Raw genomic sequence first — 42,903 nt, forward strand, 5'->3', positions numbered from 1 at the left:
AACCCCGACGGCAGCGGCGGCACCCCGGCGGTCAACACCTACACGGTCTACGACGAGTCCGGCCGCTGGCTGGGCGAGTACGACCACAACGGCGCGGTCCTGCAACAGGCGATCTGGCTGGACGACCTGCCGGTCGGCCTGCTGGCCGGCGCGGGTGCCAACCAGAAACTGCACTACATCGAGCCCGACCACCTGGGCACCCGCGCGCCGTCATCGACCGCAGCCGCGATGTCGCGATCTGGACCTGGGCGCTACAGGGCGAGGCGTTCGGCAACAGCGCGCCGAATCAGGACCCGGATCTGGACAACACCGCGTTCGTGTTGGATATGCGGTTCCCGGGGCAACGCTACGACGCGGCGACGGGGCTGAATTACAACTACTTCCGGGATTACGATGCGGGGAGTGGGCGGTATGTGCAGAGTGACCCGATTGGCTTAGAGGGCGGGCTCGGCACATACGTCTATGTTGATGGGAGGCCATTGTCGGCAGTGGACCCATCTGGCTTGGCTATATTTGCAAGGCCGATCACCTTCCGAGTGCGGCCTCCTACGGGTCCAGGCACTCTTATAGGAAAGCAGCATCCGTGGTTTAGTCAGCCGCAGTTGCGAATTGCTCCTAAGAGGAGGCAAGCCAAAGAATAACATTCCATCATGGGCAAGAGGCACGTCTCCCACGAACTCGGAGACGCCGATTGAGTATGCATATCGAGTGTGTCGTGATGCCGGTATGGAGCCAGGAAAAGGGCCAAAATCAAATTTGAACCAGCTAAAAAAAAACGCCGAAACCCATTTCAAGCCTGATGGCTCTCCTCCGTCTGCCTTGGACATGATTATTTTCAGGCTTTTCGATAACTCAGAGTCGCCTCCTCCGCCCACTCATTCGGACATAACCTGATGAAGATTGGGGCTCAAGATGAAGTGTTCTTGATTTGTCTAACTGTCGCGAAAAGAAATTTATGGCTAGCCTGGGTAGCTTCATTGTCAGGCGCTGATTTTTTCCTTGCCGAGAACAAGGCTTTGCTTTGGTCGGACAATGACGCAGATATTAAAAACCATCTAAAAGAAAATGGCTTAAGCGTCGAAAATGAAATTAGTTATTTCGATATAGATGATCTTATGCGTGGGCTGAGGCGCGGGTCCATCGCAGATCCTGATCTGGCCATCAATGTCTGGAACATGTTTACGGATCTTTATAATACTTTTCATGATGAGAAGGTCGCCAAGTTTTGTGAAGATATAGATTTGAACGACTTGTATGGACGACTATTTTCTTTGTGCGGTGCGGCGGAGATTATAGGTTTGGAAGCGTCTCGGATAACGAGTAAAGATATGGATTTACTATACGAAATTGTGGGGGTCGGGGTTGCTATGGTCGCCGCTCACACTGATAACGGTAATAGAAGCATGGAAATGCCGTCTCATTAGCTTGGCTACGGGTGAAAACCATAATGTCCAGGAGCTCTGACGCCTCCCCTTCTCCGATTTCGTGCCGTTGGAACTAGATATCGAACATATTCTTGACGAGATGAAACGAGGGAGGACGAGACGAGGACATCCACAGTTCCGCGGTTGCCTGATTCCAGATCAGACTTTTCCGGCTGTAATAGTGCGACAGGATGTAGATGCTGGTCGCATGACTCAGGCCCGCTCTTCGCTGATACGATCCGATCAATCCGGCGTTCCCGCGTTCGCGAATATTTAAGGAGAACGAGTTGTGAATGCGGTAATTAAATTGATCAGGGTGGCGGGGGTGGCGATTGGATTGCTGTTTTCTCTAATGTCTTCTGGCTGCGTTGCACCTGGAGAAGGAAAAAAAGCGAGGCTTGGAAGGGAGGAGGGTGATCGAATAGTAGAGGCGCTAGCAAATTACCACGCCAAATATGGAGGGTATCCGGCTCAGCTTGAGGCGCTTGTGCCAGACTTCCTTAAGGCGGTTCCGGTGATGGATCATAACAATGCGGAGCAAGTGCAGTTTTTCTATATTAAAACTAGTGATGGGCAGTATAGGTTGATCTTTAAGTACGTCGGTCCCGGAACGAACGAGTGCAATCACTATCCTTCCTATCCTGACGGTTCCTGGAAGTGCGTGGGCGCATATTGAGGCCCAAGAATTAGTGAGCAGCGAACAAACAGCGAACAAAGACAACCACAATTCCACACTAGCCTGACATCCGATTCAGACTTTTCTGGCTGCGCAAGCACGACCGCCCTGAGATGCTGGTCTCATGACACAGGCCTGCTCTAGGTGGGCACCATGTGGAACAAGATGAGGGCGTGTTGCTAGCCGCGAATGCAAAAATGAAAGCCGCGATCCTCTCTTTGTGCTTCGCCGTCATCGCTGTATCTGCATGCTCGGGCGGGAAGCCAAAGGAGCTGCGGTATCTGGAGGGCATGAGCCTGGAGCAGGCCCGCACCCAGTTTCAGACGCTGCCGTCAGACACTCAGGTCCGAGTAGTCGTCTGGGAACTGGAGCATCGGCGACCGTCGTCCTCGCGATTCGACTATCTGTTGGACAAGAACGGCACGCGTGTTGGGCCGCTACTTCTCGCTGAGGCCGTTCAAACAGGTAATTTGACCGTCAATGTGACTATGCTGCTGGAGTTCGCGCAACTGCCGCCGTCACCCACCTCAGACCGGGATTGGCGGCTCTCAGCGGCACTGTCTCGTTGCTTCGAGTTGGGCGGGCGGAACAACCGTGAATGCTGGAGTCTTCAGCGGAAGCTTGCCCCAGGTGGTCAGCGTGAAAAGAGCTAAACAAGGACACTCGTATTTCGGTCCCGCGGGTGGGTCTACGACCGCTCACGACGTGACTTGAGTGTCGAGGCTTGGTAGGGCAGCACCTACTCGAATGCCTGGCAAGATATGCAACTTAGCTGCGCGAGGAGACGGCGGATGGATGCACGTGTTCGCAGAACTAGTCCTGGTTGGGCGCTCTTGCTGCTGCTCCCTCTATCGTCAGCCGTTGCGGCGAAAGAGGGTGACGGCATTGCGGGAACCTACTCGTCACTCAAGTACAGTCATGAAAGCGGAGACCTGTCGGGCTACGAGATCCAGATCGTTCCCGTGACTAACGGCTATAGGGTCGTACTTCAGCTGGCGGAAGGAGAAGTTACAGATGTCGTTGTAGCCGATGCTTCCATAGATGAGAGCGGAAGAATCTTGGCCAGCTTCCCTTTGCGAGCGGGCGGGAGTTGCAGGCTGCGCGCAAGGCTGGACGGAGGAAAGCTTGTCGGCGTGCTTTCATTCGACATGTCGGGTGATGTTGAACTGACGGTGCCTCGTTCGTCTGGCTACTGGGACCGGCCATGAAGGACGCTTCAGCGAGAATGTCTGCAGTTCCGGATACAGGGGGCGCGACATGGAAAGAGTCGTGTAAGCACTAAGGGGGTGTGGTGGGAATTTCCATGCTGGATCAAGTTGGAAGCGCGATCTCCGGTCTAAGTGGTCAGCCGTGGCTGTTCGCTACGATCTTTATCGCGACAGCCGTTGTCGGCGGCAATGCTGTTTTCTACTTCAATGCGAAGCGGCGGCGTCTACCAGGGCGCACAGGGCTGAGTCCCTTCAACTTTCCTGTTTCGACGTTCAATGGACGGGAGTGGCTGTCCTTGATCGTTGTTATTGCCGTTTCCATGGCTTTCGCTGTGCTCGCGGTGAACAGCGTTCGTGTATGAGATCCGGTTGCCGGGCGCCCTTGTAGTTCTCTAGTTCTCCACGGACCAGATGCGAGACGAGGATGTCCATTTGAATGCCTGTACTACAAGAGCGAAGTTGTCGCTCATCATGGTCAATGCGATGGCCTTGGCCGCTTGCGGTAGCTGCAGCGCAGATGAGCATCCGTTCGGGACCTGGGTTGGACCAAGCGATGAATCGTCGCCAAGGCAGATCGTCCTGCATCGAGGAGGGCGGTTCGAAGTGCGCGGCTTGCCCTCAGTCGCGGCCTGTCCCGACTCGCCGTCGACAAGCAGGGTGGACGGCACCGGGAAGTGGGAGAACGATGTCGACGGTGGAAGAGTTGTTCTTACTTTTGAGGAGTTGTCGGATAAGAAGTGCAATGTTCCATACGGCACGGTCGTCTTCCGCACGTCCAGCACAGATTGACCGTCTTTCTTGATGTCGATCGACCATCGAGTGCGATTCGGTATGAACGAGAACCGTAGCGGTAAACCAAGAGGCGAGGACATCCGTTGCCCCGCAGTGGTCCCTTCTCTGTCGTTCTTTGCGCTTGCATGCATGCTTGCGGTCTCGTCGGCGACCGCGTCACAACGTCCTAGGCTCTGCGTGTTGCCGTTCGAGATTCGCGCCGGAGATCGTGGTTTGCTCTTGCTGCCGCCAGGCGATCCCGGTTACGGCGTGGTTGCTGGCAAGGACTATCTGATACAGGTGGACGATGGCCATCAAATTGTGGCCGGGAAAAGGGGCTGCTGCGGAGCGGGCAATATATTCGAGAAAGAAGCATATCCTTAGGGTCCATCGCGACGGTAAAGTAGTTCATTCTTTTCGGCTCGATCCTTTCGTTGGAGCCAAAGTGAAGTGCGTGGTCTTCCGGCCACTTTACGAGGCTTGGCCCTTGATCCAGGTGGACGATATTTCCGGCTGTGGATGCAAGTGATCGTGCTCGTTTCTGGGTGGTGCCAACGAACTGAGGTGCACGACGGCCGTCGATGACGATGCTTCTTCATGTAATCGAGGATTTCATGGGAAAAGTTCTTTTCATCGTAGTTGCTTCGTTGTTCATTGCTGCCAGTATCGTTCCGGCTAGGGTATGCGCTGCCGCAGAGGCCTCACAACACTCGATGATCCCGCGAGTCTTGGAGATCTCAACTGCCGCCTACCGGGATTTTGAATCGAAGTTGATATCCAGAGGGTCGGGGTCATCCGATCTGGAACGGCATGTTTCGAGCATCGACAACTACTACCTGAAAATCCATCTGTCTGGACGGGTGTGCATTGTCGAGTTTACGCCCATGCCATTGAACGGAAATTCCTTTCGAGGCGGCGGCGCGAGGTATGTGATTGACGTAGAGTCCTCGATGATCCAGGAGTACCTGGAGTATCGGTGACCCGCCGGGCGTCCTCGCGCCTTCTCGGTAGCAGTCCGTCGAGGTTGGCAATAACCTGTACACGCATAGAGCCAGATCGCTAGGCCGATACTAAACGAGCGATACTAAACGAGGACGCCCATAGTTCCGCATTTGCCTGACACCCGGATCAGACTTTTCTGGCTGCAAGAACGCGACGGGGTGTAGATGCTGGTCGCATGACTCAGACGCGCTCTTCACTGATTCCGCCCGGCCAATCCGGGGTTTTCCACTGCGTGCAGCGCTGCGTACGTCGCGCATTCCTATGCGGAGTCGATCGTTGCACAGGCAGGTCGTTCGAACACCGAAAGGTCTGGGTCGAGCAGCGGTTGATGTTGCTGGCCGATTGCTTCGCCATCGCCATTCACGCGTATGCCGTAATGAGCAATCACCTGCATCTGGTGGTGCAGTTGGAGCCGGCCCTGGCGCAGCAATGGTCGGATACCGAGGTGGCAGAGCGTTGGCTGCGTCTGTTTCCACCGCGTGAGGGTACGGCTGCCGCTCGTGACCATAAGCGGGACATGCTCACGGCCGATGCCGATCGAGTGTCCGTCATCCGCACCCGCCTGGGAGACTTGTCTTGGCTAATGCGCTGCTTGGCAGAGCCGATTGCTCGCGCGGCCAACGCCGAAGACGACTGCAAGGGGCGATTCTGGGAAGGGCGATATAAGGCGCAGGTGCTTTGCAACGATCGCGCGGTACTGGCCGCGATGGCCTATGTTGATCTGAATCCGATTCGCGCTGGCCTAGCCGATGATCTCGCCCAGTCGCACCACACCAGCGCGCGTATCCGGCTGAATGGAATAAGTCCTGATGCTGCGAAAGCGCCGCTGAGACCTGTCGCAGGATCGCTAGTGGCGTGTCTGCCCATACGCCTGGATGAGTACCTGACATTGCTGGAGTGGACCGGGAGACAAGTGCGTCCAGGTAAACGAAGCTCCATATCGCTAGGCACACCTTCCGTGTTGACCGTGCTCAATATAGAGCCCAATCGCTGGGCAGCTCGGGTGAGATCGATTGGATCGGGCTACTGGCGCGCAGTCGGTGACGTCGGGGATCTGCTTGCGATAGCCCAGCGACTCAGTCAGCGTTGGCTCAAAGGCGTAGGCTTCGCTGCCGCGCTCGCGTAGAGCCCGCACTGCCAGCTATCGAGAGCTGGTACGTTAACAGGGCGGCGCGTGGCGTATGAAATCAAGCCCTCCGATGGCGTCGCACGCATTGTGAGGCGCTCGCTACGGCGCATTGCGAGCGGCGAAGCTTCCGGCCGAGTCCATCCTCGATCCTATGAGTGCGTTGCCGTCAATTGATGGGTGTCCTCGTCCCTCCTCGTCCTTCAACTGACGGAAGGTTTAAAAAATGAACTGGTACGGTGCCAGCGTGTTCCTGGAGTCGGTGCACTCCAATCAAGAGAGAAAAGAGGTTGATGCACTTTGGGAAGAGGTGATTTTTTTGGTGCGCGCTCACAGCGAAGAGGATGCTGCTGCTATCGCGCGAGAGATGGCCAAAGAGAAAGAAGTGGCTTACAAAAATGCAGCCGGCGGGATGAGTGAATGGAGAGTTTCAAGCGTTAGTAGAGTGGTAGAGATCGATGGTGAGGACATTGGAGTAGGGACTGAAGTCTTTTCTCGCTTCCTGCGCAGGTCAGAGGTGGAAAGTCTACGCACTTCCTTTGAAGACTAAAGAAAGACGCAGCCGCAGTTAAGAAAAGCTGAGATTCGATTGGTGGCGTGGCCAGGGAGAAATAAAGGGCACCGAGAAATAAAGAAATAAAGGACACCCACAGTTCCGCCTACTGCCCACTGCTCCGGGCGGCAGCCGCACGGTGCTGCTCAACCAGGCCGGCTGCGCCCCGTTCGGCCCCGCGACCGGCTGGGTCTACGGCAACGGCCGTACCCTGTCGCGCAGCCTCACCCGCAGCCGCCAGGCCTAGACCATCCAGGACAACGCCAGTGGCGGCCTGTCCTGCATTACGCCTACGACGCCATCGGCACCACACCACGGTCTAGACGAATCCGGTCGTTGGCTGGGCAACCACGATCACAATAGCGCCGCGCAAGAATTGGACCTAGAGTTACTATGGGATTCTCGTGGTGTTACTCATGGCGATTTGGGGATTTGCGGATGAGAATGGTAATCCTGATCGGCTGCCTGTTAGTCACGCCTCAACTTGTGGGCTGCAGCTCAAGGGCAAGCCATAACAACGAAGCTAACGGGGGAAAGGTGCATGGCATCCATAAGTAAAATGCTGTTTCTGTTCGTGGTGATGTTCTTTTCGCTTGCAGCGTGTGCGAAGGAGCAGTCTATGGTTTTGAAAATAGATGACGTTCAGTTCTTGAAAGTGGATGAAACGAAAGATGGACTGGAGATGTCTGGTTTGGTTTTTCATAGTTCTCTAGGTGTAAAAGAGATTGCAACTGAGGCAAGTGGCGACGAGCTGGTCGTTCTGGTTTATTTAGAGAGCGCTTCAGAGAAAAGCCAGGGAAATTTCAAGTATTCGCTTCATGTCCCGGGCTCGGTCAATGTGGTTTCCTTTGGAGCTGAGCATGCGCCCATCTGGAAGCGAGGTGCTGGAGTTGTTAGGAGGGTGCGGGAAAAGTAATTGTCCGTAGTAGCGAACAATGTGGCGAACAAGGACACCCAAGTAGCGAACAAGGCGCGAAACGAGGACACCCACAGTTCCGCAGTTGCCTGACATCCAGATCAGACTTTCCTGGCTGTAACAGCACGGCGGGGCGCAGATGCTAGTCGCATGACTCAGGCTCGCTCTTCATTGATTCCGCCCGGCCAATCCGGGGTTTTCCACTGCGTGCAGCGCTGCGTACGTCGCGCCTTCCTGTGCGGAGTCGATCACTACACTGGAAGGTCCTTCGAACACCGAAAGGTCTGGGTCGAGCAGCGGTTGATGTTGCTGGCCGATTGCTTCGCTATCGCCATTCACGCGTATGCCGTACTGAGTAATCACCTGCATCAGATGGTGCAGGTGGAGCCGGCCTTGGCGCAGCAATGGTCGGATACCGAGATGACGGAGCGGTCGGGTGAGGGCGCTCATGGCTGCGCGATAGCCTGATCTGAAGAGAGGAACACTCATGAACGATGAGGGCGCGACCCTGGATCGAGTCGAGGCCATGCTTCGCGACTTCTGGCAGACCTTCTACAGCCGACCGGAAATGCACGGCTCACCCGACGAGCTCAATGCGATGTTCTTCTACTTGGATCAGGTCGAATTCCTGATGCTCGGAGGCGCGCAGAGCGATTACTGGGAATGCTCTTGGATGGCCTTCCTGGTCGAGAGGAGGCTGATCGTCGGCGCGCGGAATCTGCTGGGGGAAAGTCTGCGGGAAGGGACGGAAGGCTACGTGCAGTTGCAAAGTCTGCGGCGGGAGTACTTGGTGTGGAGGTCGGCCAAGGGCCGCTGGCCGGAGAGGCCCGGCTGAATGCATCGCGTGCTCGCAACGAACACCCAGGGCTTGCGGATGATCTTGTTGATCGCGTTCTTGCTGGCTATCTGCGGTTGCGAGGAGTATCCGAGCGAAATCTCAGTCGAGCGCGACGTTTGAAAGCTCGCTAAAGAGCGGGTGCCTTTGGGCGTGGATGTCGTTCCGACGGAAACGTATCGGGCCGATGGCGACTACAAGACGCTTTCGCAAATCGTCGTGTACAAGGCCGTCGCCAGGAGAGAGATCGCGATCGAACGCGGTTGGTTGCGGGGCTGCGTGATGCGCAAGGGGCAGGTCTTGCCCGGCCGCAAGGTCGAGCTCATCTACCGCTGGAGCGATGATCGCTGGATGCTCGTGAATGACGGGCCGGTTGATCGACGCGACCGTTGAAGGACGGCCGCGTGCCCTACGCCGAATCGAATCCGGTCCGCCGCTTGGGACCTAACCCACCGCATTCAACTGCCGCGGCCTCGCCTGAGGCTCCGGCTCCGGGCAGAACCGTAAAGCGACCTCGCGCGAGATCGCCGCGTAGACCAGGGTGCGCAGGCTCTGGTTCACGGCCTGGACGATGTCGCGTTGCGCTTCGGGCAGGGCATGACGCTGCGCGAGCCAGTCCAGGTCGAGATAGCCCACGCGGGTGTGGCCGTCTTCATGGCGCCAGGCCAGGACCTTCATCGGTAAGTCGATCGCCAGGGTCGGTTGCTCCAGCATCGTCACCGACGAGGCCAGCGGATTGCCGAACAGCAGCAGCTGCGTCGGCGGCATGCGCAAACCGCAGCCATCGGCGATGCGCGCGTGGTCGATGCGCGCGTACACGCGCAGCCCACGGTGTTCGACCATCGCCACCAGGCGGTCGATGGTGGTGGTGACGGTGTACGCGCTGCGCATGATCTGCATGCCGGGCGGTGCGAGCGGGGTCGGGGCGTGTTTGTTCATGCGGTGGCTCTCACTGTGCTGCGATCGCGTGGATCGAGTCGGCGCAGGTCGCCCGATGGTTCGGATTTCCTGCGCTCCATCCACAACATCGCCCCACCGCGCCGCAAGCGGACGCGCGCGGTGCGCCGGCACGATGAACGCGCGCTGGGCATGTCGATGAATGCGCGGTGCGCGCAAGAGGGGCGACTAAAGTCTATGCGGCGGCCCGCGATCGCTGCGCCGCCGCCACGCTGGGCGCAGTTCACTCGCCGCCGGCGTAACCGAGTTGTCGCCAGGCTTCGAACACCACCACCGCGACCGCGTTGGACAGGTTCAGGCTGCGGTTATCGGGCCGCATCGGCAGGCGCAGGCGCTGCGCCTCGGGCACGGCCTCCAGCACCTCGCCGGGCAGGCCGCGGGTTTCCGGGCCGAACAGGAAGGCGTCGCCGGCGCGGTAGGCGGGGCGGTCGTGGCGGGTGCGGCCGCGCGTGCTCAGCGCGAACAGCCGCGGCGGCGCGCCCTGGTCCTGGGCGATCGCCGCCAGCGCCGCGTCCAGGCCCGCGTGCACGCGCAGGCTGGCGTACTCGTGGTAGTCCAGGCCGGCGCGCTTGAGCTGCTTGTCCTCCAGGCCGAAGCCCAGCGGCGCGACCAGGTGCAGGCGCGCGCCGGTGTTGGCGCACAGCCGGATGACGTTGCCGGTGTTGGGCGGGATCTCGGGCTGGTACAGGATGACGTCGAACATGCGGCCATTATGCGGGGCCCGGCCCCGGCGCCCTAGGCACGCAAAGTGCGCAACGCAAGCCGGTCACGCCCCCCTACCTAACTTGTGGCCTAGTGCCCCGGAGCGGCCGCCGCGACTAGGATGCAGGGTCGCGCGCGAGGCCCTGCCCCCGCGCGCTCCCATTCGTTCGCACCAATCCGACCGTCCCAGGAGCTGCACATGTCCCCGATTTCGCTGACGTCCCGCGCCCGCCCGCGCGCCGCCGCCCTCGCTCTCGCCCTGGCCGCCGTGCTGGGCGCCGGGGCCGCCGCGCCGGAGCCCGCGTTGGCCGCCGCGCCCAAGGCCTCGGTCGCGATCCCGTACGAGGAGTTCACCCTGCCCAACGGCCTGCGCGTGATCGTGCACACCGACCGCAAGGCGCCGATCGTGGCGGTCAACCTGTGGTACCACGTGGGCAGCAAGAACGAGCAGCCCGGCCGCACCGGCTTCGCGCATCTGTTCGAGCACCTGATGTTCCAGGGCTCGGAGAACCACAAGGGCGAGTTCTTCGCGCCGTTCGAGCTGGTGGGCGTGACCGACCAGAACGGCACCACCAACCAGGACCGCACCAACTACTTCCAGAACGTGCCCACCACCGCGCTGGACATGGCGCTGTGGATGGAGTCCGACCGCATGGGCCACCTGCTCGGCGCGATCGACCAAAAGACCCTGGACGAGCAGCGCGGCGTGGTCCAGAACGAGAAGCGCCAGGGCGAGAACCAGCCCTACGGCCGCCGCATCAACGCCAAGATGTTCGAGGCCCTGTACCCGGCCGGCCACCCCTACCACTGGCAGACCATCGGCTCGATGGCCGACCTCGACGCGGCCTCGCTGGACGACGTCAAGACCTGGTTCCGCAGCTGGTACGGCCCCAACAACGCGGTGCTGGTGCTGGCCGGCGACATCGATCTGAAGATGGCCAAGGAAAAGGCGCTGCGCTACTTCGGCGACATCCCCGCCAGCGCCACGCTCAAGGACATGCCGGCCAATATTCCCAAGCGCGCCCAGGACACCCGCGAGAACGTGCCCGACCGCGTGCCGCAGGTGCGCGTGTACCGGGCCTGGCCGGTGGCCGAGAACGGCAGCAAGGATTCGACGTTGCTGACGTTGCTGAGCCAGGTGCTGGGCGGCAGCGCGTCCTCGCGCCTGGACACGCGCCTGGTGCATCAGGACAAGCTGGCCGACAACGTCGGCACCTCGGTGTGGAACAGCGAGATCAGCGGCACCTTCTTCATCACCACCACGGTCAAGGAAGGCGTGGACTCGGCCAAGGTCGAGAAGATCGTCGACGAGGAACTGCAGCGCCTGCTGAGCCAAGGCCCGACCGCCGAGGAACTCGACCAGGCCAAGACCGCGATCCGCGCCGACTTCGTACGCGGCATCGAGCGCATCGGCGGTTTCGGCGGCAAGTCCGACGTGCTGGCCGAATGCGCGGTCTACAGCGGCAAGCCCGACTGCTATCGCGAAGAGCTCGAGACCCTGATGGCGGCGACGCCCGAGAGCGTGCGCGCGGCCGGCCAGAAGTGGCTGGGCGTGGGCTCGCACACCCTGGTGGTGCAGCCCAGCGACAAGCCGGCCTCGTCGCTGCCGGAAACCGCGCAGGCCGCCCCGGCCGGCGCGCCGGCCGCGGTGCCGGCGCCGGATCCCAAGTTCAAGACGGTCAAGTCCGACGTAGATCGCAGCCAGGGCGTGCCGGTCACCCAGACCTTCCCGGCGCTGAGCTTCCCGACCCCGCAGCGCGGCAAGCTGTCCAACGGCATGGAAGTGGTGCTGGTCGAGCGCCACGAGATTCCGGTGGTGCAGCTGTTGATGGAATTCCCGGGCGGCTACACCGCCGACCAGGGCCGCAAGCTGGGCACGGCGAGCTTCGCCATGTCGATGTTGGACGAGGGCGCCGGCGATTACGGCGCGCTGCAGCTGGCCGCGCGCAAGGAGGCCCTGGGCGCCGAGCTGGGCGCGGGCGCCAGCCTGGACAGCGCTTCGATCAGCCTGTCGGCGTTGAAGGACAAGCTGGATCCCTCGCTGGACCTGTTCGCCGACGTGGTCCGCCGTCCGCGCTTCGACGCCGCCGAGATCGAGCGCGTGCGCGCGACCTGGCTGGCCGGTATCAAGCAGGAAAAGGCGCGTCCGCAAACCGCCGCCCTGCGCGTGCTGCCGCCGCTGCTGTACGGCAACGGCCATGCTTACGCGATCCCGTTCACCGGCAGCGGCACCGAGGCCTCGATCGCCTCGCTGAGCCGCGACGATCTGGTCGCCTTCCACCGCGACTGGCTGCAGCCCGACAAGGTGCGCATCGTCGTGGTCGGCGACACCACGCTCAAGGACATCGTGCCGCAGCTCGAGAAGCGCTTCGGCGACTGGAAGCCGGCGCCGAACGCGCCGGCGCTGCCGGAAGTGGCGACGGTGCCGCGCCCGACCGCGCCGCGCGTGTTCCTGGTCGATCAGCCCGGCGCGATCCAGTCCAACCTCTACGTCGGCGAAGTGGTGCCGCCGACCGCCGACGCGGGCTCGATCGATTTCGACTTCGCCAACGGCGTGCTCGGCGGCGAGTTCAGCTCGCGCCTCAACATGAACCTGCGCGAGGACAAGCACTGGGCCTACGGTTCCTACAGCGGCGCCAGCAACACCAAGGGCCAGCGCCCGTGGATCGCCTCGGCGGCGGTGCAGAGCGACAAGACCGTGGATTCGATCAAGGAGCTCAAGCGCGAGATCGAAGCCTTCACCAGCGGCCAGGAGCCGATCACCGAGGCCGAGGTGGCCAAGATCCGCGCCAGCAACACACTGAGCCTGCCCGGCGCCTACGAGACCGCCAGCGCGGTGCTGGGCCAGGTCGCCGGCAATCTGCGCTACGGCCGTCCGGACGATTACATCGTCCAGTACAAGGCGCGCAACGATGCCATGACCCCGGCGCTGGCGCAGGCCGCGGCCAAGACCATCGACCCGGCCGCGGTCACCTGGGTGGTGGTCGGCGACCTGTCCAAGATCGAGCAGCCGATCCGCGATCTGAAGCTGGGCGAAGTGCAGGCGGTGGACGCGGACGGCAAGCCGGTCAAGAAGTAAGGCGTAGGGGCGGGCCCTCATCCGCCCTGCGGGCAGCTTCTCCCGCCAGCGGGAGAAGGGACGGCAAGCTTTCGCGCCCCACCCCCAGAAGCCCTCGACGTTCTGGAGCCCCTCTCCCGCCCGCGGGGTGAGGGGCGGCGCTTGCGAGCCGTCGGCTCGCGCTGCACCCAACGACCGCCCGCCATGCGGTCGGGCCGGGGTGTGGGTTGGGGTGAGGGCCGCGCCGGCGATCGAAGCAAAAGCCCCCGCCAGTCCTCCCAAATTCACGCGCACCCAGCCAGAATGCGCGTCATCCAAGACGCCCCACCGGAGCTCCGCATGAACCGTCCGCTCACCGCTTCCCTATTCGCCGCCCTGGTCCTCGGCGGTTGCACCTGGGTGCAGATGGCCCCGGGCGCGTCGGCGGTGCGCGTGCTCAGCGGCGGCGCCGCGCCGGCCTGCGAGAAGCGCGGCGAAGTCGCGGTGTCGGTCAAGGACTCCGTGGCCTTCTACGAGCGCAACGCCCTGCGCGTGAGCGAGGAGCTGGAAACCCTGGCCCGCAACGAGGCCCCGGGCCTGCAGGCCGACACCATCCAGCCGCTGGCGCCGCCGGCCAACGGCGAGCAGCGCTACGCCGCCTACCGCTGCGGTGGCCAGGTGCCTACCGCCGGTCGGCCGGCCGCGGCCCCGGCCGAGTCCGCCAAGACCTACCCGGTCGGCGGCTGACGAGGCAGCGGGGCGGGCCTTAGGGCCCGATCCAGGGCCCGCAGGCCGGTTTGGCGGCCTTTGGCACCCTTTCGGTGCCGTCGGCACCGGCTGAACGCTTCAGCCGCGGGCGCCCGTTCGGTGGCCCGGGCGACACCATTTAATGCAGGGCGGCGTAGAACCCGTTAATCTTTCGTGTTTCCGCTCACGGTTCGCCGCCCATGCTGTTCCAACATGTCGCCATCGCCGGTCTCGCCCATATCGACGCCCCGCGTCGCCTGAGTTCGGACGAGATCAACGAACGCCTCAAGCCGACCCTCGACCGGCTCGGTATCAAGGCCGATGTGCTCAAGGACATCGCCGGCATCCACGCGCGCCGCCTGTGGGACGGCGACATGCTCGCCTCCGACGCGGCCACCCTGGCCGGCGTCAAGGCGCTGGCCGACGCCGGCATCGAACCCGACCGCGTCGGCCTGCTGGTCAACACCTCGGTCAGCCGCGACTACCTCGAGCCGTCCACCGCCAGCATCGTCAGCGGCAACCTCGGCCTGTCCGAGCACTGCCAGAACTTCGACGTCGCCAACGCCTGCCTGGCCTTCATCAACGGCATGGACATCGCCGCGCGCATGATCGAGCGCGGCGAGATCGACTACGCCCTGGTCGTGGACGGCGAGACCGCCGGCCTGGCCTACGAGAAGACCCTGGAGCGCCTGACCTCGCCCGACGCCACCGCCGAGCAGTTCCGCAACGAGCTGGCCACCCTGACCCTGGGCTGCGGCGCCGCGGCCATGGTGATGGCGCGTTCCGAACTCGCGCCGGGCGCGCCGCGCTACCGCGGCGGCGTTACCCGCGCCGCGACGCAGTGGAACAGCCTGTGCCGCGGCAACCTCGACCGCATGGTCACCGACACCAAGATGCTGCTGACCGAGGGCCTCAAGCTGGCCCAGCGCACCTGGATCGCCGCGATCGGCGCGCTGGGCTGGGTGGCCGACGAACTCGACGAGTACGTGATCCACCAGGTCAGCCAGGTCCACACCCAGGCCTTCATCAAGGCCTTCGGCATCGACCCGAAGAAGGTCCTGACCATCTTCAACGAGCATGGCAACATCGGCCCGGCCTCGGTGCCGATCGTGCTGAGCAAGTTGCGCGAGATGGGCCGCCTGAAGAAGGGCGACCGCGTGGCCCTGCTCGGTATCGGTTCGGGCCTGAACTGCTCGATGGCCGAAGTGGTCTGGTAAGCACGAAAAACGTGCGCGGAAACGCGCGCGTTGTGCCACGAAAGCCCGCGCCTGCCAGCGCGGGCTTTTTCTTTGGGCGCGCGCGGCCGCCTTCGCATCGGCCTGATCGAAATCTTCATGCGGGCCGCGCTAGCATCGGTGCTCACATCGCACCCAGCAAGGGACTGCCCATGACCACACCCAAGAGCCACCTCGAAATCGCCCTGGCCTCGATCCCGGTGTTCACCGACGACGGCGAACTCGACGCCCAGGAATTCGACAAGCTGCTCGCGCTGGCCCTGCGCGACCAGGGCATCGACGACGACGAGAAGCGCGTGCTCGGCAACATCTTCAAGCAGGCCGAATTGGGCGAGCTGGACGCGACCGTGAAGGCCCGGATCGCCGAGGCGCGCCGCCTGCACGGCATCGCCTGAGCCCCGCGACCGGCCCGGCGGGGGCGGCGCACGCCCTGCCGCGAACCCGCCCGGCCGAGGTTGAACTTTCACGCGCGCCTGCCGCACTCTGACCGGCCTGAGTTCCGCACAAGGAAGAGCCATGCGTCAGGCAGTTGCCTGGGTGTTGTTGCCGTTGTTGGCCGCGTGCGCATCGACCGCGCCCGCCGTGGATAAGGACGCCGCCGGCAAGGCCGGCGCATCCGCCGATCTGTGCGCGCAGGTACGCGCCTGGAAGGCTTCGGGCGAGTACGAACGCCTGCGCCTCGCGCCCAGCGGCGGCTCCGACGAGGGCGGCCTCAATTCCCGCTTCGATTTCGACGGCCGCCACCGCCTCAAGTCGCTGTCCGCCGAATGCGGCGCCGGCAGCTATTCCGAATGCGAATTCTCGGTCGAGCGCGTCGACGGCAGCCGCTACGTCTTCAGCGAGCTCTCGCGCTTCGGTCTGATCGAGCGCGACGGCCGTTACTACCTGATCTACGGCATCGTCGGCGCCAACAAGGGCAAAGACCCGCAGGCCCAGCGCGTGGTCGAGCTGGCCGACCCGCCCAAGCCCGTGTGCGACCAGATCGGGGATTACGCCGATCTGATGTGAACCACCGCGGTTCACATCGGAGTTACCCACGCCCTAGGAAGGGCGGATCACCAGGAGCGAGAGCGTCATGGATTACAACGAGCTGACCCAAGAGCAATACAACGAGCTGATCAAGCGATTGGTCAAGATCACCGAGTCGCTGCACGAACGTTCGCAGGACGTCGGCGACGACCGCGCCACCATCGGCTACGGCTACACCTTCAACCGTTCCAACAACGTCGAGATCTGGGACCGCTCGGGCATCGAGCTGAGCCGCGACGAGCGCGCGCTGCTGCAGCGCATCGACGACGCACCCGCCGCCGACCGGACCCGCTTGGGCCTGACCTTCCCGCGCGCGCTCGATGCCGCCCAGGCCGATCGCTTGCTGGAGGCCTCGATTCCCGAATACGAGGCGCCGGTCAACGCGCTCGACATGCCGATGTCGCGCGAGAAAGCCGCGGCGGTGTCGGTGGTCTACAACCGCGGCGTAGGCTCCTATAACCGCAACATGGAACCGTTCCGCGACGCCGTCGAAGCCGGCGATCGCGCCGAGGCCTGGTTCGAACTGCGCTACAACTCCTGGGGCTCGCACGCGCCGTCCGAGGCCGGCCTGCGCAAGCGCCGCTACATGGAAGGCCAGCTGTTCGGCCTGTACGACGATCCGGCCAACGTCGACGCCGCCGAGGCGCGCGACGTCTACCGCAGCTTCCAGCTGCACCGCGACCGCATCGTGCGCGACGAGCGCAACTGGGGCGAATCCATCGACGGCCGCAACGAAGGCCGCAACATGATCGACCAGGCCAACCGCGACTTCAGCAACATCACCGCCGACTACGGCGAGGTCCAGACCATCCGCGAGGCGTTGGCGCCGGCGCGCGACGCCTTGCTCACCGATCTGCGTCGCGAGCACCCGGATCTGGCCGATCGCCTCACCAACGAAGCCTTCGAGGCCGGCGCGATCTATCTCGATCCCGGCCGCAATACCGCCACCGTCGCGATCGACGCCGAGCACGCCGCCACCCTGGACGCGCGCCGCACGCGCAACGGCGCCGAGGTGTCCAGCAACGATCTGCTGATCGGCGAGGGGGGCGACGACACCCTGCGCGGCGCGCGCGGCGACGACATCCTGATCGGCGGCGCCGGCCGCGACCGCCTCGAAGGCGGGCAGGGCCGCGACACCTACGTGGTCGGCGACGGCGACACCGTGCTCGACAGCGATAAAGTCGGCGAAGTGCGTTGGGGCGGGCGCGTGCTCAGCGGTGGCGTGCGCAACGAGGGCGATCCCGAAAACACCTACCGCAGCGCCGACGGTCTCTACACCTATCAGCTGCAAGGCACCGACCTGCGTATCACCGATCGGGCCGGCGCCACGGTCACGGTCAAGGAATTCGAGAGCGGCAACCTCGGCATCACCCTGGGCGCCAATCCGGGCGGCGGTACGCGCGAGGTGCCGGGCAGCGGCGTGCCCGCCAACGACGCGCCGGTGACCGTGCCGGGCGAGCGCAGCACCGGCCAGCGCAGCGAGGCCGCGCCCGAGCATCCGATGTACCGCGAGGCCCTGGGCCAGGTGCAATCGCTGTACGAGCGTCACGGCAAGCAGGTCGGCAACGAAGAACTGCAGCGCACCGCGATGGGCGTGGCGGTGGACGCGAGCCGCGCGCGCATGACCGGCATCGACCATTTGGTCTTCAGCCGCGATGCCCAGCACGGCGGCCCGGACCTCAACGGCAATCTGATCGCCGTGCAAGGCCGGCTCGACGACCCCGGCCACCGGGTCAGCGCGACCGCGCTGCAGGAAGCCGCGCGTACCCCGGTGGCCGAGTCGCAGCGCCAACTCGACCGGGTCGGCCAGGAGCAGCAGAGCCAGGACCGCGCCCTGGCCCTGGCCCAGGAGCAGCAGACCCTGGGGGCGCGCCGCCTCGGTTGAAGCGTTCCCGGCACGCCCTGCGTGCCGGGAACCTCCCATCACTCGACCATCAGGCACGCCGCGACCGTTCGAGGGCGGTCCGGCGTCGCCGCGCTTCGGCCGGACTATCGGCAACTCGCTGTTTTTAATCGGGTTCTGCGCCGCGCTGGACCCGTTCTGCCGTTCGTCGGAGCATCACATGTGAGCACTTGAGGTTGTTACATGTGATGCGATAACGTGCGCTCCATGGAACGCAAATCCTCCGCCTACTACCAGCGCCTGCACCGCGAACGCCTGCGGCAGAAGGGGCTGGTCAAGAAGGAGGTGTGGATCCTGCCGGAGTTCGGCGACGAGCTGGCGGCGGTCGAAAAGCGCATGCGTCAGCCGCGCGGGTCGATGGGCCCGGCGCCGGCACGGCCCGATAAGGAGAGTGGAATGAGCGAATCGAAGAACTGGACGGCGACGGCCCTGTACGAGGCCCTGTCGGCGACCGAGGAGTTCCGCAACGGCGAGTCCCGGATCGAACTGATCGACGGCGCCGAGCCGGGCTTGCACGTGACGATGTCCGAATACGGCGACCTGCCGCTGTTCATGGCCGTGGTCGGCGAACAGATCGTGGTCGAGGCGCTGCTGTGGCCGGTGGCCCAGGTGCGCGACTCGGCGGCGTTCAACGACGAAGTGCTGCGCACCCACAAGATGTTTCCGCTGTCCACGGTCGGCATCGAGACCCTGGCCGACGGCGAGCGGGTCTACATCATGTTCGGTGCGCTCAGCGCCGGCTCCTCGCTGTCGAACGTGCTGTTCGAGATCGAGACCCTGGCCGACAACGTGATCAAGGCCACCGAAGCCTACGAACCCCAGCTGCGTCAGGCCGCATGACGCGGCCGGGCCAGGAGACGAGACGATGAACATCTGGAGCAAGCTGCTGACCGCCCTGCGCGGCGGCGCCAACGAAGTCGGCGAGTCGCTGGTCGATGGGCAGGCGCTGCGCATCCTCGATCAGGAAATCCGCGACGCCGACCTGGAGCTGCGCCGCTCCAAGGAAGCGCTGGCCGAGATCATGGCCAAGCACAAGCTGGCCGAAGATCGCCTGGCGGGCGCGCGCGACAAGGTCGCCGAATACGAGGCCTATGCGATGAAGGCCCTGCAAGGCGGCGACGAGCCGCTGGCGCGCGAAGTCGCGGCCAAGATCGCCCTGCTCGAAGGCAGCCGCGACGGCGACGAGCACCAGGTGCGGCAGTTCGCGGCCAGCATCGTCGACCTGCGCAAGGCCATCGCCCAGGCCGAAGGCAACATCCGCCGGCTCAAGCAGCAGGTGGATACGGTCAAGGCCACGGAAAGCGTGCAGCGTGCGCAGGCCACCGTCGCCCACCGTTACGCCGGCTCGCAAAGCCGCATGCAGACCGCGGTGGAATCGCTGGAGCGGATCAAGCTCAAGCAGGCCGAGCGCGGCGCGCGCATGGACGCGGCGGCCGAATTGGCCAAGGATGAGGGCCAGGACGCGCTGGACACCAAGCTGCGCGAGGCCGGCATCATCGCCGACGCGGTCAGCGCGGATTCCGTGCTGGAGCGCTTGAAGCAGAAGAGCGCGGGTTGAACGCGCGGTAAGGCAAGCACCGCGCGGGCCGGAACGGCGCGCGCGGGGATGGCGGGATAATCGGGGAGAAGGGCGTGTTCGTATTCCTGCAGATCGTATGGTCGTTCCCGACCGTCATCTTCAGCCTGCTGATGATGATGGTGGTGCTGTATTGGCTGATCGCCGCCACCGGCCTGATCGACCTGGACATCCTCGACGGCGTGTTCGGCATCGGCGCCGAAGGGGCCGAGGGCGCGGGCGCCGACGGCGGCGGTCTCAGCGGCGTCACCGGTCCCCTGATGCGCATGGGCCTGGGCGGCATTCCGCTGACCGTGGTGTTCACCGCGCTGATCTTCTCCAGCTGGTTCCTGACTTACTTCGCCGAGTATCTGGTGCTGCGCCACCTGCCCGGCAACTGGATGCACACCGTGCTCGGCGTGGCGACCATGGTCGGCGCGCTGATCGCCTCGGTGTTCCTGAGCGGCCTGGCCTTGCGCCCCTTGCGGCGCTTCTTCGCCCAGCTCAAGCCGCCGGCGGCGCGCCCGCTGCTGGGCCAGGTCGCGATCGTGCGCAGCCCCACCGTCACGGCGAGCATGGGCAGCGCCAGCGTCGAAGACGGCGGCGCCGGCCTGATCCTGCAGGTGCGCGACGACGCACCCGGGCGCTTCAAGCGCGGCGACCGCGTCGTGCTGATCGAATACTTCGCCGAGCAAAACGCCTACCGCGTGATCGGCGAGGACGAATTCAACGGGCCGTAACCGCGTCGGCGATCCGTCGCGCGGTCGGCCGTCATCGCTTTTCGAATTGGGTCAAAGGGGAGAGTCTGCAATGAATCTTGAAATCATCCTGCCGGGGCTGATGATCGCGGGCGCGATCATGGTCGCGATCTTCGGCTTCTTCGGCCTGTTCAAGGCGTTCTACATCAAGGTGCCGCAGGGCACGGCCTTGATCGTGAACGACCTGTCGGCGACCCCGAAGGTGCATTTCACCGGCGCGCTGGTCTACCCGGTGATCTACAAGAAGGAGCTGATGCAGATCTCCTTGATCACCCTGGAGGTCGACCGCCGCGGCAAGGACGGTCTGATCTGCAAGGACAACATGCGCGCGGACATCACCGTGGCCTTCTACCTGCGCGTCAACGAGACCCAGCAGGATGTGCTGAAGGTGGCCAAGGCCGTCGGCACCGAGCGCGCCTCCGACCGCGGCGCGGTCAACGAGCTGTTCAACGCCAAGTTCTCCGAGGCGCTGAAGACGGTGGGCAAGAAGTTCGAGTTCACCGACCTGTTCGAGAACCGCCAGGACTTCCGCGACCGCGTGCTGGAGACCATCGGCAACGACCTCAACGGTTACCTGCTCGAGGACGTGGCGATCGACTATCTGGAGCAGACGCCCAAGGACTCGCTGGATCCGAACAACATCCTCGACGCCGAGGGCATCCGCAAGATCACCGAGCTCACCGCGACCCAGAACGTGATCACCAACGAGCTCGAGCGCAACGAGCAGCTGGCGATCACCAAGAAGAACGTCGAGACTCGCGAGGCGATGCTGGCGCTGGAACGCCAGCAGGCCGACGCCGAGGCGCGCCAGAAGCGCGAGATCGAGACCATCAAGGCGCGCGAGGAAGCCGAGACCGCCAAGGTTCGCGAGGAAGAGCGCCTGAAGGCCGAACAGGCCCGCATCGGCGTGCAGGAGCAGCTCGACATCCGCGAAGAGAACCGCATGCGCGAAGTCGAAGTCGCGCAGCAGAACCGCCAGCGCGCGGTGGTAATCGAGGTCGAGAAGGTCACCCGCGCCAAGGATCTTGAGATCGTCTCGCGCGAGCGCGAGGTCGAGCTGCAGAAGATCGACAAGGAAAAGGCCCTGGAAGAGCAGCGCAAGGACATCGCCAACGTGATCCGCGAGCGCATCGCGGTCGAGAAGACCGTGGCCCAGGAAGAGGAGCGCATCAAGGAGGTGCGCGCCGTGTCCGAAGCCGACCGCGCCAAGCAGGTCACCGTGCTGAACGCGCAGGCCGTGGCCGAGGAAGAGCTGGTGCGTCTGGTCAAGCAAGCCGAGGCCGACGAGGCCGCGTCCAAGCACAAGGCGGTGGAGATGACCACGCTGGCGCAGGCCGAGCTGGACGCCGCCGGCAAGCAGGCCGAGGCCAAGAAGCGCCTGGCCGAGGGCATCGAGGCCGAGCGCGCCGCGCCCGGCCTGGCTGACGCGCGCGTGCGCGAAGTCACCGCCGGCGCCGCCGAGAAGGAAGGCCTGGCCCAGGCGCGCGTGATCGAAGCGCATGCCGACGCCAAGCAGAAGCAGGGCCTGGCCGACGCCAAGGTGCTGGAAGAGAACCTGTTCGCGCAGGCCCGCGGCGAAGAGCAGCTGGGCGCGTCCAAGGCCAAGGCGACCAAGGACCTGGGCCTGTCGGAAGCCGAAGTGCTGCTGCAGAAGTTCAAGTCCGAGGCCGAGGGCCTGGCGCAGAAGTTCGGCGCCCTGGACGGGCTCAGCGACAGCGCGCGCGCCCACGAAGAGTTCCGCATGCAGCTGGAGAAGAGCTTCGAGCAAGCGATCGCGTCGATCGAGGCCAACAAGGAAGTCGCCAAGGAGCAGGCCGACGTGCTGGCCGCCGCGCTCAGCAAGGCCAATATCGACATCGTCGGTGGCGAGGGCGAGTTCTTCAATTCCTTCGCCAAGGCGCTGTCGGTGGGCAAGGCGATCGAAGGCGTGGCCGGCAAGAGCCCGATCGTGCAGGACGTGCTGCAGAAGCTGCTGTCGCTGCAGGGCGACAAACCCTCCAAGTCCGGCGACGGCGCCTCGCTGGCGTCCTGAGGCGGCAAGCCGGGAATTGGGAATCGGGAATAGGGAATAGGAATGGGTATCGGAGCTGAGCCGGCGCTGGATCGCGTCGGCTCGAGCGATTCCCGATTCCCCATTCCCGATTCCCGCCAAAAGGAAGCGAAGATGTCGGAAACCAAGCCGCAGGCGCCGGACGCAACGGCCGCCGAAGCCATACTCGACCAGGCCGTCGCCCAGGGCGGCGCCTACGAGGTGCTGCGCAAGCGCCTGGGCGAACAGGGCGCGCGCCTGCGCGGCATCGCCGACGCGCTCAACGCCCAGCGCCTGAGCGAGTTCGGCAGCAGCCGCATGGACGTGATCGGGCGGCTGCGCATCCGCACCGAGAACAACTGCGTCGCGCGCGATATCGTCCAGGTCGGCGACTGCCTGCTGTTCGGCTACAACGTCTTCATCGGGCTGAAGAAAGAAACCCGCATCGAGGACGTGTTCTCGCTGCACCGGCTGGTCGAGACCGCCGAGGGCTACGACGTCGAGGCGGTGGACCCGGCCGGCAGCTTCCTGGCCGCCGGCAGCTTCCCGCAGGATTTCCGCGAGCTCTACGCCTATTACAAGAACACCCGCCTGCTGCAGCTGGCCGCGCACGACGGCAAGCTGCTGGCCGCGTTCCAGATCGGCGAGCGCCTGGACGACGTGCGCGTGTTCCGCTGGTCGATCGAGGCCGACGGCCAGGTCCGCTACATCGACAACCGCGGCGAGCGCGACATCGCGCTGCCGGCGCCGTTCGATTTCGAGTGGACCCGCGCCACCCGCGAGATGGCGGTCGAGGGCCGCCACCCGCACCTGAACATCCTCGACAGCGTGTTCGTCGAAACCGTCGGCGGCGACCTCACCGTCAAGATCGAGAACAACACCCAGGACGGCCTGGGCATCTACCGCGAGCCGGTCGCCGACCGCACCCAGTCGCTGGACGATGCGCAGGTCGAGTTCGCGCGCGTCGGCAGTCTGATCCTGCTGCGCGTGCTGCCCTATCGCGAGGAGCAGTGGCGGCACCTGGTGTTCAACACCTTGACCCGCAAGGTCCAGCGCATCGACGCGATCGGCCTGGCCTGCGTGCAGCTGCCCGAAGACCACGGCATCGTGTTCCCGGGCGGCTACTACCTGCAGAACGGCGAGTACAAGAACTTCGACTCGGCCATGGACGGCATGCGCTTCCAGCGCGCGATCCGGTCGCCCAACGGCGAGGACGTGCTGTACGTCTTCTATGAGCCGCAGTCGGGCCGCTCGGCGCTGTTCACCTACAACATGATCGAGCGCCGCCTGCAGACGCCGGTGTACGCGCACGGCCATGCGCGCTACGAAGACGGGCGCATGGTGGTGTTCACCGCCGAGAGCGAGGAGCCCACCCGCGTCCATCCGATGCAGGTCTGGCAGACCCCGTTCTCCAGCGACGAGCACGCCGCGCGCCAACCCGCGGGCAACAGCTTCATGGGCCGGATCGGCAATGCCGAACTGGTGCGCGGCATCTCCGACCTGCTCAGCCTGTGCCGCGAGATCGACGCCACCGAAGTCTCGGTGCAGCGCTACACCCAGCTCAGCGTGGCCACCCACCGCCTGTTCGACATCCACCATTGGCTGGGCGATCCCAAGGGCGGCGACGCCGCCTCGGTGCTGCGCGAGATCGCCGCCACCAGCGAATCGGTGATCGACGAGTACGAAAAGGTCGAGGGCATCCGCAGCCAGTCCGAGCGCGCGATGCGCGAGGGCCAGAGCCGCCAGAAGGCGCTGCTGGACTCGCTGCTGCCCGACGCCTGGGACACCGTGCAGCAACACGTCGACGCGCTCAACGGCATCGCCGCGCAGCGCGGCCACCTGCTGACCATCCGCGACTACCGCTACATCGACGTCGCCGCGATCGACGCGATGGAAACGCAGCTGCTGGCCGCGCAGGAGCGTATCGCCGCGGCCACCGGCGCCTTCCTGTCCGGCGACAAGGCCCTGCAGCCCTACGCCGAGCGCCTGCAGGCGCTGGACGCGCAGGCCCAGCAGGCCGTCAGCGTGGCCCAATTGGACGAGCCGCTGAAGCAGATGCAGGCCATGTCCGGCGATCTGGACATGCTGTCGCAGCTGATGGCGACCCTGCGCGTGGACGACGCGACCCAGCGCACCCGCATCGTCGAGGCGATCTCCGGCATCTACTCGCGCCTCAACCAGGCCAAGGCGCGCGCCGATCTGCGCCGCAAGGGCCTGGGCTCGGCCGAGACCGTGGCCCAGTTCGGCGCCCAGTTCACCCTGTTCGGCCAGGGCGTGGCAAGCGCATTGGCGCTGGCGCGCGATCCGGAGCGCTGCGACGAGCAGCTCTCGCGCCTGATGGTGCAGCTGGAGGAACTGGAGAGCCAGTTCGGCGAGCACGAGAACTTCCTCAACGACATCCTCAGCAAACGCGAAGAACTGCTCGAGACCTTCGAGACCCACAAGCAGGCCCTGCTGGACGAACGTCAGCGCAAGGCGCAGTCGGTGCTGGACGCGGCCGCGCGCATCCTCGACGGGCTCGGCCGGCGCACCGCGCGTTTCGAGAACGCGGACGAGCTCAACGCCTTCTTCGCCGGCGACCCGCTGATCCTCAAATTGCGCGAACTGGCCGGGCGCCTGCGTACGCTCAAGGACAACGTCAAGGCCGACGACGTCGAGGCCCGCCTGAAGGGCGCGCGCGATCAGGCGGTGCGCGCGCTGCGCGACCGCAGCGAGCTGTTCGAGGCCGGCGGCGAGGTCATCAAGCTGGGGCCGCGCCACCGCTTCAGCGTCAACACCCAGGAACTGGACCTGACCCTGCTGCCGCGCGAGGACGGCCTGGCCCTGCACCTGACCGGCACCGATTTCCTGGAACCGCTGCGCGACGAGGCCTTCGACGCCTTGCGCGAGTACTGGCAGGTCGCGCTGGATTCCGAATCGCCCACGCTGTACCGCGCCGAATATCTGGCCGGCTTGGTGCTGGAAGCCGCTGCGGCCAACCGCGAAGGCTTGAGCCTGGACGCGCTGCGCCAGCAGCTGGCGCAGCCGGAAACCCTGGCGCGCAGCGTGCGCGACTTCGCCGCGCCGCGTTATCGCGAGGGTTACGAGAAGGGCATCCACGATCACGACGCGGCTCTGATCCTGCAGGCCCTGATCCCGCTGGCCGACAGCGCCGGCACCCTGGCCTACAGCGCCGACGCGCGCGCGTTCGCCAGCGTATTCTGGTCCCAGGCCATGGCCGGCGAAGAGGCCGCGCAGTGGCCCGAGCGCGCGCGCAGCGCGCGCGACATCCAGCGCCTGTTCGCCAGCGATGCCGGCCTGCTGGCGTTGCGCGCCGAAGTCGAGGCGGCGATGCGCGCTTTCCTGCAGGCGCAGCCGCTGGATCTGGACCCGGCCCTGTGCGCGCACGCGGCCGACTATCTGGTCGCCGAGCTATCGGCCGAGCATGTCCAGTTCGCTTTCAGCAAATACGCCCAGGCCCTGCTCAAGACCCTGCAGGAGCGCCTGACCGCCGCGCGCATGTGGGACGGCTTCGTGCAGACCCAGCGCCGCCTCGGCGAGCGCCTGCCGGCGCGCTGGTCGCTGGCCGCGAACTGGCTGGACGCGCTATGCCGCGAGCCGGCGCACGCGGCCCTGGCCGGATACGCGCGCGAAGCGGTGGCCCTGCTGTTGCTGGACGAACGCGTGCCGCGCCGGGTCGGCGAGGTCGAGCTGCGTGCGCCGGTCGAAGGCCTGCTGGGCGAACATCCGCGCATCACCGCGCAGCGCATGGAGCTGGGCGTGGACGATTTCCATGCCCGCCTGCGCGCGCACCGCGAGCGCTTCCTGCCGGGCGTGCGCCGCTACCAGGCCCTGCGCCAGGAAACCGTCGCGCGCGAGCGCGAGGCGCTGCGCCTGTCCGAGTTCAAGCCGCGTCCGCTGAGCTCGTTCGTGCGCAACAAGCTCATCAACGACGTCTACCTGGCGGTGATCGGCGACAACCTGGCCAAGCAGATGGGCACGGTCGGCGAAGGCAAGCGCAGCGACCTGATGGGCCTGCTGATGATGATCTCGCCGCCCGGCTACGGCAAAACCACGTTGATGGAGTACGTGGCGCACCGCCTGGGTCTGATCTTCATGAAGATCAACGGCCCCGCGCTGGGCCACGAGGTGCGTTCGCTGGACCCGGCGCGCGCGCCGGACGCGACCTCGCGCCAGGAGCTGGAGAAGCTCAATCTGGCCCTGGAGATGGGCAACAACGTGATGCTGTACGTCGACGACATCCAGCACACCCATCCCGAGTTCCTGCAGAAGTTCATCTCGTTGTGCGACGGTACGCGCCGCATCGAGGGCGTGTGGAAGGGGCGCATCCGCACCTACGACCTGCGCGGCAAGAAGTTCTGCGTGGTCATGGCCGGCAACCCATACACCGAGTCCGGCGAGGTGTTCAAGATTCCGGACATGCTGGCCAACCGCGCCGACATCTACAACCTCGGCGACGTGCTCGGCGGCATGGAGGACGCGTTCAAGCTCAGCTACCTCGAAAACAGCCTGACCTCGAACCCGGTGCTGGCGCCGCTGGCCACGCGCGAGCTGGCCGACCTGTACCGCTTCGTCGACAAGGCCGCCGGGCGCGCGTTCTCGGCCAACGAACTCAGCCATGCCTACGGCGGCGCCGAGATCAACGAGATCGTCGCCACCCTGGAACGCCTGATGCAGGTGCGCGACGTGGTCTATCGGGTCAACCAGCAGTACATCGCCAGCGCCGCCCAGGCCGCGCAGTATCGCGTCGAGCCGCCGTTCAAGCTGCAGGGCAGCTACCGCAACATGAACAAGCTCGCCGAGAAGATCTCGCCGGTGATGAACCAGGCCGAGCTGCAGCAGTTGATCGCCGACCACTACCTGGGCGAGGCGCAGCTGCTGACCGCCGGCGCCGAGGAGAACCTGCTCAAGCTGGGCGAGCTGTGCGGCACCCTGGACGCGGCGCAGGCCGAACGCTGGGCGCAGATCAAGCGCGACTTCCTGCGCAACAAGGCCATGGGCGCGTCCGACAGCGACGTCGGCGGGCGCGTGGTCGCGCAGTTGGCCGACCTGGTCGAGGGCGTGCGCGCGCTGGACGCGCCGGCGCCCGCGCCGCAAGCGCCCGGGCCCGAGCCGGTGGAAGCGCCGTGGCCGCAGATCGTGGCCTTGTTGGAGCGCGCCGCGAACCGTCCGCCGGCCGCGGCGCCGGCCGCCGAAGCCGATCCGCAAGTGCTGCTGGACGGTCTGCGCGCCGCGCTCGAGGCCGCGCTGGGGCCGCTGATCGGCCGCCTCGGCGACGGCGCCGAACAACAGGCGCAATGGCAGGCGCGTCTGGTCGAGGCGATCCAGCACATGGGCGAGCGCGGTGCGGTCGCCACCGCCCACGTCCAGCACGCGACCGAGCAGCAGTTGCAGCTGCAGCGCGCGCTGGCCGACTTCGCCGACCGCCTCAACGAACGCACGCCGCGCTGATGGCCGGGGTCGATTACACCGAGCTGGATCGCGCGCTGCGCGAGAGCGCCGCCGACCGCCGCCTCGACAACCAGGAGAAGTTCGAACTGCGCGAGCTGGGCTCGCGCCTGGACCCCGAACGCGTGCGCTACCTGCGCAACCGCGCCTTCGACATGGCCCGCGAGCTGATCGCCGAGCGCCCGGCCGAGGCCCTGGACGCGCTGCGCTGGCTGGAACAAGTGGTCAAGACCCTGGACGTGGTCGGCGCCGCGTCCAGCATCGACTCCAGCGCCCATTTCACCCCCGGCGACGACTGCCTGCGCAAGCTGCGCGCGCTGTGCATGGGCGCGCGCCGCAGCCTGGACATCTGCGTCTACACGATCTCCGACGACCGCATCACCGAGGCGATCCTGGACTGCCACAAGCGCGGGGTGGCGGTGCGCCTGCTGACCGACAACGACAAGCGCTACGACGACGGCAGCGACATCGCCCGCCTGCGCGGGCAGGGGGTGGACGTGCGCATCGACGCCGGCCCCTTCCACATGCACCACAAGTTCGCCCTGTTCGACGGCCGCACGCTCGCCAACGGCAGCTTCAACTGGACCCGCAGCGCCAGCACCGGCAACGAGGAGAATCTGGTGGTGACCGACGACCCCGCGCTCGCGCGCAGCTTCGCCGGCCGCTTCGAGACCCTGTGGGCCAAGTTCGCGGCGGCTTACTGAGCCGGCCGTCGAGCATCGCTTTGGGGCAGGGGCGGTGTAAGCCGCGGCCTGGCCTGGCCCGGCGCCGGTAGGGCGGTCGCGGCTTACGCCGCTCCTACCCCTGAGCACGGCGAATCGGGTTCTTTCCGCCCCGAAATCCCCCGCGCCGCCGCAATGCGACCGATAATGGCGCCCCTGTCCGCCCGGCCCGCGCTCTTGCGCGGGCGCCGCACGAGCCACCGATGACGTCGATCCGCGATCTCCCCGACTACCCGTTCCAGCCGCAGCGCTTCGAAGTCCGTCCGGGCATCGCGATGAGCTACCTCGACCAAGGGCCGAAGGACGGCGAGGTGGTGGTGATGCTGCACGGCAATCCCTCGTGGAGCTACTACTGGCGCAAGCTGGTGCTGGGCCTGCGCGACCGTTACCGCTGCATCGTTCCCGACCACGTCGGCATGGGCCTGTCCGACAAGCCACGCGACGAGCGCTACGCCTACACCCTGCAGTCGCGCATCGACGACGTCGAACGCCTGCTGCAGTACCTGCGCATCGACGGCCCGATCACCCTGGCCGTGCACGACTGGGGCGGCGGCATCGGTTTCGGCTGGGGCCTGAAGCATTCCGACCAGATCAAGCGCCTGGTGATCACCAACACCGGCGCCTTCCCGCTGCCGGCGGCCAAGCCGTTGCCCAAGCGCCTGCGCCTGGGCCGCGATTCGGCGATCGGCACCGGACTGATCCGCGGCTTCAACGCCTTCGCCGGCAGCGCGGCCCGCGTCGGCGTGGTCACGCCGATGCCGCGCGCGGTGCGCCGCGCCTATTTGGCGCCCTACGACTCCTGGGCCAACCGCATCGCCACCTCGCGCTTCGTCCAGGACATCCCGCTGGGCGAGGGCGACGCGGCCTGGCCGCTGGTCCAGGCCATGGGCCGCAAGCTGCCCGAGTACGCCGATCGGCCGGCCTTCATCGGTTGGGGCCTGCGCGACTTCGTGTTCGACCACCATTTCCTCAAGGGTTTCACCGACGCGCTGCCGCAGGCGCAGGTACAGGCCTTCGAGGACGCCGGCCACTACGTGCTCGAAGACAAGGCCGCGGTGCTGGTGCCGCAGATCCGCGCCTTCCTCGACGGTCATCCGATGGCCTGAGAGGGATGGCGTGCGCCGCCTTTGGGAGCGGCGCAAGCCGCGATCCGACCGCGGTTGAGGCATCGCGACGGACCTCGCTCCCACAGTGGCGGCGGCGTGCGGACTCCAAATCGCCCGGACCCTCTACAATCGGCGCATGAGCAACGAATCCCCTGGCGCGCCGGAGCGCGCGCCCAGCACGCCCTGCAACATCGCCGCTTCCCTGCCGGGGCGCGCCGCCGAGGTGCCCGAGCAGGTGGCGATGCGCTGCCCCGGCACGCGCGGCGCCGACGGCCTGGCGCGCTACGACCAGGTCCTGACCTACGCCGAGCTGGACTCGCGCAGCGATGCCATCGCGGCCGGACTGGCCAAGCGCGGCATCGTGCGCGGCACCCGCACCGTGGTGATGGTGCGGCCGTCGCCGGAGTTCTTCCTGCTGATGTTCGCCCTGTTCAAGGCCGGCGCGGTGCCGGTGCTGGTCGATCCGGGCATCGACAAGCGCGCGCTGCGCCAGTGCCTGGACGACGCGCAGCCGGAGGCCTTCATCGGCATCCCGTTGGCGCATATCGCGCGGGTCGTGCTGGGTTGGGCGAAATCGGCGCGCATCCGCATCAGCACCGGCGCCCGCGCCTGGCTCGCCGATGCGACCCTGGCCGAGGTCGAGCGCGCCGGCAGCGGCGCCGGCTGCCAACTCGCCGACACCCGCCCCGACGAAGTCGCCGCGATCGTGTTCACCAGCGGCTCCACCGGCGTGCCCAAGGGCGTGGTCTACCGGCACCGTCATTTCGTCGCCCAGATCGAGATGATGGGCAGCGCCTTCGGCATCGTGCCCGGCGGCGTCGATATGCCGACCTTCCCGCCGTTCGCCCTGTTCGATCCGGCCCTGGGTCTGAGCTCGGTCGTCCCGGACATGGACCCGACCCGACCGGCCCAGGCCGATCCGAACAAGCTGCACGACGTGATCGCGCGCTTCGGCGTCGACCAGTTGTTCGGCTCGCCCGCGCTGATGGCGGTGCTGGCCAAGCACGGCGCCAAGCTCAACGGCCTCAAGCGGGTGACCTCGGCCGGCGCGCCGGTGCCGCCGGACACGGTCGCGGCGCTGCGCGCGCTGCTGCCCGACGACGCCCAGTTCTGGACGCCCTACGGCGCCACCGAATGCCTGCCGGTGGCGGTGATCGAAGGCCGCGAACTGCAGTCCACGCGCGCGGCCACCGAGGCCGGCGCGGGTACCTGCGTCGGCCGCGCGGTGCCGCCCAACGAGATCCGCATCATCGCCATCGACGATGCGCCGATCGCGCAGTGGTCGGACGTGCGCGCGCTGGCGGCCGGCGAAGTCGGCGAGATCACCGTCGCCGGGCCGACCGCCACCGACAGCTATTTCAATCGCGAAGCCGCGACCCGCAGCGCCAAGATCCGCGAGCCCCTGGCCGGCGGCGGCGAACGCGTGGTCCACCGCATGGGCGACCTGGGCTATTTCGACGCCGAGGGCCGCCTGTGGTTCTGCGGCCGCAAGACCCAACGCGTCGAAACCGCGCAGGGCCCGCTCTACACCGAGCAGGTGGAGCCGGTGTTCAACGCCCATCCGCAGGTGCGGCGCACCGCCCTGGTCGGGGTCGGCGCGGCGGGTGCGCAGCGACCGGTGCTGTGCGTGGAGCTGGCCGAAGGCGTGCACGCGCGCGACTGGCCCGCGATCGAGCGCGCGTTGCGGGCGATCGGCGCGGCGCACGCGCACACCGCGGGCATAGGCGATTTCCTGCGCCATCCGCGTTTTCCGGTCGATATCCGCCATAACGCCAAGATCGGCCGCGAGAAGCTCGCGATCTGGGCCGCCAAACAGGGAGCGTGGAGATGAAGGTACTGGTCACAGGCGGCGGCGGTTTCCTCGGCCAGGCCCTGTGCCGCGGCCTGGTCGAACGCGGCTTCGAGGTCGTGAGCTACAACCGCGGTCTGTATCCGGCCCTGGACGCGCTGGGCGTGGCCCAGGTCCAGGGCGATCTGGCCGATCGCGAGGCCGTGATCGCGGCCGCGCGCGGCTGCGAGGCGGTATTCCACAACGCCGCCAAGGCCGGCGCCTGGGGCAGTTACGACAGCTACCACCAGGCCAACGTGGTCGGCACCGACAATGTGCTGGCCGCCTGCCGCGCGCATGCGATCGGGCGCCTGGTCTACACCTCCACGCCCAGCGTCACCCACCGCGCCACCCATCCGGTCGAAGGCGGCACCGCCGATACCGTGCCCTACGGCGAGGGTTTCAAGGCCGCGTACGCGACCACCAAGGCCATCGCCGAGAAGGCGGTGCTGGCCGCGAACGCACCGCAGCTGGCGACCGTGGCCCTGCGTCCGCGCCTGATCTGGGGCGTGGGCGACAACCAGCTGCTGCCGCGCCTGGTCGCGCGCGCCAAGGCCGGACGCCTGCGCTTCGTCGGCGACGGCTACAACAAGGTCGACACCACCTACATCGACAACGCCGCGCAGGCGCACTTCGACGCCTTCGATCACCTGGCGCCCGGCGCCGCCTGCGCCGGACGCGCCTACTTCATCAGCAACGGCGAGCCCAAGACCATGCGCGAGACCCTCAACGGCCTGTTGGCCGCGGTCGGCGCGCCGCAGGTCGACAAGACCCTGCCGTTCGGCGCCGCCTACGCGATCGGCGCGGTCTGCGAAGGCCTGTGGCATGCGCTGCCGCTGAAGGGCGAGCCGCCGATGACGCGGTTCCTGGCCGAGCAGCTGGCGACCTCGCACTGGTACGACATGGCGCCGGCCACGCGCGATTTCGGCTATGTGCCGCGGGTGAGTTTTCACGAAGGCCTCACCCGCCTGAAGGCCGCCTGCACGTAAACGCGGCTCGTCACCGCCCGACGACCGACGCCTGTGGAGGATCGGCTCAACCCGCGGCCTCTGCCTGCCGCGGGGCCATCGTCTGGAGGTTCCGATGCTTCGTTATGCCGTCATCTTCTTCATCATCGCGCTAGTCGCCGCGGTACTGGGCTTCAGCGGCATCGCCGGCGCCGCCACCAACATCGCCTGGATCCTGTTCGTTGTCTTCGTGATCCTGGCCGTCATCTCGCTGCTGCGCGGCCGCAAGGTCTGACGCCTCGATCGGCCCGGTGCCGTCGCGGCCGATCCGCGCAGCCCTCGTTCCGGCCCCGCGGGCCGGAACGCCGCCGTCTCGGGCCCGCCGGGGCGGAGGGCTACAATGACGGCATGACCACTTCCGCCGACCTCCTGTCCCCGTCCTCGCTCAAGTCCATGGCCGGGGGCGCGCTCGAAGCCGCGCTCAATCGCGCGCTGGCGCTGGATCCCGACACCCGCGACGGCCTGCGCGCGCTGGACGGCCGGCGCGTGGCCCTGCACATGGCCGCACCTCCGCTGTCGCTGCAGGTGCGCGTGGACGGCGACCAGCTGCGGGTCGGGCCGGTCGATGCGGCGGTCGAACCGGATCTGGCGGTGCGCAGCACCCTGGCCGGTCTGGTGTCGCAGCTGCCGTTCCTGCGCAACGACGATGCGCCGCCGGTGGGCAAGCTGCGCATCGAGGGCGATGCCGATCTCGCGCGCCGCCTGCAACGCCTGGCCGAGCGTTTCGATCCGGACTGGCTGCGGCCGTTCGCCGGAATATTCGGCGACGTGCTCGGCGTGCAGATCGCCAACACGCTCGCCGGCGGCTTGCGCCACGCGCGCGGCGCGGCCGGCGCCTTCGCCCAGAACGCGGCCGAGTACGTCACCGAGGAATCGCGCGACGTGGTCGCGCGCGACGAGCTCAATGCCTTCCACGACGATGTCGACGCCCTGCGCGACGGCGTCGAGCGCGCGAGCGCGCGCGTGAACCGCCTGCGCGAGCGCATCGGCGCGCGGAGCGGCGCATGAAGTCGGCGTTGCGTGCCTGGCGCATCGGCCGGGTCCTGCTGCGCTATCGCCTCGACGACCTGCTCGACGGCACCCCGGTCGAGCGTTGGCTCAAGCTCGCGCGCCCGTTCGTGCCGCGCGCCTCGGCCGAGATCGCGGCGATGCCGCGCGGCGCGCGCCTGCGCCTGGTGCTGCAGGAGCTGGGGCCGATCTTCGTCAAGTTCGGCCAGATCCTGTCCACCCGCCGCGACCTGGTGCCGCCGGACGTGGCGATCGAACTGGCCCTGTTGCAGGACCGGGTCAAGCCCTTCGACGGCGAGGCCGCGCGCGCGATCGTCGAGATCGCGCTGGAGCGCAGCATCGGCGAAGCTTTCGAGGCCTTCGACACCGAGCCGCTGGCCTCGGCCTCGATCGCGCAGGTGCACGCGGCGATCCTGCCCGGCGGGCGCGAGGTCGTGGTCAAGGTGCTGCGGCCGAACATCGAAAAACAGATCGCCGGCGACATCGCCCTGCTCAAGACCATCGCCAGCGTGGTCGACCGCGCCCATCCCAGCGCCGACAAGATCCGTCCGCGCGAGATCGTGGCCGAGATCGAGAGCACCCTGGCCGCCGAGCTGGACCTGCAGCGCGAGGGCGCCAACGCCAGCGTGCTGCGCCGGTTCTGGAAGGACAGCGACGATCTCTACGTGCCCGAGGTGATCTGGTCGCACACCGCCGAACGCGCGCTGACCCTGGAACGCGTGCGCGGCATCCCCTCCGACGACATCGCCGCGCTCGACGCGGCCGGCATCGACCGCAGCGCGCTGGCGGCCAAGGGCGTGCGGGTGTTCTACACCCAGGTGTTCCGCGACAACTTCTTCCACGCCGACGCCCACGCCGGCAACATCTGGGTCGACAGCGATCCGGCGCGCAAGGCCAACCCGCGCTTCATCGCCCTGGACTTCGGCATCATGGGCCAGCTCTCCGACGAGGATCAGTACTACCTCGCCGAGAACTTCATGGCGATCTTCAACCGCGACTACCGCCGCATCGCCGAGCTGCACGTGCAGGCCGGCTGGATGCCCGGGCATATCCGCATCGACGAGCTCGAAGCGGCCACGCGCGCGGTCTGCGAACCCTATTTCACCCGCCCGCTGAGCGAGATCTCGCTGGCCGAGGTGCTGGTCAAGCTGTTCCGCACCGCGCAGCGCTACGAACTTACGTTGCAACCGCAGCTGATCCTGCTGCAGAAGACCCTGCTGAACATCGAGGGCGTGGGCCGCCTGCTCGATCCCAAGCTGGACATCTGGGCGGTGGCGCGACCGGTGCTGCAACGCATCCTGGTCGAGCGTTACAGCCCGCAGCGCCTGGCCACGGAATTCCGCAAGCGCCTGCCCGAGCTGGTCACGCACGCACCGGAGATGCCGCGCCTGCTGCACGCCTGGCTGACCCAGCAGGTCAGCGGCGCGCACGAGCTGCGCATGCGTTCGCAGGACCTGGCCGAACTCACGCGCACCGTCAAGGACGCGCAGCGCCGCACGGTCGCGGCGATCCTGGGCACCGGCCTGTTGATCGTGGCGGCGGTGCTGTACGGCCTGGAGGCGGGCGGGCCGCGTTTCTGGTCGATCCCGGCCTCGTCGTGGATCGCGGGCATCGGCGGCTTGTGGGCCTTGCTCGCCGCGTGGCCGCGTAGCCGCGGTTGAGAGGGTCGGTTGGCTGCGGTGCGATAGCGAGACGCGCGGCCTAGAAGCAAATCCCCCTCGATCCCCCTTTTTCAAGGGGGAAGACCAGCGGGCAGCAGCGAAGCATTTCGGCTCTTGCGGTTCCCCCTTTGAAAAAGGGGGGCTAGGGGGGGCTTTGCTTTCAGCCGCGAACGCCGGTCAAGGCTTGGCCGCCGGCGTCGCCGCCGCCTTCGCCGCCGCCTCGAAATCGCCGGCCACGTACACGCTCAGCGCTTCGGGCTGGAAGTGCTTGCGGATCGCCGCGTTGACCTCGTCCGCGGTCAGCGCCTTCAGGCGCGCATCCAGGTCGGCCTGGTACTTCATGTCGCGATCCAGGAACAGATTGCCCGACAGGATGCCGGCGATCGCGCCGTCGGATTCCCGGCCCTGCTGGCGCTGGGTCAGCAGGCCGGCGATCGCATCGCGCAGCTCCTCGGCGCCGACGCCGTCGCGGATCCAGCGCGCGTACTCCTCGCGCATCGCGGCCTCGGTCTTGCCCAGGTTCTGCGGCGCGGCGATGGCCTGGATCACCAGGCTGCCGGCGTCGTCGCGGCCGGTCCGGCTGGAGTCGCTCTCCAGGCTGCTGGACACGCCGTAGCTCAGGCCTTCCTTCTGGCGGATGCGCTCGCTCAGGCGCGAGATGCCGCCGCCGCCGAAGATGTAGTTGGCCACCATCAGCGCCGGATAGTCGGGGTCGCGGTCGTTGAGCGAGAGGTTGCTGCGCGCGAGCAGCACGCCGTTGGCCTTGTCCGGGGTCTCGAAGCGCGCGTGGCGCGCGGCGACGGGGTGGTAGCGGGTCGCGATCGGGGCGAAGGCGTGCGGCGTGCGCCAATCGGTGAACAGCGCCTGCAGCTGCGCCTTCAGCGCGACCGGGTCGAAATCGCCGACCACGCTGATCTCGCCTTCGGCGGTGCCGTAGAAATCGCGATGGAAGGCGCGCAGGTCTTCGACCTTGAGCGCCTTCAGATCGGCGATCGACTGGTCGATGCCGCGCCAATGCAGCGGATGGTCCTGCGGCCAGGGATCGAAGTACTGCGCCATGGCCATGCCGGCGACGGTGCCGGGCTCCTTGCGCGCGGCTTCCAGGCCGGTGATGGATTGCAGGCGGAACTGCTCGAATTCGCTTTGCGGATACTCGGGCTTGCGCAGCACCTGGGCCGCTAGCGCCAGCGCCTCGGCGAGCTGGGCGCGGCGCGTGGTCATGCCGATGTTCGCGCTCTGCAGGCCGCCGCCGATGCCGATGTCGGTCTTCAGGGCCTCGAAGCGCTGATCGATCTGTTCGCGGTCGAGCCCGGCCGCGCCGCGCATGATCAGCGCGCCGGCGACGTTGCCCGCGGCCACGCGGCCCTTGATCGAGTCCGCGTCGCCGAAGCGGAAGCGCGCGCTGAACACCACGGTCTCGCCGCGGGTCTTCTTCGGCAGCAGGGCGACGCGCAGGCCGTCGCCTAGGGTGAAGGTTTCGGTGCGCGCCTGGATGTTGGCCGGCGTCGGATCGAACTGCTCGCCCGCGGCCACCGCGGCCTTGCCGGTGTAGCCCTGCAGCACCGCCGCGGCGGTGGGCGCGGCCGCGATCTGCACGCGGTCGGCCTGGTCGGTGGGCACGAAGCGGCCGAGGGTGCGGTTGCTGGGCTTGAGGTAGTCGCGGGCGACGCGGTTGACGTCGTCCAGGCCGACCTTGTCCAGGGCGTCGCGGCGCAGGAAGTACAAGCGCCAGTCGCCGGCCGCGATCGCTTCCGACAGGCCCAGCGCGACCGCGTTGACGTTGGTGTAGCCCAGCTCGTAGCCGTTGCGGATGCGCTGCTTGGCGGCGTCGAGCTCGGCCTGGGTGATCGGCGTGGCGGCGATGTTTTCCATCTGGCTCAGCAACGCCGCCTCGGCCTTGGCGGCGTCGCCGTCGCGCGGCAGGCCGATCATCGCCGTCATCAGCCCGGGATCGCGCAGGCTGTCGGCGCCGCTGCCGGCGCCCGCGGCCAGCTTGGTCTCGACCAGGTTCTTGTGCAGGCGCCCGCCCGGCACGTGGCCCAGGATGTTGGCCAGCACGCCCAGCGCGGCGCTGTCGGGGTGGGTTTCGGCCGGCACGTGGTAGGCCGCCATCACCAGCTGGATATCGCCGCTGCGGCGCACGGTGACGCTGCGCTCGCCGTCCTGGGCAGGGTCGGCGGTGTAGAACGCGCGCAAGGCCTGCTTGGGCCGCGCGACCGGCGCGAAGGCGCGCGCGATCTCGCCCAGGGTCTGGGCCGGGTCGATGCGGCCGGCGACGATCAGGGTCGCGTTGTCGGGGCGGTACCAGCTCTTGTAGAAGGCCTGCAGGCGTTCGATCGGCACGCCCTCGACATCGCTGCGCGCGCCGATCGTGCTGTTTCCGTAGTTGTGCCAGAGATAGGCGGTGGAGCGCACGCGTTGCGCGAGCACGCCGTTGGGGCTGTTCTCGTTCTTCTCCATCTCGTTGCGGACCACGGTCATCTCGCTGTCGAGGTCCTTCCTGGCGATGTTGGAATGGACCATGCGGTCGGCTTCCAGGCCGAGCAGCCAGCGCAGGGTGTCGTCGTTGGCCGGGAACGAGGCGTAGTAGTTGGTGCGGTCGACCGAGGTGGTGCCGTTGAAGCCGATGCCGCGCTTCTTCATTTCGGCCGGAATATCGGTATGGCTGGGCGTGCCCTTGAACAGCAGGTGCTCCAGCAGGTGGGCCATGCCGGTCTCGCCGTAGTTCTCGTGCATGGAGCCGACCTGGTAGGTCAGATTGACCGTCACCGTCGGCTTGCTGGCGTCCGGGAACAGCAGCACGCGCAGGCCGTTGCCCAGGGTGTATTCGCAGATGCCTTCCACGCAGGGGCCGGCGGCGACGCCCTTGGGCGGCGCGAACGCGGGCTCGGCGGCCTGCGCGGGCAAGGCCAGGGTCAGCGCCAGGGTCAGGGCGCAGAACCGCGGTCGGTACGGCAGAGGAAACGATCGCATGGAGTGTCCTGGGGATGAAATCGGAGAAATGGCGTGTGGCCGCAGCCGCTATGGACGAAAATACCCGCTGCGCTCCCTACCGCCTGTGCCATAGAGCATGTCAGACACCTTCAGTTCCCTGGATGCGCCCGCCGAATTGCCGGTGCTGTACGCCGACGATTGGCTGGCGGTCATCGACAAGCCGGCCGGGCTGATGGTGCACGACAGCGCGCTGGCGCGCGGCGAGACCGACTTCGTCGCCGACCGCCTGCGCGCCCAGTTCGGCCGGCCGGTGTTCCTGGTCCATCGCCTGGACCGCGCCACCAGCGGCTGCCTGCTGCTGGCGTTCGAACGCGAGGTCGCCTCGGCCCTGGGCAAGGTGCTGATGTCGCGCGAGTTCGAGAAGGATTATCTGGCGGTCTGCCGCGGCTGGCCCGAGGACGCGTTCACCATCGACTACGCCCTCGACGGCGGCCCGGGCAAGCCGCTGAAGAAGCCGGCGGTCACGCGCTTCCGGCGCCTGGGCAGTTGCGAGCTCGCGCACGCTTCCGGCGGTTTCGAGACCTCGCGTTACGCGCTGTTGCTGGCGCAGCCGGAAACCGGGCGTTTCCGCCAGATCCGGCGCCACCTCAAGCACGTCTCGCACCACCTGATCGGCGACACCAGCCACGGCGACGGGCGGCACAACCGCGCCTTCCGCATGATGGGCATCCACCGCATGCTGCTGCACGCGCAGCGCCTGGCTTTCCTGCATCCGGTCGGCGGGCAGCGCATCGTCGCGACCGCGCCGCCGGATCGCGAACTGGCCAAGGCGCTGGCCTTGTTCGAGCAGGCCGCGCCGGCCCAGTGAGGGCGGGCGCGGCGCGAATGCCGCGCTTACTTGGTTTCGGCGCCGGCGCTCTTGCTCTTGACCTTGTCGTCCTGGGCCTGAGCTTCGATGTCCTGCTGCAGCTCCTGCATCATCGGCACCACCAGCTTCTGCATCGCGGTCATGGTGTTCTGCATCAGCGCCGGCATCTTGTCGAGCAGGCGCTGGCCGGTGGGGCTGGCGTAGAACGCGATCAGGGCGTCGGTGTCCTGGCCGTCGAAGGTCTGACGGTAGATGTCGAGATAGATCGGCTCGAGTTTTTCCCAGGACAGGGCCTTGCGCAGCTGCGCGCTCGAACGGCCGAGCACCTGGTCCAAACGCTGGCGCTCGGCGGGCGCCATCTCGCGTCCGGCCATCATCTGGTCGACCATCTGCCGCTGCGAGGCTTCGATCTGCGGCAGCATGGTCTCCACGGTCTGGCGCGCGCGCATCACCTCCAGCAGGCGGGCGACCTGGGCGTCGCTGGGCGGGGCGGCTAGGGCGGCCAGCGGCGAGGCCAGCATCAGCGCCAGGGCGAGGGCATACGATTTCATGGGGTCGATCCTCCTTGATGGGTAGCGCATCGTCGGCGGCGGCTCCGGCGCCGTCAACGCCAGGACACCGGGCCGGACTACAATCGGGCCGTTTACAATCGGGGCCGGAGGGATGCAATGGCCGATCCTGAAATCACCATACCCGAGCAGGAACTGGTCGAGCGCTTCGTGCGTTCGACCGGGCCTGGCGGGCAGAACGTCAACAAGGTCGCGACCGCGGTCGAGCTGCGCTTCGACGTGGCGCAATCGCCGTCGCTGCCCGAGCCCGTGCGCGAGCGCCTGCTCGCCAAGCGCGACCGGCGCGTGACCGGCGACGGCGTGCTGGTGATCAGCGCGCAGCGTTTCCGTACCCAGGAGCGCAACCGCGACGACGCGCGCGCGCGCCTGGCCGCCTTCATCGAAAGCGGCCTGCACGCGCCCAAGCCGCGCATCGCCACCCGCCCCAGCCGCGCCTCGAAAGAGCGCCGCCTGGGCGCCAAGCGCGAGCGCAGCACGGTCAAGCGCGGCCGCGCGACGCGCGATTGGGACTGACGGAGAGCGCATGCCGACGACCGCCGACAACGTGGTGCTGCCGCTGCCGCCCAACGCGCCGCGGGTGCGGCCCAACCGCCTGACCCGCTGGATCGGCCGCAGCGTGCTGCGGCTGGGCGGTTGGCGCATGGTCGGCGCCTTTCCCGACATACCCAAACTGGTGCTGATCGGCGCGCCGCATTCGTCCAACTGGGACGGCGTCTGGGGCTTCGCGGCGAAGGCCGCGCTGGGCCTGGACATCAAGGTGCTGGGCAAGGATTCCTTGTTCAAGGTGCCGGTGTTGGGCAGCCTGCTGCGCTACCTGGGCGTGATCCCGGTCAACCGCAGCGCCGCGCACGGCGTGGTCGAGCAGGCCGCGGCGATGATCCGCAACGCCGAGCAGTTCTGGTTCGGCTTGGCGCCGGAGGGCACGCGCAAGCCGGTGGAGCGCTGGAAGTCCGGCTTCTGGAAGATCGCCAAGGCCGCCGACGTGCCGGTACTGCCGGCCTATTTCCACTACCCCGACAAAGTCATCGGCATCGGCGAGCCGTTCTGGCTGGGCGACGACATGAACGCCGACCTGGCCCGGATCCGGGCCTGGTACCGGCCCTGGCAGGGCAAGCACCACGGCACGCCCTGATCGCAGTGGCTGTGCCAAATCTGCAGACGATGGGCTGAGCGAAGGCACGGCCGCGGCGCCCTGGCCGGATTCGGCGACCGCTTCGGGCCGCGCTTTGCGTACGGCTTCATTACGGGGTCGACGCGTCGCGGGGGGTGACGCGGGTTTCCCGGCCAGGGCCAGGAGGTCGGTCGTGTCGGGCAGGATGTCGTTAGGGGAAGTGGCGGAGGCCACGATCGCCGCGCATGCGCGCATATCGGGCGCACTGCGCGCCTGCAGGCCGGAGGGCGCCCGTGCCCGCCTTGCCCTGGTTCGCGCTTAGCCCCAACGGCCTGCTCAGTGCGGTCGGGCTGTGGCGCGGCGGCGAAGACACCGTGCCCACGCCGCTGGAAGACTGGCGCCTGGCCGTGGTCGACGTGGTCATACCGGCGCGCCTGCAACAGCACGACATCGCCCATTGCCTGGCCGCCCTGCTGGCCCAGACCCTGCAGCCGCGCAGCGTGGTGCTGGTCGACGACGGCGGCACCGAGCGCGACGGCACCGCCGCGATCGCGCGCGAATTCGCCTCCGCCAACGGCCTGTCCCTGCGCGTGATCGAGCGCATGTGGTCGATCGGGCGTGCGCCGACGATCAAGCGCCAGGCGCGCGAATCCGACGCCGACGTCGAATTCGTGCTCGACGGCGATACCCTGCTGCATTCGGCCGACTACATCGAGCGCTGCGTGCGCGAGCTCTACGAAGGCGCCGGCATCGCCAGCGTCTGCGGCGTGATCCAGCCGATGCGCGGCGGACACCGGCGCGCGCTGGAGCGCTCGCCCGCGTTCCAGCGCTGGCTGCACGGCGAGGTCTATCGCGATCCGCGCGCGCGCCGCGGCTGGCTGCGGCGCTGCCTGCAATGGCTGGGCGACGTCTATCGCGAAATCAGTTGCCTGCTGCAGCAGCGTTTCATCAACCGCGGCCAGATGGCCCTGTTCGGCGGTGTGGTGATGCCGCGCGGCAACGCGATCGCCTACCGCCGTCGTTACATCAAGGACCTGTTCGATCGCTACGAACCGGTCCACGGCGACCAGCTCGACGGCGCCGAGGACGTGTTCATCGCCCTGGCCCTGGCCCAGGAGGGCTATCGCAACGTGCAGCTGTTCGAGGTGCTGGCGCACAGCGAGCAGGCGCCTCTGGATCGCCTGCCGCGACAGAGCTTCCGCCAGGCCGGCGCCTTCTTGCGCGGCTGCCGCGAGTTCGATGCCTTGCTGCTCACGCCGTTCAAGGTCTGGCGGCGCTGGCTGCGTCCGCGGCCGCCGCTGGCCATCGAGCAGCGGCGCGTGCGCGAGGCCTATCGGCAGCCGTTCGGCGAACGCCTCACCCACGAGTACGGTCGGCCGATCGGCTGGGCGCTGTTCCTGATGGCGGCCGAACGCTTGGCCTATCCGCTGTTGTTGCTGTGGCTGGCCTTCAGCGGCCTGTGGCTATGGCTGGGCGGGGTGGTGCTGGCGGAGATCCTGGCGACTGCGCTGGTGTTGGCCTCGGTGGCGCGCGACGGGCATGCGGCCACCTTGGGCAAGGCCTTGCTGGTGGCGCCGGTGCGCTACGCGATGGTGTTCGTGGAGTTGGCCGCGGCGGTGGCGTTCCTGCCGCAGCGGTTCCGGGCGCCGCGGCGCGGGCGATAGCGTGCTCTCCATGAGGGCGGTGTGAGCCGCGATCGCGAATTCCAGCCAGGTCGCCGGTTTCGAACGGGCTGGCTTTCTGTGGGAGCGGGGTGAGCCGCGATCGCGAACTGCGGCTACGGCGCTGGCCGGGCGCGTCGGGAGATTCGCCGTTGCTTTTGCTCTGCATGGTCGGCCCGAAGGTTAACGGCTTGCGCCCGCTGCGCGTGCGGGCCACGTTCTCTCGCCAAGCGCCCTTAGGAGCGGCGCAAGCCGCGACCGCGAATTCCAGCCACGTCGCCGGTTCCGAAAGGGGACGGCTTTCTGTGGGAACTTCGACCGGGTTGGTTTCAGTAGGCTCGGCTTTCTGTGGGAGCGGCGTGAGCCGCGATCGCGAACCCCGGCTACTGCGCTGGCCGGGCGCGCTAGGAAATTTGCTGTTGCTCTCGCTCTGCAGGGCCGCCCCGAAGGTCAACGGCTTCCGCCCGCTGCGCGTGCGGGTCACTTTCTCTTGCTAGCCCAAGAGAAAGTAACCAAA

The 42,903-nt window shown here is 66.8% G+C and carries 38 protein-coding genes and 1 pseudogene; 34 read left to right on the forward strand and 5 right to left on the reverse strand.

Features of this window, described 5'->3' with window-relative positions; all coding sequences use genetic code 11:
* The 10 genes and pseudogenes from V1318_RS20735 to V1318_RS20780 form a co-directional block, all read left to right on the forward strand.
* Positions 1-641, forward strand: a pseudogene (locus tag V1318_RS20735) (RHS repeat-associated core domain-containing protein); the annotation flags it as partial.
* Between the two features lie 252 nt (positions 642-893).
* Entirely contained in the window at positions 894-1,424 is a 531-nt protein-coding gene (locus tag V1318_RS20740; RefSeq protein ID WP_332941668.1) for a hypothetical protein, read from the forward strand.
* Positions 1,425-1,713: 289 nt separating this feature from the next.
* Positions 1,714-2,100 carry a hypothetical protein gene (locus tag V1318_RS20745; protein WP_332941669.1) on the forward strand — a complete coding sequence of 129 codons (387 nt, stop codon included), beginning with the start codon at positions 1,714-1,716 and terminating at the stop codon, positions 2,098-2,100.
* 197 nt (positions 2,101-2,297) lie between these two features.
* Positions 2,298-2,753, forward strand: coding sequence for a hypothetical protein (locus V1318_RS20750; protein ID WP_332941670.1), 456 nt, complete (start codon positions 2,298-2,300; stop codon positions 2,751-2,753).
* A gap of 650 nt (positions 2,754-3,403) precedes the next feature.
* Complete coding sequence (locus tag V1318_RS20755; protein ID WP_332941671.1) at positions 3,404-3,670, forward strand: hypothetical protein; 267 nt, start codon at positions 3,404-3,406, stop codon at positions 3,668-3,670.
* A gap of 469 nt (positions 3,671-4,139) precedes the next feature.
* Positions 4,140-4,463 (forward strand): hypothetical protein, encoded by a 324-nt coding sequence (locus tag V1318_RS20760; RefSeq protein WP_332941672.1) that lies wholly within the window; start codon positions 4,140-4,142, stop codon positions 4,461-4,463.
* Between the two features lie 197 nt (positions 4,464-4,660).
* Positions 4,661-5,059 carry a hypothetical protein gene (locus V1318_RS20765; protein ID WP_332941673.1) on the forward strand — a complete coding sequence of 133 codons (399 nt, stop codon included), beginning with the start codon at positions 4,661-4,663 and terminating at the stop codon, positions 5,057-5,059.
* Positions 5,060-5,409: 350 nt separating this feature from the next.
* On the forward strand, positions 5,410-6,207 hold the full coding sequence (locus V1318_RS20770; RefSeq protein ID WP_332941674.1) for a hypothetical protein: 798 nt from the start codon (positions 5,410-5,412) through the stop codon (positions 6,205-6,207).
* A gap of 226 nt (positions 6,208-6,433) precedes the next feature.
* The gene (locus V1318_RS20775) at positions 6,434-6,757 is read left to right on the forward strand and encodes a DUF4288 domain-containing protein (protein ID WP_332941675.1); all 324 of its coding nucleotides are present in this window, start codon (positions 6,434-6,436) and stop codon (positions 6,755-6,757) included.
* Positions 6,758-7,319: 562 nt separating this feature from the next.
* Complete coding sequence (locus tag V1318_RS20780) at positions 7,320-7,676, forward strand: hypothetical protein (protein WP_332941676.1); 357 nt, start codon at positions 7,320-7,322, stop codon at positions 7,674-7,676.
* Positions 7,677-7,844: 168 nt separating this feature from the next.
* On the opposite strand, the gene V1318_RS20785 is transcribed toward V1318_RS20780, so the two are convergent.
* On the reverse strand, positions 7,845-8,126 hold the full coding sequence (locus V1318_RS20785; protein WP_332941677.1) for a hypothetical protein: 282 nt from the start codon (positions 8,124-8,126) through the stop codon (positions 7,845-7,847).
* A gap of 37 nt (positions 8,127-8,163) precedes the next feature.
* Between V1318_RS20785 and V1318_RS20790 the strand changes: the two genes are divergently transcribed.
* Complete coding sequence (locus V1318_RS20790; RefSeq protein ID WP_332941678.1) at positions 8,164-8,511, forward strand: hypothetical protein; 348 nt, start codon at positions 8,164-8,166, stop codon at positions 8,509-8,511.
* 153 nt (positions 8,512-8,664) lie between these two features.
* Positions 8,665-8,904, forward strand: a complete 240-nt coding sequence (locus tag V1318_RS20795; RefSeq protein WP_332941679.1) for a hypothetical protein — start codon at positions 8,665-8,667, stop codon at positions 8,902-8,904.
* A 51-nt stretch (positions 8,905-8,955) separates the two neighbouring features.
* On the opposite strand, the gene V1318_RS20800 is transcribed toward V1318_RS20795, so the two are convergent.
* Both V1318_RS20800 and V1318_RS20805 read right to left on the reverse strand, forming a co-directional pair.
* Positions 8,956-9,450 (reverse strand): DUF302 domain-containing protein, encoded by a 495-nt coding sequence (locus tag V1318_RS20800; protein ID WP_332941680.1) that lies wholly within the window; start codon positions 9,448-9,450, stop codon positions 8,956-8,958.
* Positions 9,451-9,691: 241 nt separating this feature from the next.
* Positions 9,692-10,171: a tRNA (cytidine(34)-2'-O)-methyltransferase gene (locus V1318_RS20805; protein WP_332941681.1), complete on the reverse strand. Its 480-nt coding sequence runs from the start codon at positions 10,169-10,171 to the stop codon at positions 9,692-9,694.
* 213 nt (positions 10,172-10,384) lie between these two features.
* Between V1318_RS20805 and V1318_RS20810 the strand changes: the two genes are divergently transcribed.
* The 18 genes from V1318_RS20810 (at position 10,385) to ubiB (ending at position 35,243) form a co-directional block, all read left to right on the forward strand.
* The gene (locus V1318_RS20810; protein ID WP_332941704.1) at positions 10,385-13,249 is read left to right on the forward strand and encodes a pitrilysin family protein; all 2,865 of its coding nucleotides are present in this window, start codon (positions 10,385-10,387) and stop codon (positions 13,247-13,249) included.
* Positions 13,250-13,567: 318 nt separating this feature from the next.
* Positions 13,568-13,954 (forward strand): DUF4156 domain-containing protein, encoded by a 387-nt coding sequence (locus tag V1318_RS20815; RefSeq protein ID WP_332941682.1) that lies wholly within the window; start codon positions 13,568-13,570, stop codon positions 13,952-13,954.
* Positions 13,955-14,154: 200 nt separating this feature from the next.
* Positions 14,155-15,171, forward strand: a complete 1,017-nt coding sequence (locus V1318_RS20820; protein ID WP_332941683.1) for a 3-oxoacyl-ACP synthase III — start codon at positions 14,155-14,157, stop codon at positions 15,169-15,171.
* 170 nt (positions 15,172-15,341) lie between these two features.
* The gene (locus V1318_RS20825) at positions 15,342-15,584 is read left to right on the forward strand and encodes a hypothetical protein (protein WP_332941684.1); all 243 of its coding nucleotides are present in this window, start codon (positions 15,342-15,344) and stop codon (positions 15,582-15,584) included.
* A 121-nt stretch (positions 15,585-15,705) separates the two neighbouring features.
* A complete protein-coding gene (locus V1318_RS20830) occupies positions 15,706-16,197 on the forward strand; it encodes a hypothetical protein (RefSeq protein ID WP_332941685.1) in 492 nt (163 codons plus the stop codon).
* Between the two features lie 67 nt (positions 16,198-16,264).
* A complete protein-coding gene (locus V1318_RS20835; protein ID WP_332941686.1) occupies positions 16,265-18,103 on the forward strand; it encodes an XVIPCD domain-containing protein in 1,839 nt (612 codons plus the stop codon).
* Between the two features lie 225 nt (positions 18,104-18,328).
* Positions 18,329-18,961, forward strand: a complete 633-nt coding sequence (locus V1318_RS20840; RefSeq protein WP_332941687.1) for a YjfI family protein — start codon at positions 18,329-18,331, stop codon at positions 18,959-18,961.
* Between the two features lie 25 nt (positions 18,962-18,986).
* The gene (locus V1318_RS20845) at positions 18,987-19,679 is read left to right on the forward strand and encodes a PspA/IM30 family protein (RefSeq protein WP_332941688.1); all 693 of its coding nucleotides are present in this window, start codon (positions 18,987-18,989) and stop codon (positions 19,677-19,679) included.
* Positions 19,680-19,753: 74 nt separating this feature from the next.
* Positions 19,754-20,416, forward strand: a complete 663-nt coding sequence (locus V1318_RS20850) for a hypothetical protein (RefSeq protein ID WP_332941689.1) — start codon at positions 19,754-19,756, stop codon at positions 20,414-20,416.
* A 70-nt stretch (positions 20,417-20,486) separates the two neighbouring features.
* Positions 20,487-22,466, forward strand: coding sequence for a flotillin family protein (locus V1318_RS20855; protein ID WP_332941690.1), 1,980 nt, complete (start codon positions 20,487-20,489; stop codon positions 22,464-22,466).
* Between the two features lie 132 nt (positions 22,467-22,598).
* Positions 22,599-27,914 (forward strand): DNA repair ATPase, encoded by a 5,316-nt coding sequence (locus V1318_RS20860; protein ID WP_332941691.1) that lies wholly within the window; start codon positions 22,599-22,601, stop codon positions 27,912-27,914.
* Entirely contained in the window at positions 27,914-28,615 is a 702-nt protein-coding gene (locus V1318_RS20865; RefSeq protein WP_332941692.1) for a phospholipase D-like domain-containing protein, read from the forward strand. Before V1318_RS20860 ends, V1318_RS20865 begins: the two co-directional genes overlap by 1 nt.
* Before the next feature lie 230 nt (positions 28,616-28,845).
* Positions 28,846-29,739 carry an alpha/beta fold hydrolase gene (locus V1318_RS20870; RefSeq protein ID WP_332941705.1) on the forward strand — a complete coding sequence of 298 codons (894 nt, stop codon included), beginning with the start codon at positions 28,846-28,848 and terminating at the stop codon, positions 29,737-29,739.
* Between the two features lie 136 nt (positions 29,740-29,875).
* Entirely contained in the window at positions 29,876-31,570 is a 1,695-nt protein-coding gene (gene oleC / locus V1318_RS20875) for an olefin beta-lactone synthetase (protein ID WP_332941693.1), read from the forward strand.
* Positions 31,567-32,556 (forward strand): 2-alkyl-3-oxoalkanoate reductase, encoded by a 990-nt coding sequence (gene oleD, locus V1318_RS20880; RefSeq protein ID WP_332941694.1) that lies wholly within the window; start codon positions 31,567-31,569, stop codon positions 32,554-32,556. The genes oleC and oleD overlap by 4 nt, the downstream gene beginning before the upstream one ends.
* A gap of 94 nt (positions 32,557-32,650) precedes the next feature.
* Positions 32,651-32,809, forward strand: coding sequence for a DUF1328 domain-containing protein (locus V1318_RS20885; RefSeq protein WP_332941695.1), 159 nt, complete (start codon positions 32,651-32,653; stop codon positions 32,807-32,809).
* A gap of 113 nt (positions 32,810-32,922) precedes the next feature.
* Complete coding sequence (locus V1318_RS20890) at positions 32,923-33,582, forward strand: SCP2 sterol-binding domain-containing protein (RefSeq protein WP_332941696.1); 660 nt, start codon at positions 32,923-32,925, stop codon at positions 33,580-33,582.
* A complete protein-coding gene (gene ubiB, locus V1318_RS20895; protein WP_332941697.1) occupies positions 33,579-35,243 on the forward strand; it encodes a ubiquinone biosynthesis regulatory protein kinase UbiB in 1,665 nt (554 codons plus the stop codon). Before V1318_RS20890 ends, ubiB begins: the two co-directional genes overlap by 4 nt.
* 177 nt (positions 35,244-35,420) lie before the next feature.
* Here ubiB and V1318_RS20900 read toward each other — a convergent pair whose 3' ends face one another.
* Positions 35,421-38,216, reverse strand: a complete 2,796-nt coding sequence (locus V1318_RS20900) for a pitrilysin family protein (protein ID WP_332941698.1) — start codon at positions 38,214-38,216, stop codon at positions 35,421-35,423.
* A gap of 97 nt (positions 38,217-38,313) precedes the next feature.
* Between V1318_RS20900 and V1318_RS20905 the strand changes: the two genes are divergently transcribed.
* Complete coding sequence (locus tag V1318_RS20905) at positions 38,314-39,045, forward strand: pseudouridine synthase (protein WP_332941699.1); 732 nt, start codon at positions 38,314-38,316, stop codon at positions 39,043-39,045.
* 26 nt (positions 39,046-39,071) lie between these two features.
* Here the strand turns inward: V1318_RS20905 and V1318_RS20910 are convergent, their stop codons facing one another.
* Positions 39,072-39,596, reverse strand: coding sequence for a DUF2059 domain-containing protein (locus V1318_RS20910; RefSeq protein ID WP_332941700.1), 525 nt, complete (start codon positions 39,594-39,596; stop codon positions 39,072-39,074).
* A 117-nt stretch (positions 39,597-39,713) separates the two neighbouring features.
* Here V1318_RS20910 and arfB point away from each other — a divergent pair, with 117 nt between their 5' ends.
* From arfB to V1318_RS20925, 3 genes are all read left to right on the forward strand, one after another.
* Positions 39,714-40,127 carry an alternative ribosome rescue aminoacyl-tRNA hydrolase ArfB gene (gene arfB / locus V1318_RS20915; protein ID WP_332941701.1) on the forward strand — a complete coding sequence of 138 codons (414 nt, stop codon included), beginning with the start codon at positions 39,714-39,716 and terminating at the stop codon, positions 40,125-40,127.
* Between the two features lie 10 nt (positions 40,128-40,137).
* A complete protein-coding gene (locus tag V1318_RS20920) occupies positions 40,138-40,746 on the forward strand; it encodes a lysophospholipid acyltransferase family protein (protein ID WP_332941702.1) in 609 nt (202 codons plus the stop codon).
* A 272-nt stretch (positions 40,747-41,018) separates the two neighbouring features.
* Entirely contained in the window at positions 41,019-42,389 is a 1,371-nt protein-coding gene (locus V1318_RS20925) for a glycosyltransferase (RefSeq protein ID WP_332941703.1), read from the forward strand.
* Positions 42,390-42,903: the final 514 nt, after the last annotated feature.

The organism is Lysobacter sp. CCNWLW3, assembly GCF_036697405.1.
Taxonomy (GTDB): Bacteria; Pseudomonadota; Gammaproteobacteria; order Xanthomonadales; family Xanthomonadaceae; genus Lysobacter.

What these genes read in the sequence shown, in the direction of transcription:
- V1318_RS20740 (WP_332941668.1), top strand. Translation starts at nt 894, where the DNA reads ATGAAGATTGGGGCTCAAGATGAAGTGTTCTTGATTTGTCTAACTGTC.
- V1318_RS20750 (WP_332941670.1), top strand. Translation starts at nt 2,298, where the DNA reads ATGAAAGCCGCGATCCTCTCTTTGTGCTTCGCCGTCATCGCTGTATCT.
- V1318_RS20755 (WP_332941671.1), top strand. Translation starts at nt 3,404, where the DNA reads ATGCTGGATCAAGTTGGAAGCGCGATCTCCGGTCTAAGTGGTCAGCCG.
- V1318_RS20760 (WP_332941672.1), top strand. Translation starts at nt 4,140, where the DNA reads ATGAACGAGAACCGTAGCGGTAAACCAAGAGGCGAGGACATCCGTTGC.
- V1318_RS20765 (WP_332941673.1), top strand. Translation starts at nt 4,661, where the DNA reads ATGACGATGCTTCTTCATGTAATCGAGGATTTCATGGGAAAAGTTCTT.
- V1318_RS20770 (WP_332941674.1), top strand. Translation starts at nt 5,410, where the DNA reads ATGTTGCTGGCCGATTGCTTCGCCATCGCCATTCACGCGTATGCCGTA.
- V1318_RS20775 (WP_332941675.1), top strand. Translation starts at nt 6,434, where the DNA reads ATGAACTGGTACGGTGCCAGCGTGTTCCTGGAGTCGGTGCACTCCAAT.
- V1318_RS20780 (WP_332941676.1), top strand. Translation starts at nt 7,320, where the DNA reads ATGCTGTTTCTGTTCGTGGTGATGTTCTTTTCGCTTGCAGCGTGTGCG.
- V1318_RS20785 (WP_332941677.1), bottom strand. Translation starts at nt 8,126, where the DNA reads ATGAGCGCCCTCACCCGACCGCTCCGTCATCTCGGTATCCGACCATTG.
- V1318_RS20790 (WP_332941678.1), top strand. Translation starts at nt 8,164, where the DNA reads ATGAACGATGAGGGCGCGACCCTGGATCGAGTCGAGGCCATGCTTCGC.
- V1318_RS20800 (WP_332941680.1), bottom strand. Translation starts at nt 9,450, where the DNA reads ATGAACAAACACGCCCCGACCCCGCTCGCACCGCCCGGCATGCAGATC.
- V1318_RS20805 (WP_332941681.1), bottom strand. Translation starts at nt 10,171, where the DNA reads ATGTTCGACGTCATCCTGTACCAGCCCGAGATCCCGCCCAACACCGGC.
- V1318_RS20815 (WP_332941682.1), top strand. Translation starts at nt 13,568, where the DNA reads ATGAACCGTCCGCTCACCGCTTCCCTATTCGCCGCCCTGGTCCTCGGC.
- V1318_RS20820 (WP_332941683.1), top strand. Translation starts at nt 14,155, where the DNA reads ATGCTGTTCCAACATGTCGCCATCGCCGGTCTCGCCCATATCGACGCC.
- V1318_RS20825 (WP_332941684.1), top strand. Translation starts at nt 15,342, where the DNA reads ATGACCACACCCAAGAGCCACCTCGAAATCGCCCTGGCCTCGATCCCG.
- V1318_RS20830 (WP_332941685.1), top strand. Translation starts at nt 15,706, where the DNA reads ATGCGTCAGGCAGTTGCCTGGGTGTTGTTGCCGTTGTTGGCCGCGTGC.
- V1318_RS20835 (WP_332941686.1), top strand. Translation starts at nt 16,265, where the DNA reads ATGGATTACAACGAGCTGACCCAAGAGCAATACAACGAGCTGATCAAG.
- V1318_RS20840 (WP_332941687.1), top strand. Translation starts at nt 18,329, where the DNA reads ATGGAACGCAAATCCTCCGCCTACTACCAGCGCCTGCACCGCGAACGC.
- V1318_RS20845 (WP_332941688.1), top strand. Translation starts at nt 18,987, where the DNA reads ATGAACATCTGGAGCAAGCTGCTGACCGCCCTGCGCGGCGGCGCCAAC.
- V1318_RS20855 (WP_332941690.1), top strand. Translation starts at nt 20,487, where the DNA reads ATGAATCTTGAAATCATCCTGCCGGGGCTGATGATCGCGGGCGCGATC.
- V1318_RS20860 (WP_332941691.1), top strand. Translation starts at nt 22,599, where the DNA reads ATGTCGGAAACCAAGCCGCAGGCGCCGGACGCAACGGCCGCCGAAGCC.
- V1318_RS20865 (WP_332941692.1), top strand. Translation starts at nt 27,914, where the DNA reads ATGGCCGGGGTCGATTACACCGAGCTGGATCGCGCGCTGCGCGAGAGC.
- oleC (WP_332941693.1), top strand. Translation starts at nt 29,876, where the DNA reads ATGAGCAACGAATCCCCTGGCGCGCCGGAGCGCGCGCCCAGCACGCCC.
- oleD (WP_332941694.1), top strand. Translation starts at nt 31,567, where the DNA reads ATGAAGGTACTGGTCACAGGCGGCGGCGGTTTCCTCGGCCAGGCCCTG.
- V1318_RS20885 (WP_332941695.1), top strand. Translation starts at nt 32,651, where the DNA reads ATGCTTCGTTATGCCGTCATCTTCTTCATCATCGCGCTAGTCGCCGCG.
- V1318_RS20890 (WP_332941696.1), top strand. Translation starts at nt 32,923, where the DNA reads ATGACCACTTCCGCCGACCTCCTGTCCCCGTCCTCGCTCAAGTCCATG.
- ubiB (WP_332941697.1), top strand. Translation starts at nt 33,579, where the DNA reads ATGAAGTCGGCGTTGCGTGCCTGGCGCATCGGCCGGGTCCTGCTGCGC.
- V1318_RS20900 (WP_332941698.1), bottom strand. Translation starts at nt 38,216, where the DNA reads ATGCGATCGTTTCCTCTGCCGTACCGACCGCGGTTCTGCGCCCTGACC.
- V1318_RS20905 (WP_332941699.1), top strand. Translation starts at nt 38,314, where the DNA reads ATGTCAGACACCTTCAGTTCCCTGGATGCGCCCGCCGAATTGCCGGTG.
- V1318_RS20910 (WP_332941700.1), bottom strand. Translation starts at nt 39,596, where the DNA reads ATGAAATCGTATGCCCTCGCCCTGGCGCTGATGCTGGCCTCGCCGCTG.
- arfB (WP_332941701.1), top strand. Translation starts at nt 39,714, where the DNA reads ATGGCCGATCCTGAAATCACCATACCCGAGCAGGAACTGGTCGAGCGC.
- V1318_RS20920 (WP_332941702.1), top strand. Translation starts at nt 40,138, where the DNA reads ATGCCGACGACCGCCGACAACGTGGTGCTGCCGCTGCCGCCCAACGCG.